Source organism: Phycicoccus jejuensis (assembly GCF_044797865.1).
Classification (GTDB): Bacteria; Actinomycetota; Actinomycetes; order Actinomycetales; family Dermatophilaceae; genus Phycicoccus; species Phycicoccus jejuensis.
Genome location: NZ_CP085209.1, coordinates 566,946 through 623,242 on the forward strand (window position 1 = coordinate 566,946; position 56,297 = coordinate 623,242).

49 protein-coding genes, 2 tRNA genes and 2 pseudogenes (2 of these 53 cut by a window edge) are annotated in these 56,297 nt (G+C 74.3%); 31 read left to right on the top strand and 22 right to left on the bottom strand.

The genetic code is table 11. The features are described 5' to 3' along the window. The 4 genes in view from LG324_RS02590 to LG324_RS02605 are tightly spaced (each overlapping or abutting the next) and all read left to right on the top strand, a layout consistent with a single transcriptional unit that may run on beyond the window. Nucleotides 1–226: the 3' end of a glycosyltransferase family 2 protein gene (locus LG324_RS02590; protein WP_030527058.1), read on the top strand. The gene continues 446 nt to the left of window position 1, outside the view; the window shows 226 of its 672 coding nt (coding positions 447–672); its start codon lies beyond the left edge, outside the window; it ends in the stop codon at nucleotides 224–226. Then, nucleotides 223–924, top strand: a complete 702-nt coding sequence (locus tag LG324_RS02595) for a DUF2064 domain-containing protein (protein WP_157577359.1) — start codon at nucleotides 223–225, stop codon at nucleotides 922–924. The genes LG324_RS02590 and LG324_RS02595 overlap by 4 nt, the downstream gene beginning before the upstream one ends. Beyond that, nucleotides 921–2,096, top strand: coding sequence for a molybdopterin-dependent oxidoreductase (locus LG324_RS02600; RefSeq protein ID WP_404351572.1), 1,176 nt, complete (start codon nucleotides 921–923; stop codon nucleotides 2,094–2,096). The genes LG324_RS02595 and LG324_RS02600 overlap by 4 nt, the downstream gene beginning before the upstream one ends. Next, nucleotides 2,093–2,518 (top strand): hypothetical protein, encoded by a 426-nt coding sequence (locus tag LG324_RS02605; RefSeq protein WP_404351573.1) that lies wholly within the window; start codon nucleotides 2,093–2,095, stop codon nucleotides 2,516–2,518. The genes LG324_RS02600 and LG324_RS02605 overlap by 4 nt, the downstream gene beginning before the upstream one ends. On the opposite strand, the gene LG324_RS02610 is transcribed toward LG324_RS02605, so the two are convergent. Continuing rightward, complete coding sequence (locus tag LG324_RS02610) at nucleotides 2,485–4,278, bottom strand: alpha/beta hydrolase (RefSeq protein ID WP_404351575.1); 1,794 nt, start codon at nucleotides 4,276–4,278, stop codon at nucleotides 2,485–2,487. The two genes, LG324_RS02605 and LG324_RS02610, sit on opposite strands and share 34 nt — an antisense overlap. A 157-nt stretch (nucleotides 4,279–4,435) precedes the next feature. Here LG324_RS02610 and pdhA point away from each other — a divergent pair, with 157 nt between their 5' ends. Genes pdhA through LG324_RS02630 form a run of 4 tightly spaced genes read left to right on the top strand, consistent with a single transcriptional unit; the run spans nucleotide 4,436 to nucleotide 9,555 of the window. Continuing rightward, nucleotides 4,436–5,635, top strand: a complete 1,200-nt coding sequence (gene pdhA / locus LG324_RS02615) for a pyruvate dehydrogenase (acetyl-transferring) E1 component subunit alpha (protein ID WP_404351577.1) — start codon at nucleotides 4,436–4,438, stop codon at nucleotides 5,633–5,635. Further along, entirely contained in the window at nucleotides 5,632–6,603 is a 972-nt protein-coding gene (locus LG324_RS02620) for an alpha-ketoacid dehydrogenase subunit beta (protein ID WP_030527052.1), read from the top strand. The genes pdhA and LG324_RS02620 overlap by 4 nt, the downstream gene beginning before the upstream one ends. A 15-nt stretch (nucleotides 6,604–6,618) precedes the next feature. Further along, a complete protein-coding gene (locus tag LG324_RS02625; protein ID WP_404351580.1) occupies nucleotides 6,619–8,103 on the top strand; it encodes a dihydrolipoamide acetyltransferase family protein in 1,485 nt (494 codons plus the stop codon). Nucleotides 8,104–8,106: 3 nt separating this feature from the next. Beyond that, a complete protein-coding gene (locus tag LG324_RS02630) occupies nucleotides 8,107–9,555 on the top strand; it encodes a hypothetical protein (RefSeq protein WP_404351582.1) in 1,449 nt (482 codons plus the stop codon). Nucleotides 9,556–9,678: 123 nt separating this feature from the next. Here the strand turns inward: LG324_RS02630 and LG324_RS02635 are convergent, their stop codons facing one another. The 5 genes and pseudogenes from LG324_RS02635 to LG324_RS02655 form a co-directional block, all read right to left on the bottom strand. Beyond that, a complete protein-coding gene (locus LG324_RS02635) occupies nucleotides 9,679–10,431 on the bottom strand; it encodes a DUF6596 domain-containing protein (RefSeq protein ID WP_404351584.1) in 753 nt (250 codons plus the stop codon). 12 nt (nucleotides 10,432–10,443) lie between these two features. Continuing rightward, a pseudogene (locus LG324_RS02640) lies at nucleotides 10,444–10,635 on the bottom strand (RNA polymerase subunit sigma-24); the annotation flags it as partial. Between the two features lie 118 nt (nucleotides 10,636–10,753). After that, a pseudogene (locus LG324_RS02645) lies at nucleotides 10,754–10,885 on the bottom strand (hypothetical protein); the annotation flags it as partial. Then, complete coding sequence (locus tag LG324_RS02650) at nucleotides 10,834–11,241, bottom strand: YciI family protein (protein WP_207024031.1); 408 nt, start codon at nucleotides 11,239–11,241, stop codon at nucleotides 10,834–10,836. The gene LG324_RS02650 and the pseudogene LG324_RS02645, both read right to left, overlap by 52 nt. Before the next feature lie 103 nt (nucleotides 11,242–11,344). After that, nucleotides 11,345–12,040 (bottom strand): sulfotransferase family protein, encoded by a 696-nt coding sequence (locus LG324_RS02655; protein ID WP_404351586.1) that lies wholly within the window; start codon nucleotides 12,038–12,040, stop codon nucleotides 11,345–11,347. A 58-nt stretch (nucleotides 12,041–12,098) separates the two neighbouring features. On the opposite strand from LG324_RS02655, the gene LG324_RS02660 reads away from it, so the two are divergent. Continuing rightward, a complete protein-coding gene (locus tag LG324_RS02660; protein ID WP_030527045.1) occupies nucleotides 12,099–13,301 on the top strand; it encodes an acyl-CoA dehydrogenase family protein in 1,203 nt (400 codons plus the stop codon). A 298-nt stretch (nucleotides 13,302–13,599) separates the two neighbouring features. Next, the gene (locus LG324_RS02665) at nucleotides 13,600–14,811 is read left to right on the top strand and encodes an MFS transporter (protein ID WP_404351588.1); all 1,212 of its coding nucleotides are present in this window, start codon (nucleotides 13,600–13,602) and stop codon (nucleotides 14,809–14,811) included. On the opposite strand, the gene LG324_RS02670 is transcribed toward LG324_RS02665, so the two are convergent. The 4 genes from LG324_RS02670 to LG324_RS02685 form a co-directional block, all read right to left on the bottom strand. Then, nucleotides 14,792–16,636: an MDR family MFS transporter gene (locus tag LG324_RS02670; protein ID WP_404351590.1), complete on the bottom strand. Its 1,845-nt coding sequence runs from the start codon at nucleotides 16,634–16,636 to the stop codon at nucleotides 14,792–14,794. The two genes, LG324_RS02665 and LG324_RS02670, sit on opposite strands and share 20 nt — an antisense overlap. Next, nucleotides 16,633–17,109: a MarR family winged helix-turn-helix transcriptional regulator gene (locus tag LG324_RS02675; protein WP_036829078.1), complete on the bottom strand. Its 477-nt coding sequence runs from the start codon at nucleotides 17,107–17,109 to the stop codon at nucleotides 16,633–16,635. Before LG324_RS02675 ends, LG324_RS02670 begins: the two co-directional genes overlap by 4 nt. Before the next feature lie 152 nt (nucleotides 17,110–17,261). After that, complete coding sequence (locus tag LG324_RS02680) at nucleotides 17,262–17,738, bottom strand: SRPBCC family protein (protein ID WP_404351592.1); 477 nt, start codon at nucleotides 17,736–17,738, stop codon at nucleotides 17,262–17,264. Next, nucleotides 17,738–18,586, bottom strand: a complete 849-nt coding sequence (locus LG324_RS02685) for a maleylpyruvate isomerase family mycothiol-dependent enzyme (RefSeq protein WP_030527040.1) — start codon at nucleotides 18,584–18,586, stop codon at nucleotides 17,738–17,740. Before LG324_RS02685 ends, LG324_RS02680 begins: the two co-directional genes overlap by 1 nt. A 28-nt stretch (nucleotides 18,587–18,614) precedes the next feature. Between LG324_RS02685 and LG324_RS02690 the strand changes: the two genes are divergently transcribed. Together LG324_RS02690 and LG324_RS02695 are read left to right on the top strand one after the other, a co-directional pair. Then, entirely contained in the window at nucleotides 18,615–20,639 is a 2,025-nt protein-coding gene (locus LG324_RS02690) for a cytochrome c oxidase assembly protein (protein ID WP_404351594.1), read from the top strand. Nucleotides 20,640–20,722: 83 nt separating this feature from the next. Continuing rightward, on the top strand, nucleotides 20,723–21,529 hold the full coding sequence (locus LG324_RS02695; protein ID WP_404351596.1) for a nitrilase-related carbon-nitrogen hydrolase: 807 nt from the start codon (nucleotides 20,723–20,725) through the stop codon (nucleotides 21,527–21,529). 184 nt (nucleotides 21,530–21,713) lie between these two features. Here the strand turns inward: LG324_RS02695 and LG324_RS02700 are convergent, their stop codons facing one another. Continuing rightward, nucleotides 21,714–22,634, bottom strand: coding sequence for a hypothetical protein (locus tag LG324_RS02700; protein ID WP_404351598.1), 921 nt, complete (start codon nucleotides 22,632–22,634; stop codon nucleotides 21,714–21,716). 230 nt (nucleotides 22,635–22,864) lie between these two features. Between LG324_RS02700 and LG324_RS02705 the strand changes: the two genes are divergently transcribed. The 3 genes from LG324_RS02705 (at nucleotide 22,865) to LG324_RS02715 (ending at nucleotide 24,871) form a co-directional block, all read left to right on the top strand. After that, nucleotides 22,865–24,244: an FAD-binding oxidoreductase gene (locus tag LG324_RS02705; RefSeq protein WP_030527036.1), complete on the top strand. Its 1,380-nt coding sequence runs from the start codon at nucleotides 22,865–22,867 to the stop codon at nucleotides 24,242–24,244. 87 nt (nucleotides 24,245–24,331) lie between these two features. After that, on the top strand, nucleotides 24,332–24,511 hold the full coding sequence (locus LG324_RS02710) for a hypothetical protein (RefSeq protein WP_030527035.1): 180 nt from the start codon (nucleotides 24,332–24,334) through the stop codon (nucleotides 24,509–24,511). A 105-nt stretch (nucleotides 24,512–24,616) separates the two neighbouring features. Further along, nucleotides 24,617–24,871, top strand: coding sequence for a DUF6458 family protein (locus LG324_RS02715; protein ID WP_404351600.1), 255 nt, complete (start codon nucleotides 24,617–24,619; stop codon nucleotides 24,869–24,871). Between the two features lie 156 nt (nucleotides 24,872–25,027). On the opposite strand, the gene LG324_RS02720 is transcribed toward LG324_RS02715, so the two are convergent. After that, nucleotides 25,028–26,899 (bottom strand): acyl-CoA dehydrogenase, encoded by a 1,872-nt coding sequence (locus LG324_RS02720; protein WP_404351602.1) that lies wholly within the window; start codon nucleotides 26,897–26,899, stop codon nucleotides 25,028–25,030. A gap of 178 nt (nucleotides 26,900–27,077) precedes the next feature. On the opposite strand from LG324_RS02720, the gene LG324_RS02725 reads away from it, so the two are divergent. The 4 genes from LG324_RS02725 (at nucleotide 27,078) to LG324_RS02740 (ending at nucleotide 32,633) form a co-directional block, all read left to right on the top strand. Continuing rightward, nucleotides 27,078–28,052: an ADP-ribosylglycohydrolase family protein gene (locus LG324_RS02725; RefSeq protein ID WP_404351603.1), complete on the top strand. Its 975-nt coding sequence runs from the start codon at nucleotides 27,078–27,080 to the stop codon at nucleotides 28,050–28,052. A 49-nt stretch (nucleotides 28,053–28,101) separates the two neighbouring features. Next, a complete protein-coding gene (locus LG324_RS02730) occupies nucleotides 28,102–28,644 on the top strand; it encodes a hypothetical protein (RefSeq protein WP_404351604.1) in 543 nt (180 codons plus the stop codon). Nucleotides 28,645–28,764: 120 nt separating this feature from the next. Next, nucleotides 28,765–30,696 (top strand): glycosyltransferase, encoded by a 1,932-nt coding sequence (locus tag LG324_RS02735; protein ID WP_404351606.1) that lies wholly within the window; start codon nucleotides 28,765–28,767, stop codon nucleotides 30,694–30,696. After that, on the top strand, nucleotides 30,693–32,633 hold the full coding sequence (locus tag LG324_RS02740) for a DUF6541 family protein (RefSeq protein ID WP_404351608.1): 1,941 nt from the start codon (nucleotides 30,693–30,695) through the stop codon (nucleotides 32,631–32,633). The genes LG324_RS02735 and LG324_RS02740 overlap by 4 nt, the downstream gene beginning before the upstream one ends. Nucleotides 32,634–32,678: 45 nt before the next feature. On the opposite strand, the gene dacB is transcribed toward LG324_RS02740, so the two are convergent. Both dacB and LG324_RS02750 read right to left on the bottom strand, forming a co-directional pair. Then, entirely contained in the window at nucleotides 32,679–33,986 is a 1,308-nt protein-coding gene (gene dacB, locus LG324_RS02745; protein ID WP_404351610.1) for a D-alanyl-D-alanine carboxypeptidase/D-alanyl-D-alanine-endopeptidase, read from the bottom strand. 334 nt (nucleotides 33,987–34,320) lie between these two features. Next, nucleotides 34,321–34,394 (bottom strand) — tRNA-Gly (locus tag LG324_RS02750). Nucleotides 34,395–34,490: 96 nt separating this feature from the next. Between LG324_RS02750 and dcd the strand changes: the two genes are divergently transcribed. Both dcd and LG324_RS02760 read left to right on the top strand, forming a co-directional pair. Continuing rightward, a complete protein-coding gene (gene dcd, locus LG324_RS02755; protein WP_030527024.1) occupies nucleotides 34,491–35,066 on the top strand; it encodes a dCTP deaminase in 576 nt (191 codons plus the stop codon). A gap of 177 nt (nucleotides 35,067–35,243) precedes the next feature. Continuing rightward, nucleotides 35,244–35,993: an alpha/beta hydrolase gene (locus tag LG324_RS02760; protein ID WP_404351612.1), complete on the top strand. Its 750-nt coding sequence runs from the start codon at nucleotides 35,244–35,246 to the stop codon at nucleotides 35,991–35,993. On the opposite strand, the gene LG324_RS02765 is transcribed toward LG324_RS02760, so the two are convergent. Continuing rightward, nucleotides 35,956–37,362 (bottom strand): MFS transporter, encoded by a 1,407-nt coding sequence (locus LG324_RS02765; protein ID WP_404351614.1) that lies wholly within the window; start codon nucleotides 37,360–37,362, stop codon nucleotides 35,956–35,958. The genes LG324_RS02760 and LG324_RS02765 overlap by 38 nt on opposite strands. Before the next feature lie 105 nt (nucleotides 37,363–37,467). On the opposite strand from LG324_RS02765, the gene LG324_RS02770 reads away from it, so the two are divergent. The 4 genes from LG324_RS02770 to LG324_RS02785 all read left to right on the top strand — a co-directional run bounded on the left by LG324_RS02770 (nucleotide 37,468) and on the right by LG324_RS02785 (nucleotide 41,078). Beyond that, nucleotides 37,468–38,610 carry an ABC transporter ATP-binding protein gene (locus LG324_RS02770; protein ID WP_404351616.1) on the top strand — a complete coding sequence of 381 codons (1,143 nt, stop codon included), beginning with the start codon at nucleotides 37,468–37,470 and terminating at the stop codon, nucleotides 38,608–38,610. Nucleotide 38,611: 1 nt separating this feature from the next. After that, the gene (locus tag LG324_RS02775) at nucleotides 38,612–39,259 is read left to right on the top strand and encodes an ABC transporter permease (protein ID WP_404351618.1); all 648 of its coding nucleotides are present in this window, start codon (nucleotides 38,612–38,614) and stop codon (nucleotides 39,257–39,259) included. Next, nucleotides 39,256–40,035, top strand: coding sequence for an ABC transporter permease (locus tag LG324_RS02780; protein WP_207024066.1), 780 nt, complete (start codon nucleotides 39,256–39,258; stop codon nucleotides 40,033–40,035). The genes LG324_RS02775 and LG324_RS02780 overlap by 4 nt, the downstream gene beginning before the upstream one ends. Nucleotides 40,036–40,154: 119 nt before the next feature. Then, nucleotides 40,155–41,078: an ABC transporter substrate-binding protein gene (locus LG324_RS02785; protein WP_404351621.1), complete on the top strand. Its 924-nt coding sequence runs from the start codon at nucleotides 40,155–40,157 to the stop codon at nucleotides 41,076–41,078. Nucleotides 41,079–41,686: 608 nt separating this feature from the next. Here the strand turns inward: LG324_RS02785 and LG324_RS02790 are convergent. Continuing rightward, on the bottom strand, nucleotides 41,687–45,574 hold the full coding sequence (locus LG324_RS02790) for a heterodisulfide reductase-related iron-sulfur binding cluster (RefSeq protein ID WP_404351623.1): 3,888 nt from the start codon (nucleotides 45,572–45,574) through the stop codon (nucleotides 41,687–41,689). A gap of 208 nt (nucleotides 45,575–45,782) precedes the next feature. Between LG324_RS02790 and cysK the strand changes: the two genes are divergently transcribed. Together cysK and cysE are read left to right on the top strand one after the other, a co-directional pair. After that, a complete protein-coding gene (gene cysK, locus LG324_RS02795; protein ID WP_404351625.1) occupies nucleotides 45,783–46,712 on the top strand; it encodes a cysteine synthase A in 930 nt (309 codons plus the stop codon). Nucleotide 46,713: 1 nt separating this feature from the next. Beyond that, the gene (cysE, locus tag LG324_RS02800; protein ID WP_404351627.1) at nucleotides 46,714–47,310 is read left to right on the top strand and encodes a serine O-acetyltransferase; all 597 of its coding nucleotides are present in this window, start codon (nucleotides 46,714–46,716) and stop codon (nucleotides 47,308–47,310) included. Between the two features lie 31 nt (nucleotides 47,311–47,341). On the opposite strand, the gene LG324_RS02805 is transcribed toward cysE, so the two are convergent. From LG324_RS02805 to LG324_RS02825, 5 genes are all read right to left on the bottom strand, one after another. Then, nucleotides 47,342–49,792, bottom strand: a complete 2,451-nt coding sequence (locus LG324_RS02805) for a CHAT domain-containing protein (protein WP_404351629.1) — start codon at nucleotides 49,790–49,792, stop codon at nucleotides 47,342–47,344. Between the two features lie 97 nt (nucleotides 49,793–49,889). Then, the gene (locus LG324_RS02810) at nucleotides 49,890–50,393 is read right to left on the bottom strand and encodes a hypothetical protein (protein WP_030527013.1); all 504 of its coding nucleotides are present in this window, start codon (nucleotides 50,391–50,393) and stop codon (nucleotides 49,890–49,892) included. Next, nucleotides 50,390–50,980, bottom strand: coding sequence for an RNA polymerase sigma factor (locus LG324_RS02815; protein WP_036829067.1), 591 nt, complete (start codon nucleotides 50,978–50,980; stop codon nucleotides 50,390–50,392). The genes LG324_RS02810 and LG324_RS02815 overlap by 4 nt, the downstream gene beginning before the upstream one ends. Beyond that, entirely contained in the window at nucleotides 50,980–52,563 is a 1,584-nt protein-coding gene (locus LG324_RS02820) for a S8 family peptidase (protein ID WP_404351632.1), read from the bottom strand. The genes LG324_RS02815 and LG324_RS02820 overlap by 1 nt, the downstream gene beginning before the upstream one ends. Before the next feature lie 503 nt (nucleotides 52,564–53,066). Further along, nucleotides 53,067–53,432 (bottom strand): protoporphyrinogen oxidase, encoded by a 366-nt coding sequence (locus LG324_RS02825; protein WP_404351634.1) that lies wholly within the window; start codon nucleotides 53,430–53,432, stop codon nucleotides 53,067–53,069. A 157-nt stretch (nucleotides 53,433–53,589) separates the two neighbouring features. Here LG324_RS02825 and LG324_RS02830 point away from each other — a divergent pair. The 4 genes from LG324_RS02830 (at nucleotide 53,590) to LG324_RS02845 (ending at nucleotide 56,041) form a co-directional block, all read left to right on the top strand. Then, nucleotides 53,590–53,676 (top strand) — tRNA-Ser (locus LG324_RS02830). Nucleotides 53,677–54,237: 561 nt separating this feature from the next. Continuing rightward, nucleotides 54,238–54,630: a cupin domain-containing protein gene (locus LG324_RS02835; protein WP_242525853.1), complete on the top strand. Its 393-nt coding sequence runs from the start codon at nucleotides 54,238–54,240 to the stop codon at nucleotides 54,628–54,630. Then, nucleotides 54,627–55,592, top strand: a complete 966-nt coding sequence (locus tag LG324_RS02840; protein WP_404351636.1) for a DUF1206 domain-containing protein — start codon at nucleotides 54,627–54,629, stop codon at nucleotides 55,590–55,592. The genes LG324_RS02835 and LG324_RS02840 overlap by 4 nt, the downstream gene beginning before the upstream one ends. Nucleotides 55,593–55,624: 32 nt before the next feature. Next, nucleotides 55,625–56,041: a GNAT family N-acetyltransferase gene (locus LG324_RS02845; protein ID WP_404351638.1), complete on the top strand. Its 417-nt coding sequence runs from the start codon at nucleotides 55,625–55,627 to the stop codon at nucleotides 56,039–56,041. A gap of 30 nt (nucleotides 56,042–56,071) precedes the next feature. Here LG324_RS02845 and LG324_RS02850 read toward each other — a convergent pair whose 3' ends face one another. After that, nucleotides 56,072–56,297: the 3' portion of a LacI family DNA-binding transcriptional regulator gene (locus LG324_RS02850; protein ID WP_030527006.1), read on the bottom strand. The gene runs 818 nt beyond the window's last position; 226 of the gene's 1,044 nt are visible here — the last part of the coding sequence; its start codon lies off the right edge, out of view — the gene reads right to left on this strand; the stop codon is at nucleotides 56,072–56,074.

Below are 56,297 nucleotides of genomic sequence, written 5' to 3' on the forward strand. Positions count from 1 at the left end.
CCGGCGCACCGACCTCCTCGACCTCGGGGTGCAGGACCGCCGCTTCGGCTATCCCGTCGAGCTGCTCGTCCGGGCGCAGCGGGCCGGCTGGACCATCACCGAGCACGACATCACCTACCTGCCCCGGGCGGCCGGCACCAGGTCGAAGGTGTCGGGCTCGGTCCGCGGCACGCTGCGGGCGGGCCGCGACTTCGCCCGCGTCCTCGCGACGGAGGCCGGCCGGTGAGGGGCAGCATCCTCGTCATGGCCAAGGCGCCCGTGCCCGGCCAGGCCAAGACCCGCCTCGCCGCCCGCGTCGGTGACGAGGCCGCGGCCGACCTCGCCGCCGCGGCCCTCCTCGACACGCTCGACGCCGCCGCACAGGTCTGGCCGCGCGGCCGCCGCGTCCTCGCGCTCGCCGGCGACCTCTCGCAGGCCCTGCGGGAGAAGTCGATCCGCCGGAGTGCCGCCGACTGGCACGTCGTACCCCAGGGTGGCGTCACCTTCGCCGAGCGCCTCGTCGACGGCCACCGCCAGGCCCACCGGCTCGCCGGCGGTCCGGTCGTCCAGGTGGGGATGGACACCCCGCAGGCCCATCCCGACCAGCTGCGCGCGGTCGCGGACGCCGCCCACGACCACGACCGCCCGGTGCTCGGGCCCGCGCTCGACGGCGGCTGGTGGGTGCTCGTGACGACCCACCCGCACCAGGCGCGCGTGCTCGCCGGGGTGCCGATGAGCCGCGACGACACCGGCCGCCTCACGGCCGCGGCGCTCACCGAGGCCGGTCACCCGCCGGTCGAGGGGCCGGCGCTGCGCGACGTCGACGAGGTCGAGGACGCGCAGGCCGTCGCGCTCGAGGCGCCGGGCACCCGGTTCGCCGAGCGGTGGCGCTCGCTCGTGCTCCTGCCCGAGGCCGACCGCGGCAGCACCGGCGCGAGCCGATGAGCGAGCGGGCGCTGCGCGGGCTCGCCGCGCGCCTCGACGCCCACATCCCCCGGCCGGAGGACTTCGACGACACCCTGCGCGGCCCGCGCACGGCGGCCCGCATCGGCGTCTGGCTCGGGCCGGCGTTCGTGCTCTGCTTCCTCACCGGCCTGTTCAGCCACGCCCTCCAGCACCCCGGCTCCTTCCCGCTGCCGACCTGGCCGACGCGTCTCTACCAGGTGACCCAGGGCCTGCACGTCGCCGCGGGGACGGCCGCGGTCCCGCTGCTGCTCGTCAAGCTGTGGTCGGTCTTCCCCCGCTTCTTCGAGCGGCCGCCGCTCGCGCCGCGGCGGCTCGTCCTGCACCTGCTCGAGCGCGTCTCGGTCTTCCTCCTCGTCGGGTCGGCGGTCTTCCAGCTCGCGACCGGGCTGGCCAACTCGGCGCAGTGGTACCCGTGGCGCTTCGACTTCATCCGCTCGCACTTCGCGATCGGATGGGTCGCCGTCGGGTCGGTGATCCTCCACGTCGCGGTCAAGCTGCCGCAGGTGCGCGCGGCCTTCGGTGCGCCGCCGGAGACCCGGTCGGCGCGGGCGGGAACGCCGTCGCGTCGCTCGCTGCTGCGGACGACGTGGCTGGCCTCCGCGGTGGCGGTCGTCGCGACCACGGCCGTCGAGCTGCCCGGGCTGCGCCGGGTCGCGCTGCTCGCGGTCCGCTCCGGCACCGGCCCGCAAGGGATCCCGGTCAACCGCAGCGCCGTCGGGGCGCTCGTCGCCGACCTCGCCGTCGACCCCGCGTGGCGGCTCAAGGTCACCGGGCCGTCGGGCACGGTCGAGCTGTCGCGGGACGACCTCCTCGCGATGCCCCAGCGGTCGGTCGTCCTCCCCATCGCGTGCGTCGAGGGCTGGAGCGCCAGCGGCACGTGGGGCGGCGTGGCGGTGCGCGACGTCGTCGCGCTCGTCGGCGGCACGACGTCCGACGACGTGACGGTCCGCTCGATGCAGCCCCGCGGCGCCTACCGCGAGTCGACGCTGCCGTCCGCCTGGGTGGCCCGCACCGACTCCCTGCTCGCGCTGTCGCTCGCCGGCAAGCCGCTCGACCCCGACCACGGGTACCCCTGCCGCCTCATCACCTCGGCGAGGCCCGGTGTGCTCCAGACCAAGTGGCTCGGCGAGGTCGAGGTGGTCCGGGCATGAGGGCCGCCCGGCTCGCGCTCGGTGCCCTCGGCCTGGCCGCGCTCGCGTGGGGGCTGCTCCTCGTCGCCGACCTCGGCCCGCAGTTCGTCGACGTGCTCGTGTGGGTCGTCGGCGGCGTCCTCGCCCACGACGCCGTCCTCGCGCCGGTCGTCGTCGGGCTCGGCGCGCTGCTCGCGCTCGTCGTTCCGCCGTGGCTGCGCCCACCGCTCGTCGGGCTGCTCGTCGTCCTCGGGCCTCTCACCCTCGTCGCCGTCCCGGTGCTCGGCCGCTTCGGCGCGCGCCCCGACAACCCGACCCTGCTCGACCGCCCGTACACCACCGGCTGGTTGGTCATCGCGGCGGTCGCGGTTCTGCTCACCGTGGTCGCGGCCCTGCGGGCCCGGCGCGCTCAGCTCGTCGAAGAGACCGAGCCGCGTCCGTAGGGGTGCGGGCGCTTCGCGACGACGTCCGAGAGCCGGGCGAGGCCCGCGGCGTCCCAGCCCTCCGGGCGCGTGATGGCCACCCAGGCGCGCAGGTTGGCCGGCGCCGAGTAGAGGTGCCCGTAGCCCATCGGGACGCTGCCGGCGCCGGGCAGGTCGAGCAGCACCTGCACCATCGTCACGAGCGGGAACCAGCCCATCCGTGGTGAGACGTCCGGACCCCGCTGGTCGGCCCGCAGCCACGCCGGCGGGGTGAACGCGAGGTCGGTGCTGAAGAACACGACCGGGTCGGACGCGTGCTGGAGGTAGACGACGCGGGTCGGCCCCCACTGCCCCGGTGTCCGGTCGACGTCCCGCGTCTCCGAGGCGAAGCGCACGGTCCGCCCGCCGCCGTACACGGGCAACGACGCGGGGCTGCCGGCATCCCGTTCGGCGACGAGCTGGGCGTGCACCGGTGAGACGAACGGCGGCCCGACGAGCAGCGCGCCGTCGATCGGCTCGTTGATGAGGTTGAAGGACCCGAGGATGCTCTCGACCCCGTACGCGCCGAGCGAGAGGCCGTAGAGGTAGAGGCGGGGTCGGCTCTCCTCGGGCAGCGTCGACCAGTAGCGGTGCACGGCCGAGAACACCGTCTGCGAGGTCTCGCGCGCCGAGTCCTGGTCGGCGAGCAGCGAGATCCAGCTCGGCAGGTACGAGTACTGCACCCCGGCGATGGCGGTGTCGCCGTTCCACAGGTACTCGAGCGGGTCGGTGCCGTTGCGGTCGAGGTACCCGGTGCCGGTCGTCGTCGCGAGGACGAGCACCTTGCGCCCGAAGGCGCCGGTCCGCTGGAGCTCGCGCAGGACGAGCTGCGCCCGCTCCTCGGCCGTCTCGGCGCTGCGCAGCCCGACGTAGACGCGCACCGGCAGGCGGGCGCCGCCGCCGGTCACCGCGTTGATGGCGTCCACGCTCGGCCCGCCGGACACGAAGCCGCGCCCCTCGGCGCCGAGGTCGGCGAAGTCGACGAGCGAGCCCGGGCCGCCGGAGCGCACCGGCGCCGTCGGGGCGCGCGAGCCGCTGGAGACGACCTGGTCCGACGGGGCGAAGAGGGCGTTGGCGCCGGCGAAGAAGGCGTTGACCAGCACCCCGGTGAAGGCGGCCCAGAGACCGACGACGACGAGCGTGCCGCCGAGCAGCGCCGAGACGCGGCGCGGCATCCGGCGGCTCAGCCGGCGGCGCAGCGCGAGGAAGGCCCAGGCCACGGTGCGCGTCACGAGCAGGAGCCCGACCGCCGCCAGGACCGTCACCGCCGCGACGAGCGGCCAGCCGTCGGGCCCGATCGGCGGCATCCCGTAGAGGACCCGGATGTCGTTCTGCCAGCCGACCTGCTTCCACGCCGCGAGCACGAGGGCGGCGACCGCGACCGCGGCGGCCGCCCCGACGACGGCCTCGTGCAGGCGGCCACGCAGCCGCGGGATGCCGAGGTAGGCACGCAGGGCCGAGAGGGCCGTCCCCGCCGCGTAGCCGAGGAAGAGGCTGACCCCCGAGATGGCGCCCTGGACCACCGAGGGCCGCGGCAGCAGCGAGGGGGCGAGGGAGGCCGCGGTGAAGACCGCCCCGAGGAGCAGCCCCGGCCCGGAGAAGCGGGCCTCGGTGATGCGCGACGGCGCGCCGAGGGGCGGCTCGAAGCGCTGGAGGCGCGCGCCGGTGGCCGCGAGGCGGGCCACGAGCGGGACGGCCCGGCCGCGCCGGTCACCCGGCCGTGCGCGCGTCTGCAGGGTCATCGTCCTCGTCCCGTGGGTCCCGTCGCGGCGTCGGACCGCCGCACCGGTCAGGGTACGGTGGCCCCGACACCGGCCGTGACCCCTGCCACACCCCGCAGCGACGTCGCGACGCCCCCGAGAACGGCCCCCCACACCGGGGCCCGAGAAGGAGTGCCCAGTGAGCGACAACGAGGTCGCCCCCCTCGAGACCGCCTTCGGCGTCGACCACCACGTGACCACCGCGGAGGCCCCCGAGCGCCCGGCGCACGAGGGGGGCCCCGAGATGGTCCAGCTGCTCAGCCCGGAGGGCGAGCGGGTCCCCAACGCCGAGCTCGACGCGCTCGTCGACGAGCTGTCCGACGAGGCCCTGCGCGGCCTCTACCGCGACCTCGTCCTCGTGCGCCGCTTCGACGCCGAGGCCACCGCGCTCCAGCGCCAGGGCGAGCTCGGCCTGTGGGCCAGCCTGCTCGGCCAGGAGGCGGCCCAGGTCGGCTCCGGCCGGGCGATGCGCCGTCAGGACTACGCCTTCCCGACCTACCGCGAGCACGGCGTCGCCTGGACCCGCGGCGTCGACCCGGTCAACCTCCTCGGGATGTTCCGCGGCGTCAACCACGGTGGCTGGGACCCCAACGAGAAGAACTTCCACCTCTACACGATCATCATCGGCGCCCAGACGCTCCACGCGACGGGCTACGCGATGGGCGTGCAGCGCGACGGCGACGTCGGCACCGGTGACGAGCGCCGCGACACCGCCGTCATCGCCTACTTCGGCGACGGCGCGACCTCGCAGGGCGACGTCTCGGAGGCGCTCGTCTTCGCCGGCGTCAACAACAGCCCGGTCGTCTTCTTCTGCCAGAACAACCAGTGGGCGATCTCCGAGCCGAACGAGAAGCAGACCCGTGCGCCCCTGTGGCACCGGGCCCGGGGCTTCGGCTTCCCCGGCATCCGCGTCGACGGCAACGACGTCCTCGCGGTCTGGGCGGTCACCAAGCAGGCGCTCGACGCCGCCCGCTCCGGCCAGGGCCCGACCTTCGTCGAGGCCTTCACCTACCGGATGGGCGCGCACACGACCTCCGACGACCCGACGAAGTACCGCGTCTCGGCCGAGGTCGAGGTGTGGAAGCACCGCGACCCCATCGAGCGCTACAAGCGCTGGCTGACGACCACCGAGAAGGCCGACGCCGACTTCTTCGACGCCGTCGACGCCGAGGCCGACGAGCTCGGCACCTCGGTCCGTGAGCGCTGCCTCGCGATGCCCGACCCGCAGCCCTCCGAGATGTTCGACCACGTCTACGCGACCGAGCACCCGGTCACCGCGCGCGAGAAGGAGTGGTTCGCCGGCTACCACGCGTCCTTCGAGGAGGAGGGGGCCCGATGAGCACCACGACGATCGCCAAGGGCATCACCTCGGGCCTGCGGGCCGCCATGGAGAAGGACCCCAAGGTCGTCCTCATGGGCGAGGACATCGGCAAGCTCGGCGGCGTCTTCCGCGTCACCGAGGGCCTCCAGAAGGACTTCGGCGAGGACCGCGTCATCGACACGCCGCTCGCCGAGGCCGGCATCATGGGCACCGCGATCGGGATGGCCCTGCGCGGGTACCGCCCGGTCGTCGAGATCCAGTTCGACGGCTTCGTCTACCCGGCCTTCGACCACATCGTCAGCCAGGTCGCCAAGCTGCACGCCCGCTCGCTCGGCTACGTGAAGATGCCGCTCGTCATCCGCATCCCGTTCGGCGGTGGCATCGGCGCGGTCGAGCACCACAGCGAGTCGAACGAGACCTACTTCGCGCACACGGCCGGCCTGCGGGTCGTCGCGTGCAGCAACCCGCACGACGCGCACTGGATGATCCAGCAGGCGATCGAGTCCGACGACCCCGTCGTGTTCTACGAGCCCAAGCGTCGCTACTGGGACAAGGGTGAGGTCGGCGACGGCCCGGACGGCGCGCTCGGCTCGGCCCGCGTCCTGCGCGAGGGCACCGACCTCACGCTGCTGGCCTACGGCCCGATGGTCAAGACCTGCCTCCAGGCCGCGCAGGCGGCGCAGGAGGAGGGTCGCTCGCTCGAGGTCGTGGACCTGCGCTCGCTCTCGCCGCTCGACGAGGGGGCCATCCTCGCGTCGGCGCGCAAGACCGGCCGGGTCGTCGTCGTCCACGAGGCCTCGACCTTCCTCGGCATCGGCGCGGAGATCTCGGCGATGGTCACCGAGCGCGCGTTCTACGAGCTCGAGGCGCCCGTGCTGCGCGTCGGCGGCTACAACGTCCCCTACCCGCCGAGCCGTCTGGAGGAGGAGTTCCTCCCCGACCTCGACCGGGTCCTCGACGCCGTCGACCGTTCGCTCGCGTACTGAAAGGCGCTGCCGCAGATGGCTCTTCGTGAGTTCAAGCTCCCCGACCCGGGCGAGGGTCTGACCGAGGCCGACATCGTCACCTGGCACGTCGCCGTCGGCGACACCGTCAAGGTCAACGACGTCGTCGTGGAGGTCGAGACGGCCAAGTCGCTCGTCGAGCTGCCCGTGCCGTTCGCCGGCACCGTGTCGGCGCTGCACGTCGCCGAGGGCGACACCGTCGAGGTCGGCACGCCCATCATCACCGTCGACGACGGCGTGGGCGGCGAGTCCGCTCCTGCCGCTCCGGCGCCCGCCGCGGCGCAGGAGCCGGCGGCTCCGGCAGCTCCTGCCTCGGACGGCGAGGAGATCGGCGAGGGGCTCATCGGGGGCACGACCTCGACCGGCCGCACGGCCGTCCTCGTGGGCTACGGCGTCAAGCAGACCGAGGCCGTCCGCCGTCCCCGCAAGGGTGCCGCGACGCCGGCCCCGGACACGTCGCCGTCCCCCGCGCCCGTGCAGCAATCGACGAATGTGTCGACTTCTGTACGGTCGGCCGCATCGCCGGCCCCCGCGCCCGTGCAGGAATCGACGAATGTGTCGACTTCTGTACGGTCGCAGGCGGCGACGGGCGCCCGCGCGCTGGCCAAGCCGCCGGTGCGCAAGCTGGCCAAGGACCTCTGCGTCGACCTCGGCTCCGTGACGCCCACCGGTGACGGCGGCGTCGTCACCCGCGCCGACGTCGAGGCCGCGGCCTCCGGTGCCTCGCAGCCCCCTGCGGCGACCCCCGACCGCGGGGCAGAGACGGGCACCCGCGAGACCCGTGTCCCGGTCAAGGGCGTCCGCAAGATGACGGCGCAGGCGATGGTGGGCTCCGCGTTCACGGCCCCCCACGTCACCGAGTGGGTCACCGTCGACGTCACCGCGACGATGGAGCTCGTCGAGAACCTCAAGCGCGACAGGGAGTTCCGTGACGTCAAGGTCACGCCGCTCCTCGTGCTCGCCAAGGCGATGTGCGTGGCGGTGCGTCGCAACCCCGAGATCAACGCGAGCTGGGACGAGGCCGCCCAGGAGATCGTCCTCAAGCACTACGTCAACCTCGGCATCGCGGCCGCGACGCCGCGCGGCCTCGTCGTCCCCAACATCAAGGACGCCGACCGGATGACGATGCGCGAGCTCGCCGACGCGATCGCCGGCCTGACCGCGACCGCCCGCGAGGGGCGCACCCAGCCGGCCGACATGTCCGGCGGGACGCTGACGATCACCAACGTCGGGGTGTTCGGCGTCGACGCGGGCACGCCGATCCTCAACCCCGGCGAGTCGGCCATCCTCGCGTTCGGCTCGGTCACCCGCCGGCCGTGGCTCGTCGGCACCGGGGCCGACGAGCGCATCGAGCCGCGGTGGGTCACGACCCTGGCGCTCTCGTTCGACCACCGCCTCGTCGACGGCGAGCTCGGTTCGCGCTTCCTCGCCGACGTCGCGGCCCTCCTCGCCGACCCCGCCCGCGGGCTGGTCTGGGGCTGACCCGTGGCGACGGGGGAGCACGGGGTCGTCTTCCCGACGGCCGGTGACCGACGCTCGACGTCGGCCACCGGCCGCGGGGTCGTCGCGGACGCCCTGCGCCCGGTCGACCCCGTCGGCGCCGGCGCTGCCGAGCGCGAGACCAACTGGCGCAGTGGCTATCTCACCCACTTCCGCCGCCTCGTCGAGGCGGGGCTCCCCAGCTACTCGGACGCCCGCTCGGTCGCGGAGGCCGGGCTAGCGTCGGTCCACCAGCGGATGCGCTGGAGCCCCGACGGCGCCGAGGAGCAGCCGCTGTCGGCGGCCGTGGCCGGTGGCACCGCGCCCGGCGTCGAGACGCTGGCCGGCGGCGGCCGCGCCGACACCGCGCTCACCATCCCCTACCGCGGGCGCCGGCTCGCCGGGGACGACCTGCGCCGCCAGCTCGACGCGTGGGTGGACGCCGACGTCGTCGAGCCGAGCCTGCGCGACGCCGTCACGGCCGTCCTCGAGAACCCCGAGTGGCTGCGGCTCGACGGGCGCACGGTCGTCGTCCTCGGGGCCGCGGCCGAGATGGGTCCGCTGCGCTCGCTCCTGCGCTGGGGTGCCACCGTCGCCGCGCTCGACCTGCCGCGCCCCGAGCTGTGGACCCGCCTGCTCGACGACACCCGCGGCCTGGCCGGCACCCTCGTCGTGCCGGCGCGCACGGGTGACGGCGACCTCGCCCACCGCGCCGGCGTCGACCTGCTGCACGACCTGCCGGGCGCGACCGCGTGGGTCGGCGGCCTCGAGGGCCGGCTCGTCCTCGGCAACTACGTCTACGCCGACGGCGCGACCAACGTCCGGGTCAGCACCGCCGTCGACGCGCTGACGCAGGCCGTGCTGGCCCATCGCTCCGACACCGCGCTGTCGTTCCTCGCGACGCCGACCGACGTCTTCGCGGTGCCCGGCGAGGCGGTCGACGCGTCCGTCGAGGCGTACGCGACCCGGCGCACCTCGAAGGTCCTGCGGGTGCCGCTGCGCACGCTGTCGGGCGGGCGCCTGCTGCGGCGCAGCTACGTCCCGGGCACGGAGCCCGGCATCAACGACTCCGTGGTGCTCCAGCAGGGGCCGAACTACCTGCTGGCCAAGCGGATCCAGCGCTGGCGCGCGACCGCGGCCCGCGCCGCCGGCACGACGGTGTCGTTCAAGGTCGCGCCGCCGACCCGCACGCGCTCGGTCGTCAAGAACCGGGCGCTGGCGGCGGCGTACTCGGGGGCACACCGGTTCGGGGTCGAGGTCTTCGAGCCCGGCACCGCGAACACCCTGATGGCGGCGTTGCTCGTCCACGACCTCGTCCAGGGCTCGCCGGCGCACGACCACCCGTGGCAGGACGAGGCGTACGCCGCGGCCCACGGCGGCCTGTGGCGGACGGCCTACGACCCGCGCAGCGCGCTCGGGCTCGCGGCCCTGCTCGGCGCAGCCTCCGCCCGCTGACCCACCCGTCCGCCCCTCCTTCTCCCCGAACGTGTGTGAAATCGCCGGTGGACCCCGGCGATTTCACACACGTTCGCGATGAGGGAGGCGCTGGGAGGGAAGCCGGGAGCCCGGGAGCCGCGGTCAGGGGTCGCGGCGGTGGGGCGCGAGGCGGGCGGCCTGCCGGGTCAGGTGGTCGCGCTCGTCGGTGCGCGTCGCGGCGGCCGCGGCCTCCGCGTAGAGGCGCGCCGCGTCCGCGAGGTCGCCGGCCCGCTCGTGCAGGTGGGCGGCGACGGCGGCGTACCGCGGCAGCGAGGGGTCGAGCTCGCGCAGGGCCCGGAGGCCGGCGGCCCCGCCGTCCGCCTCACCGACCGCGACCGCCCGGTTGAGCCGGTGGACGGGGCTGCCGGTCAGCGCGACGAGCTCGTCGTACCACTCGACGACCTGCACCCAGTCGGTCTCCTCGGCCCGCAGCGCGTCGGCGTGCAGCGCCGCGACCGCCGCCTGCGCCTGGTACTCGCCGAGCCGGTCCCGCGCCAGCGCGTCCTGGAGCAGGTCGATGCCCTCCGCCGCCAGCCGCCGGTCCCAGCGCGAGCGGTCCTGCTCGGGCAGCGGCACGAGCCGGCCCTCGGCATCCCGTCGCGCCGCCCGCCGGGAGTGGTGGAGCAGGAAGAGCGCGAGCAGGCCGCGCACCTCGGGCTCGTCCGTCAGCGCCGCGAGCCGCCGCGCCAGCCGGATGGCCTCCGCGGCGAGGTCGACCTCGCCGGCGTAGCCCTCGCTGAAGACGAGGTAGAGCACCCGGAGCACGGTCGCGAGGTCGCCGGGGACCCCCAGCGGCACGTCGGCCACGGTGCGCTTGGCCCGGCTGATGCGCTGCGCCATCGTCGCCTCGGGCACGAGGTGGGCCTCGGCGATCTGCCGGGTCGTCAGCCCGCCGAGCGCCCGCAGCGTCAGGGCCGTCGCGGCAGACGGTGACAGCGACGGGTGGGCGCAGAGGAAGTACAGCCACAGGGTGTCGTCGGACGCCGCGGCACGGCCGGGCGGGGGCTCGTGGTGGAGCCGCTCCTCCCGGGCCCGGCGCGCGGCGTCCGAGCGGACCAGGTCGACGTGCCGCCGCCACGCGACCGTGACGAGCCAGGCCCGGGGGTCGCGCGGCGGGTTGCTCGCCCCACTGCTCGTGCGCGGCGAGCAACGCCTCCTGCACGGCGTCCTCGGCCGACGCGAAGTCCGCGCCGCGCCGGAGGAGGACGCCGATGACCTGCGGCGCCAGCTCGCGCACGAGCGTGGGGTCGAGCGCGCTCACTCGACGGCGTTGGGCCGGTCGTCGAGGAACGGCCGCAGCTCGAGCCACTCGCCGATCGGGACGCCGCCCGCGCCCGGCGCCGACGACAGGACGGACGCGACCTCGAGGGCGCGCTCCTCGGACTCGACGTCGATGACCATCCATCCGGCGATGAGGTCCTTGGTCTCGGCGAACGGCCCGTCGACGACCGGTGGCCGGCCCTCGCCGTCGAACCGGACCCACGTGCCGCCCGGCGAGAGCGCCTGCGCGTCGACGAACTCGCCGCTCTCGCGCAGGTCGTCGGCGAGGTCGTCCATGAACCGCACGTGCGCGTCGACCTCCTCGGGCGTCCACCGGTCCATCGGCACGTCGTGCACCGCGGTCTTCGGGCCGCGGTAGTGCTTGAGCATCAGGTACTTCGCCATCGGTCTCTCCTCGGTGTGGTGCGGCCCATTCTGGCCGCGCTCACCCCTGGGTCGGAGCCGCCGACGGGTTCTCGACATCCCCGGCCGGACCGGTGGTGCGGGCTCAGGCGTCCGGCGGGGTCGGGGGAGCGCTGCGGGCGAGGAACTCCTCGCGGGTGTTGACCTTGGGGAAGGGGACGTCGGGCGCGCCGACCCCGAGGGCGTCGGCCAGGGGCTGCCAGCCGTCGCCGGGCTGCCACTCGACGAGGCGGTCGGCCGGGACCTCCTCGCGCACCTGGCGACCCCAGTCCTCGTAGAAGCGCATGGCCGTGGCCGCGTCGTCGAGCGCCTCGGGGCTGCCGAGCATCCGCTGTCCGAGGACGGCCATGACCTCGGTCATGTCGCGCCGCTCGTCGGCCGGGACCTCGGCGAGCCACGGCGGCAGGGCGTCGTCGGGCAGGTCGCCGGCCGACCCCAGGTCCCGCCACCGCCGGATGTTCGGCAGCACCGTCGCATCCATCGACGCCCACCAGGTCTCGGGGTCCGTCCGCCGGGTGAGGAGCACCGGGGCGTCGGGGAAGGCCTCGGCGGCCTCGCGCCAGGCCAGGCAGAACGGGGTGTCCACACCGGCCCCGTACCCGGCGAGGAAGGCCGGCCAGTCCACGTCCTCCCCCCGGAAGGCCGCGGCCCAGGTGCGGGAGTCCCGGGGCCGGTGGAACCACTCGGTCATGTGGTAGCACGGTGCACCGGTCAGCTCGCGCAGCGCGTGGCTGAGCGACATCGTCCCGGTGCGGGGCAGGGCGGCGCCGACGATGCGCACGGGCGACCTCCGAGGATCGGTCATGGGATCCCCGAACGCTAGCCTGCATGATGGGCCCATGAGCTCGTCGACGATGCCGAAGCGCCCCTCCGACCCCCTCGACGTCATCGACGTCGACTCGATGCTCACCGACGAGGAGAAGGCGATCCGGGCCACGGTCCGGCAGGTCTGCGACGACCTCGTCGACCCGCACGTCATGGGCTGGTACGAGGCCGGCGACCTCCCCGTCGCGCGCGAGCTGGCCCGCGAGTTCGGCAAGGTCGGCCTCCTCGGGATGCACCTCGAGGGCTACGGCTGTGCCGGGATGTCCTCGGTCGACTACGGTCTGGCCTGCCTCGAGCTCGAGGCGAGCGACTCCGGCATCCGCTCGCTCGTCTCGGTGCAGGGCAGCCTCGCGATGTACGCCATCCACGCGTTCGGCTCCGAGGAGCACAAGCAGGAGTGGCTGCCGCGGATGGCCGCCGGCGAGGCGATCGGCTGCTTCGGCCTCACCGAGCCCGACCACGGCTCGGACCCCGCCTCGATGCGCACGCGCGCCCGCCGTGACGGCGACGACTGGGTGCTCGACGGCTCGAAGATGTGGATCACCAACGGCACGCTCGCCGACGTCGCCGTCGTCTGGGCCAACGCCGGCGAGGAGCACGGCGGCATCCGGGGCTTCGTCGTCCCGACGGACACGCCGGGGTTCGAGGCGCACGTCATCAAGAACAAGATGTCGCTGCGGGCGTCCGTGACCGCCGAGCTGACCTTCAGCGGGCTGCGCCTGCCGGCCGATGCCGTCCTGCCCGAGGTACGCGGCCTCAAGGGGCCGCTGTCGTGCCTGTCCGAGGCGCGCTACGGCATCGTCTGGGGGTGCCTCGGCGCCGCGCGCTCGGCCCTGGACTCCGCCCGCCGCTACTCGATGGAGCGCACGCAGTTCGACCGGCCGATCGCCGGCTTCCAGCTGACCCAGGCCAAGCTCGCGCACATGTCCACCGAGCTCCAGCTCGGCCGGCTGCTCGCCCTCCACCTCGGCCGGCGCAAGGACGCGGTCGGGCTGCGGCCGGAGCAGGTCTCGGTCGGCAAGTACAACAACGTGACCAAGGCGATCGAGATCTGCCGCACCGCGCGGACCATCCTCGGCGGCAACGGCATCAGCGGCGAGTACCCGGTGATGCGCCACGCCAACAACCTCGAGTCGGTGCTGACCTACGAGGGCACCGTCGAGATGCACACGCTCGTCATCGGTCAGGCGCTGACCGGCGAGGCCGCCTTCCGCTGACCCTCACCGCTGCGCGCTACACCGCAGTACGTGCTGCTGTGGCGACAGGTACTGCGGTGTAGCCGGGACCCGGGACGGGGCGCGGTGAGGCGCGGCGGCGTCGGGACGAGGTGGTGGCGGCCGTCGTGGCGTCGGGCGTGGGGTGATCACCCCCGTTCCCGCGCCGTCGAGGGCGCCACGACGCACGCCGGAACCGGTTTGTCGCCTCTCGCCTCCCGGGAGCACACTGGAGGCGACCTGTTCCAGAACGCTCGACCCGGCCGGGTGCCCCGGCGGTCGCCCGACCGACGAGGCCCCTGTGCTCGCCCCCTACCGCCCCCTGTTCGCCGTCCCCGGTGCCCTGCCCTTCATCGCCGGGACCGCCCTCTCCCGCACCGGCGGCGCGATGTTCGGCGTCGCCGTCATCGTCATGGTCAGCGAGCGGCAGGGCTCCTACGGCCTCGCCGGGGCGGTCAGCGCCGTCGGGCTCGCGGTGCTCGCGGTCGCCGGCCCGGTGCTCGGGCGGCTCATCGACCAGTACGGCCAGCCCCGGGTTGCCCGGCCCTTCATGGTGCTCTCGGCGGTCGCCGGCCTGGGCACCGCGCTCGCGTCCGGGTTCGGTGCGCCGGTCTGGACCCTCTTCGTCCTCTACGGCGTCAGCGCGTTCCTGCCCGAGCCCGGCCCGATGTCGCGCGCCCGGTGGGCGCACATCTTCCGCGACGACCCGGACCGCCTCCACACCGCGATGTCCTTCGAGCAGGTCGCCGACGAGGCGTCGTTCGTCATCGGTCCGGTCATCGCGGTGCTGGTCTCGACGCTGTGGCTCCCCGAGGCCGGGCTCGTCCTCGCCGAGGTCCTCTTCACCGTCGGCGTCCTCACCTTCCTCGCCGCCCGGGCGACCGAGCCGCCGGTCGTGGCCCGCGCCGACCGGCCGAGCGGGCTCGCGATCCGCCGGCCCGGCCTGCTCGTCGTCGCGACCGCGCTCGTCATGACCGGCGTGATCTTCGGCGCCAACGAGGTCGTCGCGGTCGCCTTCGCCGAGGCCGACGGCAACGCCAGCCTCTCGAGCCTCGTGCTCGGCGGCTTCGCGGTCGGCTCGACGCTCTCGGGGCTGTGGTTCGGCGCCCGGACCTTCCGCTCGACGCTGACGAAGCGCCTGCTCGTCGCCGCCGCGGCGATGCTCGTCCTCGAGGTCCCGGCGCTCCTCGTGGCGAACACGTGGCAGCTGACCGCCGTCATGGTCGTCGCGGGCTCGGCGACCGCGCCGATGCTCATCACGAGCCTGTCGCTGGCGCAGCGTCTCGTCCCGGCAGCCCTCGTCACCGAGGGGATGGCCGTCGCGGTCACCGGCATCCTCATCGGCATCTCGGCGGGGTCGGCGGTCGGCGGCTGGGCCGTCGAGGCCCTCGGGCCGCAGCGCGCCTACGCCGTCCCCGTGCTCGCCGGGGCGCTGGCCCTGACGATCGTCGCGGTCCGCCGTCGGCACCTCGAGGGTGCCGAGGCGGCCCGCGTCAGCTCGCCGGTGCCGTGACCGCCGCGTCGTCGGAGCGTGCCGCTCCGGGGCGCTGTCCCTCCCCGGTCGACCCGCCCCCGGCGTTCGCGCGCTCGGTGTAGGCGGAGCCCTTGCGCAGCTCGACCTGCGGGAGGAACGCCAGCACGACGACGGCGAGAACCATGACGATCGAGCCGACGAGGAACACCACGTCCATCGCCTCCGAGAAGCCCATGAGGAACGGCTTGGCCAGCGCGGGGTCGAGCCCGTTGAGGAACGAGCTGTCCTGGAGGACACCGCTGGAGGCAGCGGCGGACCCGCCGGCCTGGCTCTGCTGGAGCTGCTGCGCGAAGGCCGCGTTGGCCGGGTCGCGCAGGGCGCTCTGGAACTCGGCGGTGGGGGCCACGGTGCGGAACGCGGACGAGATCCGGTCCGGCACGAGCGAGAACAGCACCGTGAGGAAGACCGCGGTCCCGATGGTGCCGCCGATCTGCCGGGTGAAGGTGGCGGTCGAGGTCGCGACGCCGATCTGCTGCGGCGGGACGGCGTTCTGCACGGCGAGTGTCAGCGGCTGGAAGTTGAAGCCCAGGCCCAGGCCGAAGAAGACCATGATGACCATCGTCTGCCACAGCGGGGTGTCGAACGCGGTGTAGTGCAGCGCGAACAGCGAGCCGGTCAGCAGCACGGCGCCGGTGACGGGGAAGAGCCGGTACTGCCCCGTGCGGCTGATGATCTGGCCCGACGAGATCGACCCGGACATGATGCCGAGGGTCAACGGCAGGAGCAGCAGGCCGGCCTCGGTGGGCGAGGCGCCCTTGACGATCTGCAGGTAGAGGGGCAGGGCGGCCAGCCCGCCGAACATCCCCATGCCGATGATGATCGAGGCGGCCGAGGACACCCCGACGGTGCGGTTGCGGAAGATCTTCAGCGGCAGGATCGCCTCGTCGCCCATCCGGCTCTCCTGGAGGAGGAACAGCACGGCCGCGACACCACCGACGACGTAGGCGGCGATCGAGCGACCCGAGCCCCAGCCCCACTCGCGGCCCTGCTCGGCGACGAGCAGCAGCGGCACGAGCGAGACGGACAGGAGCGCGGCGCCGAGCCAGTCGATGCGGTGGTCGAGGCGCTGGTGGCGCAGGTGCAGCGTCTTGGTGACGAGCGCGAGGGCGACGATGCCGATCGGCACGTTGACGAGGAAGACCCAGCGCCACCCGGTGACACCGAAGATGGCGTCGGTACCGGCGAAGAAGCCACCGATGACCGGGCCCAGCACCGAGGAGGTGCCGAAGACCGCGAGGAAGTAGCCCTGGTACTTGGCGCGCTCGCGGGCCGGGACGATGTCGCCGACGATCGCCAGGGCGAGCGAGAACAGGCCGCCGGCGCCGAGGCCCTGGACGGCGCGGAAGAACGCCAGGCCGGTCATCGAGGTCGACAGGGTGCACAGGACCGAGCCCACGACGAAGATCGAGATGGCCGTGACGAACAGCTTCTTGCGGCCGTAGATGTCACCGAGCTTGCCGTACAGCGGCGTGACGATCGTCGACGTGATGAGGTACGCCGTCGTCGCCCACGCCTGGTGGTCCAGCCCCTTGAGGTCGTCGGCGATCGTGCGGATGGCGGTGGCGACGATGGTCTGGTCGAGGGCGGCCAGGAACATCCCGGCCATGAGGGCGATGAGGATGGTGACGATCTGGCGGTGCGAGAGGGCGCCGTCGCCGGTGGGGGCGGCGGGGCCGCCGGCGGTCGCGGTGCGGGTGGCTCCGGCGGCGTGGGCGCCGCCGCTGCCGGCGACGTGGCGGCCGGGACCGCCGGCGCTCGAGTGGCTCGTCGGCTGGTCGGGGTCCGCGTGGCGGGGTGAGCTCATCGGGTGCTCCTGGCGGTCGGGTCGGTGAAGGAGGCCTCGAGGTCCGCGGCGAGGCGGGCCAGGTGGCGGGTGAGGGTGCGGACGTCGTCCTCGCTCCAGTCGGCGAGCAGTCCCTGGAGCCAGCGGTCGCGGCCCTCGCGGATGGCGACGAGGAGCGCGGTGCCCTCGTCGGTCACGGCGAGGACGTGGGCGCGCCCGTCGTCGGGGTCGGGCTCGCGGACGACGAGGCCGTGCTCGACGAGGGTGCTCACCTGGCGGCTGACCGTCGAGACGTCGGAGTGGACGGCCTCGGCGAGCTCGGAGACGCGCAGGGGGGTGCGGACGAGGTTGAACAGCAGCGGGTAGGCCATCGGGTCGACCTGCTCGTGCATCCGCGGGGCGCGGGCCCGCGCGACGTGCATGAGCTTGAGCACGCGGACGAGCTCGTCGCCGAGGACGGCCGTCGGCGTCGACGAGGCGGCGCTGAAGGACATCGGACCTCCTCGGGGGTGGGGGCGGACGCGGACGTCCGGGTGGGCAGTTGTTTGCAGCATACAACTAGATCCCCGGACGCCGGGACGCGTCGGAGCCGACCTTCGACAGGGTGCGCCGATGAGGCCCGGGGCCGACCACCGGCCGGCGTGCCTCAGAGCGAGCGGGCGCCGAGGTGGTTCAGCAGGTTCTGCGAGAACCGCTGGCCCATGAGCGTCACGACGCCCTTCATCGCGGTGTTGACCGCCGGCCTGGTGAGGGCGGGGAACGGCAGGTCCACCGAGATCGTCATCGACGTCTCGAGATGCGTTCCGCCGGAATGCGGTTGCAGCGCGTACCAGCCCTCGACCCCGGCCGACTCCTCGGCGAGCGCGGCGTCCGGGTCGTGCGCGAACTCGATGCGGTGGGGCTCGTCGAACGTCATCCGCTCGGTGAACGAGAACGAGAAGCTCTTCCCGAGCACCGGCACGCGGGTCATCTCCCACACCCAGTGCTCGCCGTGCTCGGTGACGCGCTGGAGGAACGGGGTGAGCCGGGCGATCTCGTCGGGGTCGGTCAGCGTCGCCCAGACGGCGTCGGGCTCGGCACTGACCGTCGCCGCGGACCGGGTCGACGTCGAGAAGCGCGCCATCAGGGAGTGATGGCCAGGGCCGCGAGGACGGACCGGGCGACGGCCTCGTCGCCGTGCACGGTGACCGGCAGCTCGTCGGGGGAGCGCCGGCCGCCGGCCAGCCGCATCGCCACCCGCGTCGACATCGACAGCGAGGTGGTCACGACGTCGGGGTGGTCGGCGTCCTCGCCGGTGAAGAGGGGGATGCCGACGGCGCGGTCGCCGTCCTGCTCGACCCGGACACCGGCCCGGCCGACCGTGGGGCCGGTGAGGTCGAGGACGACCGCCTGGCCGGCGCCGACCCGCGCGTCGCGCGCGACGACCCGGGGCAGGACGGCGAAGAGGCGGCTGACGCTCAGCGCGGCCGCGGGGGTGTCGAGGCCGCCGGGACGGTCGAGGGCCTCGCGCAGGTCCTGCTCGTGCATCCAGACGTCGAAGGTGCGGATGCCGACGAGGTCGGCGAGCGTCGTGCGGCCGAACGGCCCGCGGACCTCCTCCTCGCCGGTGACGCCCTCGGACCGGTAGACCGCGAGGCGTTCCTCGAGCCGCCAGTCGAGCTCGTCGACGAGGTCCTCCGGCGAGCGGCCGCGGCGGGCCTCGACGAACTTCTCGTGCCGCGTGCCGAAGTCGTGACGCAGGTAGTCGTAGCCGCTGACGTCGACGTCCGGGTCGGGGTCGCCGGCCACCATCGACTCGCCGCCGAGGACGTGGGCCAGCTGGTCGGCCACCGTCCAGCCGGGGCAGTCGGTGGGGCGCTCGGCGTCGCCGGGGCGCAGCGCGCGGCCGAGGTCGGTCACGCAGCGGACGGTGTGCGCCCACGCGTCGACGACCTCGGCGAAGCCGGTCGGGGCAGGTGGGTGCAGGGACATGTCGACCACAGTACCTACGCTGGGGGGTGTGACCTCCCTGCCGAGCAGCCGCCCCGCGGCCCGTGACGCGACGGGCGACGGCACCGACACCGCCCGCTGGCTGCGGCCGCTGCTGCTGACGCTCGCGGCCGGCCTCGTGGCCCTCGTGCCCGCCGCGCTGCTGACCGGCGCCGCCGACCCGCTCGCGCTCGCCGACCCCGGTCCGGCCGTCCGCTGGGGCGTCCCGGTCGTCGCGACCGTCGGCAACATCGCCTCGTCCACGACCCTCGGCCTGCTGCTGCTCGCCGTCTTCCTCGCGCCCGAGCGCGCTCGCACCGACCGCCGCGGCACGGCCCGGCGGCTGGCCGGCGCCACCGGTGTCCTGTGGGCCGTCGCCGCGCTGCTCGAGGTCGTCCTCACCTTCGCGGACCTGTCCGGGACGCCGCTCACCTCGCCGGACCTCCTGCCGCAGCTGCTGTCGTTCGCCTGGGCGCTCGAGACCACCCGCGTCCTCGTCATCGCGGCCGGGGTGGCGGTCGTCGTCGCCGCCACGGTCGGCCTGGCCCGCAGCCGCGCCGCGACGGCGTGGCTCGCCGCGCTGACGCTCGTCGCGATCGTCGTCCACGCCCTCAACGGCCACTCGGCCGGCTCGGCGAGCCACGAGGACGCCGTCAACGGCCTCGCCGTGCACCTGCTCGGGGTGAGCGTCTGGGTCGGGGGGCTCCTCGCGCTGGTCATGATGCGGCGCGCCCTGGGCCGCGACCTCGGGGCCACGGTCGGGCGCTTCTCGGTGCTCGCGACGTGGGCCATCGTCGCCGTCGGTCTATCGGGCCTCGTCCAGGCGTGGATCCGCATCGGCTCGCTCGACGGCCTGACCACGACGTACGGCATCGTCCTGCTCGGCAAGGTCGTCGCCATCGCGGTGCTCGCCGTGCTCGGGGCGCAGCAGCGCCGCACCCTCGCGGCCCGCCTGAGCGCGGACCCGTCCGACGGCCGGGCCTTCGCGCGCCTCGCCGTCACCGAGCTCGCGGTGATGGGCGTCGCCGTCGGGCTCGCCTCCGTGCTCGCGCGCAGCATCCCGCCGGTCCCGGACGCCCTGCCCGACCCCGGCATCGTCCTCGAGCTGACCGGCTACCCCGACCCCGGGCCGTTCGGGGGCGCCGACTGGCTCCTCGCGTGGCGGATGGACTGGCTCTTCGTCGCCGTCGCGGTGCTCGCGGTCGGCCTCTACGTCGCGGGCTTCGTCCGGCTGCGGCGGCGCGGCGACGCGTGGCCGGTGCTGCGGGTCGTCACGTGGACCCTCGGCTGGGCGCTCTTCGTGTGGGCGACGTGCGGGGCGCCGGGCATCTGGGGCAGGGTGCTGTTCAGCGCCCACATGGTGATGCACATGGTCGTCGCGATGATCGTGCCGCTGCTCCTCGTGCCGGCGGCCCCGGTGACCCTGGCCCTGCGGACGCTGGCCGCCCGGCGCGACAAGACGTGGGGACCGCGCGAGCTGCTGCTCCAGGTCGTGCACTCCCGGGCGATGCGGGTGCTGGCCAACCCGGTCGTCGCCGCGGCCGTGTTCTTCTTCAGCCTCGCGGCCTTCTACTACACGGGCTTGTTCGAGCTGGCGCTGACGACCCACACGGGCCACCTGCTGATGATGGCCCACTTCCTCCTGACCGGGTACCTGTTCGTCTGGGTGATGATCGGCATCGACCCCGGGGTGCCGCGCTGGTCGCCGCTCATGCTGCTCGTCATCCTCTTCGCGACCGTGTCCTTCCACGCGTTCTTCGGGGTCGCGCTGACCGGCAGCTCGACGCTGCTCGCGCCGGACTTCTTCACGGCCATCAACCTGCCGTGGGGCCCCGACCCGCTCGCCGACCAGCACACCGCCGGCGAGATCGCGTGGGGCATCGGCGAGGCGCCGACGCTGACGCTGGCCGTCATCGTCGCCGTCCAGTGGTTCCGCAGCGAGATGCGCGAGACCGCCCGCCTGGACCGCAAGGCCGACCGCGACGGCGACGCCGACCTCACCGCCTACAACGCGCGCCTCGCCCGGCTGCGCGAGGAGGCCGACCAGCTCGACTGACCTCCGGCGTCGAGCAGGTGGGCGTGCAGCAACCGACGAAGGTGTCGGTTCCTGCACACCGGCGGGTGCGCGAGGATGGGGCGATGCGCATCGCCCTCCTCCAGCTGGCCTACGGCGACGACGAGCCCGCGGGCGCCCGCATCGACCGGGCGGCGGAGCTGGTCGCGCAGCAGCGCGGCCACGACCTCGTGGTGCTGCCCGAGCTGTGGGCGCCGACCGGCTTCGACTACACCCGCTGGGACGACGAGGCCGAGCCGCTGGACGGCCGGTTCGCCGCGGCGATGGCGGACGCCGCCCGCGCGGTCGGCACCACGCTGCACGCCGGCTCCTTCGTCGAGCGGCTGCCCGAGCCGGGGCCCGACGGCAACACACTGTCCAACACCTCGCTCCTCTTCTCGGGGGACGGCGAGCGCCTCGCCGTCTACCGCAAGATCCATCGCTTCGGGTTCGGCGCCGGCGAGCCGAAGCTCATGGAGGCGGGGGAGGACGTCGTCGTCCTCGACCTGCCGGACGGCGCCGGCGGCACGGTGCGCACCGGCCTGACCACCTGCTACGACCTGCGCTTCCCCGAGCTCTACCGCCGCCAGCAGGAGGCGGGGGCATCCCTCCTGCTCGTCCCGGCCGCGTGGCCGCTGGCCCGCGTCGCGCACTGGACGCTGCTCGGGCGTGCGCGGGCGGTCGAGAACCAGTGCGTCCTCGCGCAGGTCAACACCGGTGGCACGCACGCCCGGACGCCGATGGGCGGCCACAGCCAGGTCGTCGCCGCGAACGGCGAGGTCCTCGGCGAGCTCGCGCACACCGACGAGGCCGTGCTCTCGGTCGACGTCGACCTCGCCGCGACGACGGCCTACCGCGAGGCGTTCCCCGTCCTCGCCGACCGCCGCCTCTGATCCGCCCCCCTCCCCTCCCCTCCCCTCCCCTCCCTTCCCGGAGTCGAGTGCGGAAGTGGTTGCCGGGGCTGCCACTTCCGCACTCGACCCCAGGCGGGCGGGCGACCCCGTGGAGTCGAGGGCGCTCGCGGTCGCTGGAGCGACCACTTCCGCACTCGACTCCGGACGGTGGGGCGGCGCAGGGTCAGCCGGCCGCAGCGTCGGGGGCGCGCGGCACCCCGAGAGCGACCAGGTCGCCGGCGACGACCCACGGCTCCCGGCGCAGCTCGTCGGTCGTGGCGCGGACCACGATGCGGTCCGGCCGCGTGAGTCCCCGCTGGCGCCGGACGTCCTCGGTGTACTGGCCCACCTCGAGATGGAAGGCCCCGTCGACCTCGAGGACGAGCGTGCGGCCGTCGGGCAGGTCCCACTCGCAGTCGGTGTACCGGCGTCGCCCCGACCGGTCGGTGCGCGCGCGCTGGCGGGCCGGCAGGGCGAGGCCGTAGGCCCGGCACATCCGGACGACGTCGACCTCCCCGAGCGACTCGGACCCGCCCTCGATGTCGCGCAGCAGGGCACGGAAGTCGGCCGCCCGGCGCAGCGGGCGCAACGCATCGACCCACGTGAGCAAGGAGGTCGCGTTCGTCAGGCGCTGCTGCACGACGGCGGCCAGCAACCCGGCCGCCGAACGAGGGTTGCGCTCGTGGGCCGCCCAGAGGAGGGCCGCCGGCTCGACGCGGCAGCACGGCAGGGCGCCGGGGCCCCGCAGCCGCTCGAGGGGCCGTCGCGTACGGAACGGCCGGATGCCGTCGACGTGCTGGAACGAGTCCGGGTTGGCGACGATGACGGTGACCTCGTCCCGCGTCCAGCCCGTGAGGCCGTGGACCGCCAGCGCGGTGAGGCCGCCCAGCATCGCGTCCGGTCCGCAGTGCAGGACGGCGACCCAGCGCTCCTGCTCGGGTGACAGCGGTCCGGTCGTCGTCGTGAGCACGGACTCGGTCCGACGTCGCCAGCGCTCGGACGCCAGCTTGTGCCGGATGACCCCGCGGCTGACGCCGAGCTCCGCGAGCTGGCGCCAGGAGAGCACGCCGGCCTGCTGGTCGGCGAGCGCGCGCCACGAGTCCATCCGCCGACTCTGCCGCGATCTGCCGGGAGGGCCGTGAGGTTCTCCACAGCCCCGGGGTCGAGTGCGGAAGTGGTCGCTAGGACAGCCACGTGCGCCCTCGAGGCCGGGGAAGGCGGCGGCCCGGCGCAGTCGAGGGCGCCGGCGGTCGCCGGGGCAGCCACTTGCGCACTCGACTTTGGGGAGGAGGTGCGGGGGCGCGGGGTGGGCGACGCCGTGCGAAGGTAAGGGGCATGGACGCCGCCGTCACCGCAGCCGCCGTCGCCGAGCTCGCGCAGGCCCTCCCGCCGGGGGTCGTCACCACCGACCCCGCCGCGCTCGAGAAGTACCGCCACGACTGGACGCACGACGCCAGCGCCGGCACGCCGCTGGCCGCCGTCCGTGTCGAGGACGCCGCGCAGGTGCAGCAGACCCTGCGCTGGGCGACCGAGCACCGCATCGGCGTCGTCCCCCGCGGCGCCGGCACGAGCCTGTCCGGCGGCTCGATGGGCGTCGACGGCACCATCGTCCTCAGCCTCGAGCGGATGCGCGCCGTCGAGATCGACACCGCCGCGCGCGTCGCGGTGGTCGAGCCCGGTGCGCTCAACGTCGAGGTCAAGAACGCGGCTGTCGCAGAAGGCCTCTGGTACCCGCCGGACCCCAGCTCGTTCGAGATCTGCTCGATCGGCGGCAACATCGCGACCAACGCGGGCGGTCTGTGCTGCGTCAAGTACGGCGTGACGACCGACTACGTCCTCGGTCTCGACGTCGTCCTCGCCGACGGCACCCTTGTGACGCTCGGCGGCAAGCGGGTCAAGGACGTCGCCGGCCTCTCGTTGCTCAAGCTCTTCGTCGGCTCCGAGGGCACGCTCGGCATCGTCACCCGGGCGATCCTTCGGCTCGTGCCCGCGCAGGCGCCGCGCTCCACCGTCGTCGCGCTCTTCCCGACCGTCGCCGACGCCGCCGCGGCCGTCATCGAGCTCGGCCGCACCGTCCGCGCCTCGATGGTCGAGCTGATGGACCGCGCCTCGATCAACGCCGTCGAGGACTACCAGCCGATGGGGCTCGACCGCGACGCCGGCGCCCTGTTGCTCATCCAGTCGGATGCCCCGGGTGCCTCGCGCGCCGAGGAGGTCGCGGCCATCGTCGCGGCCTGCGAGGTCACCGGCGCCAAGGAGGTCGTCGCCACCGACGACCCCGACGAGGCCGAGATGTTCGTCCAGGCCCGGCGCGTGCACTTCACCGCGCTCGAGCCGCGCGGCGCCGTCCTGCCCGAGGACGTCGGCGTGCCGGTGCCGCAGCTGCCGGCGCTGCTCGCCGAGATCGAGGCCATCGGCCAGCGCCACGGGGTCGAGATCCCGGTCGTCGCGCACGCCGGCGACGGCAACACGCACCCGGCGATCGTCTACGACGCGACGGACGCCGACTCCGAGCGGCGGGCCCGCCTCGCCTTCGGCGACATCATGGACGCCGCCATCGGCCTCGGCGGCACGATCACCGGCGAGCACGGCGTCGGCCGGCTCAAGAAGGGCTCGCTCGAGGCGCAGCTCGGTCCCGAGGTCATGGACCTCAACCGCCGCGTCAAGGCCGCGCTCGACCCGCAGGGCATCCTCAACCCCGGTTCCTTCGTCTGACCGGATGCCTCGACAGCCGCGCCACGCCGTGCGACCCTGACGGCACGGCAGCCCGGAGGCACCGGACGCCGGAAGGGGAGTGGCGCCATGTGGTGGATCATCGGACTCCTGGCCCTGGTCGTCGTGCTCGGGGTGGTCCTCGAGCGCCGGCGCCGCGGCACGGGCACCCGTTCGGAGTTCACCGGCGACGCGCCCTACGGCGCCGAGGCGGCAGCCTCCCGGATGACCCACAACGGCCCGGGCCTGGGGGGTGGCGGCGGCCAGTAGGCCGCTGCCCGGCATCGACGAAGTCTGCACAAACCTTCGACGGCGCAGGTCGGAACAGGTACGGTCGGGATGACCGCCCGCCGACCCCCTGACCCAGGAGACCCCATGTACATCGGACTCGGCATCTTCCTCCTCGTCCTCGGCGCCATCCTCACGTTCGCCGTCGGCGACCAGAGCGTGGCCGGCCTGGACCTCGAGATGATCGGCTACATCCTCATGGCGGGCGGCGTCCTCGCCATCCTCCTGTCCTTCGTCATGCAGGCCGGCAGCCGCCGCGGCCGCGTGACGACGACCCGCGAGAGCCACGTCAACCCCAACACCGGCACGCGCGTCGACCGCACGGAGATCGACCCGCGCTGACGCCGGCGCGGCCCGGCCACGCCGGCACCCAGTACGCCCGACGGGCCCGCCCCTCCTGGAGGAGGGACGGGCCCGTCGTCACGTGGGTCCGGGCGCGGCGCGTGCTCCGGGCAGGCGCGCCGGGCCCGGGGTCGGGGGACCGCCGGGTGGGGCGGGTCAGAAGGCGGACTCGGGCACGTCCATGAGGTCGTTGTCGCTGGCCTCGGCCATGGCCCGCTCGGCGGAGAGGCGGGGCAGGACCTGGCGGGCGTAGAACCTCGCCGCGGCGACCTTGCCCTCGTAGAAGTCCTTCTCCCGGCCCTCGGCGCCGGCCTCGAGCGCGTCGAGCGCGACGGCGGCCTGGCGCAGCAGCAGCCACCCGACGACGAGGTCGCCGGCGCCGAGCAGGAGGCGGGTGGTGTTCTGCCCGACCTTGTAGAGGTTCGGCAGCTCGCCGCCCTGGCGCGGGTCGGACTTCATGAGCTCGCCGACCATGTAGCCGAGGATGCCCTGGACGTCCTCGACGCCCTGGCCGAGCAGCTCGCGCTCGCGGTCGAGGCGCCCGCCGTTGAGGCCGAGGTCCTTGGCGAACTCCTGCATCTGCGTCGCGAGGTGGGTCAGCGCCTGGCCCTTGTCACGGACGATCTTGCGGAAGAAGAAGTCCATGCCCTGGATGGCCGTCGTGCCCTCGTAGAGCGTGTCGATCTTCGCGTCGCGGACGTACTGCTCGACGGGGTAGTCCTGGAGGAAGCCGGAGCCGCCGAAGGTCTGCAGCGACTCGGTGCCGAGCAGCACCCAGGCCCGCTCCGAGCCCAGGCCCTTGACGATCGGCAGCAGCAGGTCGTTGACGCGGTTGGCGACGTCGGCGGCCGAGCCCTTCTCGAAGGTCTGCTCGCCGGTGGTCAGCACGTGCTGGTCGACGACGTCCTGCTGGCTCGCGGTGAAGAGCACGAGCGCGCGCAGGCCCTCCGAGTACGCCTTCTGCAGCATGAGCGAGCGGCGCACGTCCGGGTGGTGCGTGATGGTGACGCGCGGCGCCGACTTGTCGGTCATCTGCGTGAGGTCGGCGCCCTGGACGCGCTGCTTGGCGTACTCGAGCGCGTTGAGGTAGCCGGTCGAGAGCGTGGCGATCGCCTTGGTGCCGACCATCATCCGCGCGTTCTCGATGACGTGGAACATCTGCGCGATGCCGTCGTGCGCATCGCCGAAGAGGGTGCCGACGGCCGGCTTCTCGCCGCCGAAGGTCAGTTCGCAGGTCGTCGAGACCTTCAGGCCCATCTTCTTCTCGACGTTGGTGACGTAGACGCCGTTGCGCTCGCCGAGCTCACCGGTCTCGAGGTCGACGGCGTACTTCGTGAGGATGAACAGGCTGAGGCCCTTGGTGCCGACGCCGGCGCCCTCGGGGCGGGCGAGGACGAAGTGGACGACGTTGTCGACCATGTCGGACTCGGCGCTCGTGATGAAGCGCTTGACCCCGCTGATGGTCCAGGTGCCGTCCTCGTTCTGGGTGGCCTTGGTGCGGCCGGCGCCGACGTCCGAGCCGGCGTCGGGCTCGGTGAGCACCATCGTGCAGTGCCAGCCCTTCTCGACGATCCAGCGGGCGAGCTTCTTCTGGTCGTCGTTGCCGATGAGGTACAGCAGCTTGGCGAAGGAGTAGGACGCGGCGTACATCGCGAGCGCGGGGTTGGAGCCCAGCAGCATCTCGTTGGCCGCCCAGCGCAGGCTCGGCGGGGCGACGGTGCCGTCGAGCTCGGCCGGCAGGTCGATGGCCCAGAAGCCGCTCTCGCGGTAGGCCTCGACGGACTTCTTGAACGACTCCGGCATCGTGACGGCCTGCGTCTGCGGGTCGTAGACCGGCGGGTTGCGGTCGGCGTCGGCGAAGGACTCGGCGAGCTCGTGCTCCGAGAGGCGCGCGATCTCCTTGAGCATCTCGCGGGCGGTGTCGGCGTCGAGGTCGGCGTAGGGGCCGCTGCCCAGGACCTCGCCGCGGCCGAGCACCTCGAAGAGGGTGAACTCGATGTCGCGGAGGTTGCTCTTGTAGTGACCCATCGTGGTCCTCCCGGGGACGTCGCAAAGTGAGCGCTTGCTCACCAGTGTGCTACCAGCGGGTAACCGACGCAACCACCGGGGGGTGAGGGCCGTCTCGCCCGTCCGGCGGACCCCGTCGGCCTAGGGTGACGAGACGTCGCGGCCGCCCGGGGGTCGCCCGGCACCGGAGGGAGCGCGGATGGTCACGGCCGAGCAGGACGCAGACGGGGTCGAGCGCGCCGTGGGGGCCCTGCTCGGGGTGCACGCCGGCGACTCCCTCGGCGCGGCCGTCGAGTTCTCCTCGCGCGAGGAGATCCGCGCCCGGTACCCCGACGGGCTGTGGGACGTCGTCGGCGGCGGGCCGTTCGCGTGGCCGGCCGGCCACGCGACGGACGACACCGACCTGACCCGGGCGGTGCTGCTGGCCCACCGCGAGGGACCGGACGACGTCGTGCGCGCCGCGGCCGACCACATGCTCGACTGGTTCGAGGGGCGCTGGCCCGGCCGCACCCCCGGCATCCCGCCCCGCGACGTCGGCGGCGCCACCCGGACCGGCCTGACGCGCTACCGCGCCTCGGGTGACCCCCGCCGTGCCGGCTCGGGCCCCGGGCAGGCGGGCAACGGCTCGCTGATGCGCTGCCTGCCGACGGCCCTCGCCGAGCGGGACGCCGCACACCGCGTCCGCCTGGCCGTGGAGATCTCGGCGGTCACCCACGACGACCCCCGGTGCACGGCGGCCTGCGCCGCGTACGTCGAGGTGGCGGCCGCGCTCGTCGACGGCACCGGGGCCGCCGACGCGGTGGCCGCAGGTCTCGCCACTGCGCAGCGGCTCGGCGTCGACGGGGTCGTCGAGGCGTTCGCGGACGACGGGCGGCCGTCGGTGGCCGACCTCGCCGAGGGGCGCGCGCGGCTGGCCGGCGACGGCGGCGGGTACGTCCTCGACTCGCTGCGCATCGCCCTCGCCGCCGTCCTCGATCCCCGTCCGCTCGAGCCCGTGCTCGTCGACGTCGTGCGCATCGGCCGCGACACCGACAGCAACGCCGCCATCGCCGGCGGCCTGCTCGGGGCGCGCGACGGCGCCACGGCCGTGCCGGAGCGCTGGGTCAGGCTGCTGCAGTTCGCCGACGAGTTCGCCGACGGCGCACGGGAACTCTGGGTCGGTCGGCGCGGCTGACGCTGCGCGCCAGCCGCGACAGCGCGGCGCTGCGGGGCATACTCGGGGCGTGAGCACCGCGGACGTCCTCGCCGAGGCGCGCCGGCTCGTCGACGACGGCCGTGCGTGGAAGGCCCGTGACCTCCTGCTCGAGCACGCCGAGACGGACGCCGACCCCGAGCTCCTGCGCGTCCTCGGTCACGTCCTCCACGGGATGGGCGACCTGCCGCGGGCCGGGGCCATCTGGTTCGCCGCCGGCGTCAAGGGCCCCGAGGCCGACGACGCCGTCGCCGCGTGGCGCGAGCAGTCCGGCGACGACTTCGTCGCGATGTGGCGCGCCCTGCCGGAGCCGGTGCGCGAGGAGCCGCGCGCGCCCCGCATCGAGGCGCTGCGCACCAAGGCCCTCGTCGCCGACCCGAAGCTCGACGCGCCGCCGGAGCCGCTCGTGCGACCGGGTGAACTGACGGGGCCGGACGCCGAGAAGACCTCGGACGCCGACGAGGCGGGCGGCGTGGACGGCGCCCAGGTCATCGGCTGGATCCTCGCGGCGCTCTTCGTCGTGTGCGCCGTCATCGGCATCGTCACCGTCCTCGGCTGGGTCGTCCCCAGCTGACCTCCGCGCGGCGGCGTGGAGGTCCTCGGCCGGGGCGCACGGGCTGTTAGCGTGTCCGGCGTCCGCGGGCGCGGACGGCACCTCGCGCCCCCCTCGGCGCGAGGTCGGGACGGAGGACGAGTGCAGCCCCAGGTCAGCGTGGTCGTCGCGGTGTACAACCCCGGCGAGAACATCGACGGGCTCGTCGACAGCCTGCTGACGCAGACCCTCCCCGCCGACGCCCTCGAGGTCCTCTTCGTCGACGACGGCTCGACCGACGGCACCGCCGAGCGGCTGCAGGAGGTCGTCGCGACCCGCCCGGGATGGTCGGTGACGACGATCCCGAACTCGGGATGGCCCGGGCGCCCCCGCAACGTCGGCCTCGACCGCGCCACGGGGGAGTACGTCTTCTTCGCCGACCACGACGACGAGCTCCTGCCCGAGGCGCTGGAGCGGATGCACGCCCTCGGTCGGGCCAACGGGTCGGACGTCGTCTACCCCAAGCTCGTCCGGCCCGGGCGCCCCACCCCGTACTGGTCGCTGGCCCGCGAGACCCTCCCGGTCGCGGACCCGCTGGGCGATGTCCTCACGTCCCGGACGGTGCACAAGCTCTACCGGCGTCAGTTCCTCCTCGACTGCGGGGCCCGCTTCCCCGAGGGGCGCGTCCGGCTCGAGGACCACCACTTCAGCTCGCAGGTCCTGCCGCGCGCCCGGGTCGTGTCGGTCGTGGCGGACTACCCCTGCTACCGGTGGATCCACCGCGGCGACGGCTCGAACAACTCCACCGCGGCCGTGTCCGCCGAGTCCTACTGGGGCCACTACACCGAGGTCCTCCGCGTCGCCGAGCGGGTGGCCGGCCCGGGCCCCCTCCTCGATCGCCTGCGACTCGTCGCGATGGCGCAGGCCTTCTCGCGGTTGGCCCCGGCGGAGTACCTCGAACGCCCGGAGGAGAAGCGCCGCGCGCAGTTCCGGGCGGTGGGAGACCTGGTGCGCGAGCAGTTCCCCGCGGACCTCGACGACCGGCTGCCCGTCCTCAAGCGGATGCGCGTGCGTGCCCTCCGGGCCGGGGACGAGGCGGGGTTCGAGGCCGTCCAGCGGCTGCGCGCCCGGATCACCTTCGGCGTCGGGCTCGCCGAGGTGCGGTGGGACGGCGAGCGGCTGCACCTCGTGCTCGGGGTCGCGCTCGACGACGTGGACGGCGCCCCCTTCCTCCTCGCGCGGCACGACGGCGACCTCGTCGTGCCGGACGTGCCCGGGGCCGGCGTCACCTTCCCGGTCGACGAGCGACGCCTGCTGCCCGACGACCTCGGCACGGCCGAGGTGACGGTGCGGCACCGGGCCGCCGCGACCGAGTGGCCGGTGCCCACGACGGTCCGGCTCGAGCAGCACGACGTGGGGGAGGGGGTCACCCTCCGGATGCACGTCGAGGCCGAGCTCGACCCGGCCACCGGGGCGTTCGGCGCCCCGCTCGAGGACGGGACCTGGTCGGTGCTCGTGCGCGTCCAGCTCCTCGGCGAGTCCCTCGCCGTCCCGCTGCCGACGGACGGGGCGTCCGCGCTGCCGGGCACGGGGCGTGACGCCTCCGGGCGGACCGCGGCCGTGGCCCGCCTCGGGAGCGGCGCCCTGGCGCTGCGGCTGCCCGCCCCGGCGGCCCCGCCCGAGGTCCGCCGCGCCACCTGGGACGGTGACCGGCTGTCCCTCGACCTGCGCGTGGCCGACGGGGTCGACGCCCGTTCCCTGACCGTCGGTGACCGCGACGGCGCCGACCACGGCGTCGTCGAGGTGGTCGAGGGTCGCGCCCTGGTCCCGGTCGGTGACACGTCCGTCGGCGACATCCTCGACCTCCACCTCCACGAGGGGCCGCCGGCGGACCCCGGGCCGGGCCGCCGCCTGCGTTTCGGCGACGCGGTCGTCGAGGACCGGCCGCCCTACCGGCTCTACCGCACCGAGTCCGGCTTCTTCTCCGTCAAGCACGTGGCGTCCCCACCGGCCCCGCGCTCGCGCCTGCGCCGCGCGCTGTCCGCCGTCACGCGGAACGACCGACGCGACCGGCAGGAGCGGACGGGCGGATGACGGCGTGGTTCGGCGCCCTGCCGGTCCTGGTCGTCGCGGGGCTGGTCTGCGGCCTCCCGGGGTGGGTCGCGGGTCGGCTGCTCGGCCTGCGCGGGCTGCCCCTGCTCGGCCTCGCCGGTCCCCTCGGCGTGGCCGTCGCGGGCGTCGGCGCGGTCGTGACCGAGCTGGTGGGGCTGTCGTGGACCCTGCCCGTCGTCGCGCTGACGGTCGGGGTGGGCTGGGTGCTCGCCGCCCTCGTCGGGCTCCTGCTGCGCCGCGCACCTGCGGTCTCCGGTGGCGGCGCCGACGGCCGGCACCTCACGGTCTGGGCGTGGGTCGCGTCCGGCCTCGGGCTCGTCGCGGTCTCGGTGCCCGCGATGTGGGGGATGGGGCGCCCGGACGGGTTGCCGAACCAGCCCGACACGCTGTTCCACCTCAACACGATCCGTCGGGTCCTCGAGACCGGTGACGGCTCGAGCCTGCACGCCGGGGCGCTCCACTCGCCGGCGGGGACGGGCTTCTACCCCGCGGCCTTCCACGACCTCGTGACGGTGGTCGTGCGCCTCACCGGGACGGACGTCCTCACGGCGGCCAACGCCGTGGCCCTCGTGGCCGCCGCCGCCGTCTGGCCGACCGGATGCGTCCTCCTGGCGCGCCAGGTGCACGGCGCCGCGCGGCTGCCCCTCGTCGTCTCCGCCCTCGTCGCGGCCTCCTTCAGCAGCTTCCCGTTCTGGATGATGGGCTACGGCGTCCTGTGGCCCAACCTCCTCGGGTACGCGATGGTGCCCGCCGCCCTCGCCTGCGCCCTGGCCGTCCTCGGGCTGGGCGACGCGATGGGTCGCGTCCGCGGGCTCGTCGCCGGGCTGGCGGTGCTGGCCGGGACGGCGTTCGCCCATCCGAACGCGCTCGTCGCGGCCCTGCTGCTCGCCTTCGTGGTCCTCGCGTGGCCGCTCACGGCGTGGGTGCGGCGCTCGGGGCGCGCGCATCCGGTGCTCGCCTCGCTCGCGGTGCTCGGGTACGCCGCGGTCCCGGCGTTCTGGGCGGTCGGGCCGTACCTCACCCCGGTGCTCGCGAGCGTCGCCGCCCCCAACGTCTACCGGGAGATGACGCCGGCCCGCGCCGTGGGGGAGGCGCTGCTCGCCTCGCCCCGCTCGTGGCCGGCGCAGTGGACGGTCTCCGTCCTCGTCGTGGCCGGGCTCGTCGTGCTCCTGCGCCAGGGCCGTGCCCGGTGGACGGCGCCGGTGCTCGGCGTGCTCGTCGGCCTCTACGTCGTGTCGGTGTCCTACCCCGGCAGGCTCGGCGGGGCCATCACGGGGTACTGGTACAACAACCCGCCGCGCCTGGCCGCGCTGCTGCCGATCATCGGCGTCGTGCTCGCGACCGCGGCGCTCGTGGCCGCCACACGGCGGGTGCAACGCACGCGCCTCGGCCGGCGGGGGTGGCCGGCGGCGCTGGCGGTGGGCCTGGTCTTCGCGGTGCTCACCTCAGGGAACTACCTGGAGGACAACGTGCAGCGGGTGCGTGACTACTACCAGCCGACGAAGCGCACGGACAGCCTGCTCACCGCGCGCGAGGCGAGGAGCCTCGAGGAGCTGGCCCGGTCCATCCCGCGGGACGGCGTCGTGGCCGCCGACCCGTGGAACGGCACCTCGCTCCTGTACGCGCTGACCGGCCGGGAGGTGCTCTTCGCCTCCGAGAAGACGCGCATCACCCCCGACCGCATCCTGCTCGCGGACCGCCTCGACGAGGCCGCCACCGACCCCGCGGTGTGCGCGGCGGCCGAACGGGCCGACGTCCGCTACGTCGTCACCGGCGGGTCCCCCTTCCACGAGGACCGGCACGGGAGCCGGACCTTCGACGGGGTCGACGGCGTCCCGGACGCGACCGGGTTCGAGCGCGTGACGACCGTCGGGCCGTTCACGCTCTACCGGCTCCTCCCGTGCCGCACGAGCGGGTGAGCGGGGCGGTGCTCGACGGCCGGGCCTGCCGTCGTCGGGGCGGCGTCAGGAGCAGCCGTTGACGGTGGCGGCGAGCAGGTCGAGGCTCTGCTTGAGCGCGGTGCTCGAGGTCCGCCCGTTGACGATGAACGCGAAGACCTTGATGCGACCGTCGGGGTCGCGGGTGTAGCCGGTGAGCGAGGCGACGTCGCTCAGCGTGCCGGTCTTGGCCCAGACCTTGCCGGCGGCGCAGCGGGAGGCGCTGCTCGTGAACCGGTCGTACTTCGCGGCCAGGGTGCCCGTGCGCCCGGCGATCGGCAGGCTGCGCGAGCTGCGCATCGGGGCGAGCTCGGCGCGGCTCGAGTCGACGGCGCGGTCCATGACCGTCGCCAGCTGCTGCGAGCTGATGCGGTCCGAGCGCGAGAGCCCCGAGCCGTCGTACATCGCGCCGACGGACAGGCCGGCCTGCTGGAGCACGCGCGTCTGCGCGGCGCGGGCGCCGGTCCACGTGGCGTCCCCGCCGGCGGCGCGGCCGACGAGCTTGTGCAGCGCCTCGGCGATCTCGTTGTCGCTGACCAGGAGCATCCGGCCCACGATGTCGGTCATCGTCGCGCCGTCGGACGAGGCGAGGGTCTCGGCGCCGGAGCGGACGTTCTCGCGGCCGGCGTACGTGGCGGTGACGCCGCGGGCCTTGAGGCGGGAGGCGACGTAGGAGCCGACGTCGGCGCTCGTGTCGGCCACGTCGCGCTGGTCGCGCACGAGACCGCGGACCGGTGTGATCGAGTCGGGGACGTAGCTGGTCTTCCAGCCGGGAGCGAGCGTCGGGCTCGGGAAGACGTCGTCGTCGACGTAGACGCGGACGCTCGTGCGCCCCCGGGCCTTGAGCGTGGTCGCCGTGGTCGCCGCCATCGCGTCCAGCGCGGCGCTGCTGAGCAGCGGGTCCCCGCCGCCCTCGACGACGACGCGGTCGACGGCGGAGCCCTGCCGGACGCTCGTCCGGAACCGCTTGTCCGGGCCGAAGACGGTCAGGGCGTTGTGCGCGGTCACGAGCTTGGCGGTCGAGGCGGGCAGCTCGGTGGTGGTGCCCCTCAGCGACCAGATGCGCGTGTTCGAGGCCGCGTCGATCACGGTGCCCGAGAAGGCCGTCCCGAAGGCGGTCGTCGACACGCGCTGCGTCAGCTGCGTGCGCATCCGCTGGTCCGCGGCCGAGAACGTGTAGCCGCTCGCCGCGACCGGCACCGGGCGCGGCGTCGTGGACACCGGCGTGTACGGCCGTGGTGTCGTCGCACCGGACGCGGTGGCCGGCGCGGCGACGAGGGCCGCACCCATCACGACGGCGGTCAGCAGGCGGGTGGGGCGGAGGGCTGGGCGCATCGCGCTCTCCATCGTGACGTGCGGTCAGGAGCGGCCGTCAGCCCCTGCCGCCGCGGTCGGCAGGAGGCTAACCCGCTGCCTCCCGCCCTGTCCTGCGAAACGCACCCGCCCACGCCGAAGGGCCGATCGCTGCCCCCGGCGCACGCCCGTCCCGAAGAGCCGGCACGTGCGGGGTTGTCGCTGTCCGACCACCGGGCCGAGCGCGACAAGCCCGCACGTGCGGGGTTGTCGCTGTCTGATTGCGCGGCCGAGCACGAAAAGCCCGCACCTGCGGGGTTGTCACGGCCCGGGGGACGCCGGAGGCCCGGGCGCTGTCGCGTCCGGGCCTTCGTGATGGAGCCGATGACGGGAATCGAACCCGCGTGTCCAGCTTGGGAAGCTGGCGCTCTACCATTGAGCTACATCGGCGTGCCGGGTCGAGTGACCTCCCCGGCGCCCGGGAAGTCTAGCCCACCACCTCGGCCGCCTCGCACCGGGTCCGCCCCGTCCCGGTAGCCTGACGCCGTGCTCCTCTCCGACCGTGACATCCGCGCCGAGGTCGACGCCGGTCGGGTGGCCCTCGACCCGTGGGACCCGGCGATGATCCAGCCGAGCAGCGTCGACGTCCGCCTCGACAAGTTCTTCCGGCTGTTCGACAACCACAAGTACCAGGTGATCGACCCCGCGCAGGACCAGGCGGACCTCACCCGCCTCGTCGAGGTCGACGCCGAGGAGGGCTTCGTCCTCCACCCCGGCGAGTTCGTCCTCGGCTCGACCCTCGAGACCGTGAGCCTGCCCGACGACCTCGCGGCCCGCGTCGAGGGCAAGTCGAGCCTCGGCCGACTCGGCCTGCTGACCCACGCGACGGCCGGCTTCGTCGACCCCGGCTTCACCGGGCACGTCACGCTCGAGCTGAGCAACGTCGCGACGCTGCCGATCATGCTGTGGCCCGGGATGAAGATCGGGCAGCTGGCGTTCTTCCGGCTGACGAGCCCCTCCGAGAACCCCTACGGCTCCGAGGCCTACGGATCCCACTACCAGGGCCAGCGGGGCCCGACGGCCAGCCGCAGCTTCCAGAACTTCCACCGCGCCGACGTCTGAGCCGTTCCTAGGAGGCCACCCGGTGAGACGGAGGGTGCCGAACACCCCACGACACGCCGATCCTCGCCCGTCCTGCGTGCGGAATCGGTCGTCACGGGGTACGCATCGTGGGTGCGGCTCTCCGCCCGTCCCTGTCCCACGGCTGGACCCGCCCGACCCGCAAGGGGGGAACGAATGATGGACGAGCGCGCCGCCCACGGTCGGTCCCGCACCGCCGCCCGCACCTCCCGCACGCCCCGCACCCCGGTGCGCCGTCCCCGCCGACGTACCCTCGAGTCCCTCCTGCTCGCCCCCGACGGGGGTGGTGGTGCGCGCCTGCGCGGCCACGTCCCCGACCGGCCGAAGGCCCTCGTGCTCGTCCTCCACGGAGGGCGCGAGAGGAGCCGCGCCAAGGTGACGCGCTGGCAGCTCGCCGTCCTGCGGATGCTGCCCTTCGCCGGCTCGCTGCGCCGGGGCCTCGGCGACCAGGTCGCCGTCGTCCGCCTCACCTACCGGGTGCGCGGCTGGAACGGCCACGCGGCCGACCCCGTCGTCGACACCCGCTGGGCGCTCGAGCGCATCCGTCGCGTCCTGCCGGGCGTCCCGGTGGCCGTCGTCGGGCACTCGATGGGTGGCCGCGTCGCGCTGACCGTCGCCGCGGACGCCGGCATCGCGGCCGTGGCGGCCCTCGCCCCGTGGGTCGAGGGCGACCTGCGCGCCCCGCGGGACGGCCGACCCGTCCTCCTCATGCACGGCTCGGCCGACCGCACGACCGACCCGCGGCGGACGGCCCTCGTCGCGGAGCGCTGGCAGGAGTTCGGCGTCCCCGTCACGTGGGTCCGGGTGCCGGGCGAGCGCCACGCGATGCTGCGCCGCGCGCGCCGCTGGCACGACACCGTAACGGAGTTCGTCAGCGGCGCGCTGCCGGTCGCAGACCGAGCCAGCTGACCGCCGCGCCGGCCACGAGCAGGCCGGCGCACCAGAGCATCGCCCCGCGGTAGCCCGCGGTCATGGCGACGGGGTCGAGGTAGTCCTCGCCGGCGAGCCCGACGACGCCGGGCAGCGCCGCGACCGCGAGCAGGGACCCGGCCCGGGCCACGGCGTTGTTGACGCCGCTGGCCACCCCGGCGTGCCGGTCCGGCGCGGCACCCAGCACCGCGGCCGTCAGCGGCGACACCAGCCCCACGAGCCCGAGCGCGAAGACGACCATCCCCGGCAGCACGTCGAGCCACCCGGCGGAGGCGTCGACGCGCAGCAGCAGGAGGCTGCCCGCCGCGCACAGCAGCGGGCCCACGGTCATCGGCAGGCGCGGCCCGATGCGCTCCGCGAGCGCCGCCGAGCGCGACGACAGCAGCATCATCACCACGGTCAGGGGGAGGGCCGACATGCCGGCGGTCAGCGCGCTCCATCCGGCCACCTGCAGCTCGAGCACCACGAAGAGCGTCACCGCGCCCAGCGCCCCGTACACGAGGAGCGTCATCGCGTTGGCCGCCGAGAAGACGCGAGAACCGAACAGCGACAACGGGACCAGCGGATGGGCCGAGCGCCGCTCGACGGCGACGAAGCCGACGGCCGCGGCCGCCGCCACCACCCAGCACCCGACGAGCGCCACGGGCGCCAGCGTGCCGGCGGCGGTCAGCGCGTACGTCGTCGCCCCGAGCGCGAGCACCGTGAGCACCGCGCCGGCGACGTCGAAGCGCCGGCGCGCGGCGCCGGGGTCGCGGCTCTCGGGGACGCGTCGACCCGTCAGGAGGACGACGGCCGCGCACAGCGGCACGTTGATCGCGAAGACCCAGCGCCACGACGCGTGGTCGACGAGCCAGCCGCCGACGAAGGGCCCGAGCGCCGCGGCGACGCCCGAGAAGCCGGCCCACGTGCCGATGGCCGCCGCGCGGTCCGCCGGGCGGAAGGTCGTCTGGATGATGGCGAGCGCCCCCGGCGTCAGGAGGGCCGCCCCGACCCCCTGGAGCACCCGCAGCCCGACGAGCTGGGCCGGGGTCTGCGCCACGGCGCACGCCACGGAGGCCAGCGCGAACCACACGACCCCGACCTCGTAGACCCGCCGCCGGCCCCAGCGGTCGCCGAGCCCGCCGCCGACGAGGACGAGGGAGGCGAGGGCCAGCAGGTAGCCGTTGACGACCCACTGCAGCTGCGCGAGCGAGGCCCCGAGGTCGGCGCCGATCGTCCGCAGCGCGACGTTGACGACGCTGCCGTCGAGGATGGCGACCCCGGTGCCGAGCACCAGCCCGGCCAGCACCAGTCGTCCCTGCGCCGAGCGGCGGTCGAGGTGCTCGTCGGCGGGGACGGTGTCGGTCACGCCCCTCACGCTAGGTGGCGCCGCGGGTCTCGATCCGGTCTCGGTCCGTCGAACGTGCGTCATCAGGGGCGGTCCACCTGCGGTTGCGCGCACTAGGGTCGACGGATGATCCGCTTCGACGGCGTGACCAAGCAGTTCCCGGACGGCACGGTCGCCGTCGACGACCTGAGCCTCACGGCCCCGACGGGCAAGATCACCGTGCTCGTCGGGCCCTCGGGGTGCGGCAAGACGACGAGCCTGCGGATGGTCAACCGGATGATCGAGCCGACGAAGGGGTCCATCTCCCTCGACGGCCAGGACACCGGTCGGATGAAGCAGTCCGAGCTGCGGCGCGGCATCGGCTACGTCATCCAGCACGCGGGGCTCTTCCCGCACCGGACCGTGCTCGACAACATCGGCACCGTGCCCCGGCTCCTCGGCTGGGACCGCAAGCGCACGCAGGAGCGCAGCCACGAGCTGCTCGAGCGCGTCGGGCTCGACCCCGTGCTCGGCGACCGCTACCCGGCGCAGCTCTCCGGCGGCCAGCAGCAGCGCGTCGGGGTCGCCCGAGCGCTCGCGGCCGACCCGCCCGTCATGCTCATGGACGAGCCGTTCTCGGCCGTCGACCCCATCGTCCGCGACCAGCTGCAGGACGAGTTCCTGCGCCTGCAGGACGAGCTCGGCAAGACGATCATCTTCGTCACGCACGACATCGACGAGGCCATCAAGCTCGGCGACCAGGTCGCGGTCCTCCGGGTCGGTGGCCGGCTGGCGCAGGTCGCCGAGCCCTCGTACCTCCTCGCCCACCCGGCGGACGACTTCGTCGCGGACTTCGTCGGCCGCGACCGCGGCTACCGCGCCCTGCAGTTCCAGCGGACCCCGCACCTGCCGCTGCGCTCCGAGCGGACCATCGTCCTCGGCGAGCAGCCCGCGGCGGGCAGCGCGGCCTGGCTGCTCGTCGTCGACGAGCAGCGCAAGCCGCTCGGATGGGTCGAGCCGGCGCGCATCGGCACGCGGGGGGTCGAGGACGCCGACCTGCACCGCGGTGGCACGGTCGCCCGCGCCGCCGGGACCCTGCGCGGTGCCCTCGACGCGTCGCTGTCGTCCCCGGCGCGACGCGGCGTGGTCGTCGACGACAGCGGCGTGCTCGTCGGCACGGTGCTCGCCCACGAGGTGCTCAGCGCCATCGAGGACACCGACCGGCCCGAGCGCGACGAGGAGGACCCCGTGCACGGCGGGGCCGTCTCGCTCGCGGAGGACGGGGCCTGAGGTGGACTGGCTCGCCGCGAACTGGCGCACCGTCATCGACCTCGCGGGGCAGCACCTCTACCTCGCGGGGGTCCCGCTCGTGCTCGGGCTGGTGCTCTCGCTGCCGCTCGGCTGGGCGGCGAAGCGCTGGCGCGGGGCGTACCCGGCGGTCGTCACGACGAGCGGCCTGCTCTACACGATCCCCTCGCTGGCGCTCTTCATCATCATGCCGATCGTCCTCGGGACGAAGATCCTCGACCCGGTCAACGTCGTCGTCGCGATGACGATCTACACCGTCGCGCTCCTGGCCCGCACGGTCGCCGACGGCCTGATGTCCGTGCCCGACCACGTCGAGCAGGCCGCGACCGCGATGGGCTACCGGGGGCTGCGCCGGCTGGTCGGGGTCGAGCTGCCGCTGGCCGTCCCGGTCATCGCCGCCGGCCTGCGGGTCGCGGCCGTGAGCAACGTGAGCATCGTCAGCGTGGCCTCGCTCGTCGGCGTCTCGCAGCTCGGCACGCTGCTCGTCGACGGGTGGCGCCGCATCATCTGGGGCGAGCTCGTCACCGGCATCGTCGCGTGCCTCGTGCTCGCGCTCCTGCTCGACGGCCTCATCCTGCTCCTTGCCAAGGCGTTGACGCCCTGGCGCCGCGTGGCCGGAGGTACCCCATGATCGGCTCGCTGCTCTCGTGGCTCACCGACCCCGCCAACTGGTCCGGGTCCGACGGCATCCCCACCCGGCTGCTCGAGCACCTGATGTACGCGGTGCTGACGATGGTCATCGCGGCGGTCGTCGCGCTGCCGCTCGGCCTGTGGATCGGGCACAGCGGCCGGATGCGCTGGCTCGTCACCGCGACGAACGCGGCCCGCGCCATCCCCACGCTCGGGCTGCTCTTCGCGGCGTCGCTGCTCGTCGGCCCGGTGCTCAAGGGGGACGCCGCCTACCTCGCGCCGAGCATCGCCGTCCTCGTCCTGCTGGCCGTCCCGCCGCTGCTCGCCGGCACCTACGCCGGGGTCGAGGCCGTCGACCCGGCCGCGCGCGACGCCGCCCGCGGGGTCGGGATGACCGGCTGGCAGGTGCTGCGCCAGGTCGAGCTGCCGTGCGCGCTGCCGCTCGTCATGTCGGGTCTGCGCACCGCGGTGCTCCAGGTCGTCGCCACCGCGACGATCGCGGCGTACATCGGCCTCGGCGGGCTCGGGCGCTACCTCGTCGACGGCATCGCCCTCGGGGACTACCCGCGGGCCGCCGGCGGCGCCCTGCTCGTGGCGCTGCTCGCCATCGCCCTCGAGGGCCTGCTCGCGCTGCTCCAGCGGCGCCTCGTGTCGCCGGGTCTCACCGGTCGGGGGCGTCGTGTCGGTGGGTCACGAAACGATGACGAATCCGTCTCCGCGGAAGCAAACGCCCGGACGGCTGTTGCTCCGGGTGGGAGGTCGGGTACGAGCTCTTGACGCGACCTGCCCCGCGAGCCCATCCGGACGCCACGAGCCGGCGTCCCCCATCCGTGCACCACCGACCACACACCGGCCCCGGCCACCGAGCCCGGCCACCACGAAAGGGACCGACCCCGATGAAGCGCAGAACCGTCCTCACCTCCGTCGCCGTCGCCGCCGCCCTCGGGCTGTCGGCCTGCGGTGGTGGCAGCGACCCGCTCGCCAGCGAGAGCCCGGCCGCCGGATCCTCCTCCGGCGGTGCCTCGTCCGGCTCGATCGTCGTCGGCGGCGCCGACTTCTCCGAGTCCACCGTCCTCGCCGAGGTCTACGCCGGCGCATTGCGCGCCAAGGGCATCGACGCGTCGACCAAGACCAACATCGGGGCGCGCGAGATCTACCTGCGCGCGCTCGAGGACAACTCGGTCCAGGTCTTCCCCGAGTACACCGGCGCGCTCGCCGTGTACTACGACAAGGAGTACGCCGGCACCGACGCCGACGAGGTCTACGCCAAGGCCAAGGAGGTCGTCCCCGACACCCTGACGGTGCTCGACAAGTCCGCCGCCGAGGACGTCGACTCGCTCGCCGTCACGAAGGAGACGGCCGACTCGAAGAACCTCAAGACCATCGAGGACCTCAAGGCCGTCGCGGGCGACATGACGCTCGCCGCGCAGCCGGAGTTCAAGGAGCGCCCGCAGGGTGTCGTCGGCCTCGAGAAGGTCTACGGCGTGACGTTCGGCTCCTTCCGCCCGCTGACCGGTCAGGCCGTCCTCCAGGCGCTCGTCAACGGCCAGGCCGACGTCGCCAACATCTTCTCGACCGACCCCGGCATCGCGGCGAACAACCTCGTCGTGCTCGAGGACACCAAGCGCGTCTTCGGGTCGCAGAACATCGTGCCGCTCGTGCGCGCCGACAAGGCCGACCAGGTCAAGGACGCGCTCAACGCCGTCTCGGCCAAGCTGACGACCGACGCGGTGACGCAGATGCTCAAGCAGACCGACATCGACAAGAAGGACCCCAAGACCGTCGCCGCCGAGTTCCTCAAGAGCAACGGGCTGGGCTGAGCGACCGTCCGCGGGGCGCGACCCCGCGGGTGAGCGACCGGGCCCCCGGTGACCGACCAGGTCACCGGGGGCCCGCTCGTCGTCCTGGGCCGGTGTGGCGACCCGTCTTGTCCTGCCCCGTCGCCCCGTCGCCCCGTCGCCCCGTCCGCCGCCCGCTCCTTTCCTGACTTCTTGCGAGTTGAGCCGCTCTACACGCCGCTGGACGGCGTGTCGAGCGGCGGAACTCGCAATCAGTGGGGTGGTGAGGGCGACTTCTTGCGCATCCGCCACCCCGGAGGGGCCTCTGGGGCGCTTCTGAGGTGGCGGATGGGCAATCAGTCGGGATGGGTCGAGCCGGCGGTCAGTCCAGGGGTCGGGCGGAGCAGGCGGCGCGGACGGCTCGCGCGGTCGGTCCCGCCGGTGACGTGGCCCCACTGCGACGTCGGCCTCATGCGACTTCTTGCGAGTTGAGCCGCTCGACATGCCGCGGGTGGGCGTGTCGAGCGGCGGAACTCGCAATCAGTGGGGTGGTGAGGGCGACTTCTTGCGCATCCGCCACCTCGGAGGGGCCTCTGGGGCGCTTCTGAGGTGGCGGATGCGCAATCAGTCGGGATGCGTCGAGCCGGCGGTCAGTCCCAGGGGTCGGGCTCGTCGAGCAGCGCTGCGTCGCCGCCGAACGACCCTGGGGCTGCGCCGGGCTTGCTCGCCGGCTTCTGCTCCTCGGTGGTCGGCGCCTCGGTCGTCGGCTGCTCGTCGGCCGGCTCTTCGACGGGCTCCGGCTCGTCGGCAGGCTCCGGTGTGGCGGACTGCTCGGTGTGCTCGGTCGGGTGCGGCTCCGCGACGGGTGCCGGGGTGTCGGTCGTCTCGTCGGTGGCCGCCGCATCCTCGGTGGGCTTCACGCCGTCCGTCGACGGGGAGCTGTCGGGTGCGGCATCGTCGACCGCGGTCGCCGGCGTCGCCTGCGCGACCGGGGCGTCGACCGGCTCGTCCCACGGGTCGGGCTCGTCGAGCAGTGATGCGTCGCCACCGAACGAGCCGCTCGCCGGCACGGTCGCCACTGGGGCCTCGTCCGCGACGGGCTCCGCCTCGGGGGCCGGCTCCTCGTCCGCCTGCTGCACGGCGTCCGGCTCGGGGGCTGTGTCCGGCTCCGGCGCCGGAGCGTTGGTGGCAGGCGCCACCGAGTCGGCGGGCTCGTCCCAGGGGTCGACGTCGTCCGCGTCCGTGGCCGCAGCCTCGGACTGGTCGGAAGTCGACACATTCGTCGATTCCTGCACGTCGACGGCGGGCTCGTCCCAGGGGTCGACGTCGTCGTCCGTGGTCGTCGCGGTGGCCTGGTCGGAAGTCGACACATTCGTCGATTCCTGCACGTCGGCGGCGGGCTCGTCCCAGGGGTCGACGTCGTCCGCGTCCGTGGCCGCAGCCTCGGACTGGTCGGAAGTCGACACATTCGTCGGTTCTTGCACGGGCTGCGTGGCGGGCGCGTCGGCGGGCTCGTCCCAGGGGTCGACGTCGTCAGCGTCCGTGGCCGCAGCCTCGGACTGGTCGGAAGTCGACACATTCGTCGATTCCTGGACGGGCTGCGTGGCGGGCGCGTCGGCGGGCTCGTCCCACGGGTCGACCTCGTCGGTCGAGGCCGCGGCATCGGCCTTGGCCTTCTCCTCGGACGGCTCGCCCTGCGAGCGGCCGGGTGCCGGGTCCGCGACGGCAGCGGGCTCGTCCCACGGGTCGGGCTCGGAGCCGTCGACGACGGCCTCCGCCGTCTCGGTGTCCACCGCGACCTCGGGCTCCGCGGCACGCTCGGACGTGGCCGGCGCGGCGGGCTGGTCGTCCCAGGGGTCAGCCTCGTCCTGTTCGGGCGTGGACACATCCGTCGATTCCTGCACGGGCTGCGCAGCGTCGGTGCTGGGTGCAGGCGTGGGCTGGTCGTCCCAGGGGTCAGACTCGTCCTGTCCGGGAGTCGACACGTTCGTCGGTTCCTGGACGGGCGCGGCGTTCGCAGCCGGGGCGGGGGCGGTCTCGGGCTCGGTGACGGTGGCCGCAGCAGCAGCGGTCGCCGCAGCGGCAGGCGCCGTGACCTCCGGCGCGGCCGACGTGGCCTCCGCCTCGACCGCGGTCTCGGGCGCCTCCTGGCCCCGGCGGACGGCCGCGAGCAGCATCTGCGCGACGTCGACGACCTCGACCTCCTCGCCGACGCCCTGCGCCTGCTTGGCGGTCAGCCCGTCCGAGATCATCACGCGGCAGAACGGGCAGCCGATGGCGATGCGCTCCGCGCCGGTGGCCAGGGCCTCGTCGGTGCGGTTGGTGTTGATGCGGGTGCCGAGCTTCTCCTCCATCCACATGCGCGCGCCGCCGGCGCCGCAGCAGAACGACTTCTCGCCGTGCCGCGGCATCTCGCGCAGCTCGACCCCGGGGAGGGCGCCGATGAGCTCGCGCGGCGGGGCGTAGACGTCGTTGTGCCGGCCGAGGTAGCAGGGGTCGTGGTAGGTGACGGACGGTGCGGTCGAGGCGGCGTTCTTCGCCGACGACATGCCGGGCGCCTCGTCGGGACGGCCCACCGGGACGAGCTTCTTCTCGCGCACCAGGCGGTTGAGCAGCTGCGTGTGGTGGACGACCTCGTAGCTCCCGCCGAGCTGCGGGTACTCGTTCTTGATCGTGTTGAAGCAGTGGGCGCAGGTGACGACGACCTTGGTGACGCCGAACTCGCCGAAGGTCTCGACGTTCTGCCCGGCGAGGGTCTGGAACAGCAGCTCGTTGCCGGCGCGGCGGGCGGAGTCGCCGGTGCACGTCTCGCCGTCACCGAGGACGGCGAACGAGACGCCGGCGGTGTCGAGGAGCTCGGCGACGGCGCGCGTGGTCTTCTTCGCGCGGTCCTCGTAGGCGCCGGCGCAGCCGACCCAGAAGAGCCACTCGACGTCCGAGGCCTTCTCGACGTCCTGGCCGAGGATCTTGACGTCGAACGGCAGGTCCTTGGCCCAGTCCAGGCGCGCCCGGGCGCCCATGCCCCACGGGTTGCCCTTGCCCTCGAGATTCTTGAACAGGCCCCCGAGCTCCTGCGGGAACGCCGACTCGATGAGCGTGGCGTACCGGCGCATGTCGATGATGTGGTCGACGTGCTCGATGTCGACCGGGCACTGCTCGACGCAGGCGCCGCACGTCGTGCACGACCAGAGCACGTCCTGGTCGATGACGGCGTCGGGGCCGTGCGGGTTGTACGCACTCAGCGGGGCCGCCGGGTCGTAGCCGGTGTCGCCGACGAGGGCCATCGAGGTCCAGTCGACGACGTCGACCGAGCCGGCGGGCTCGATGCCGTCGGTCGGGACGGTCGCGGCCGCGCTCGCGACGGAGGCCATCGCCTTCTCCTGGTCACCGTTCGCGGCCGAGAGCGCGCGCAGGTACGGGGCCTTGGCGTCCGCGTGGTCACGCAGCGTCATCATGAGCAGCTTGGGGGAGAGGGGCTTCTCGGTGTTCCACGCGGGGCACTGCGACTGGCAGCGGCCGCACTCGGTGCAGGTCGAGAAGTCGAGCAGCCCCTTCCACGTGAAGTCCTCGACCTGGCCGACGCCGAGGACGTCGCCCTCCTCCATCTCCTCCATCGCCTCGATGTCGAACGGCTTGCCGCCGACCGTCATCGGCTTGGCCGGGCCGAGCGCGGTGCGGCCGGACGACTCGCGCTTGAACCAGATGTTCGGGAAGGCCAGGAAGCGGTGCCAGGCGACGCCCATCGTCGGCTGGAGCGCGATGGTGATCATCCACGCGAACGAGATGAGGATCTTGACGGTCGCGACGACCTGCACCCAGGCGGCGAGCCCCGCCGGTGTGGTGCCCGACCACCAGCCGGCCATCCAGCCGGTCAGCGGGAAGTGGGCGACGAGCGAGGTGTCGGGCTCGAAGCGCTGCACCATCGCCGCCTCGAGCCCGCGCAGCAGGAGGATGCAGAACGTGACGAGGAGGATGGTCAGCTCGACGTAGTAGGCCTGCCAGAAGGTCGAGCCGTAGAACCGCGAGAACCGCCCGCCCTCACCGCGCGCCCGCCGCGGGTGGTTCTTCTGGCGGATGGCCATGAGCACGACGATGCCGACGAGCCCGCCCCACGCGAAGACCTCGACGACCCACTCGAACGGGGCGAAGTGGCCGAGGACCGGCAGCCGGTAGTCGGGCTGGACGAGCTGGAAGAACGCGTTGACGAGCGTCGTGAAGAGGATGATGAACGCCAGCGCGGTGAACCAGTGCGCCGCCGCGACGACCTTGAGCCGCGACATCCGGGTGTGCCCGAGGAACTCCTTGGCCAGCGTCCAGGTGCGGGCCGCCGGCGCGTTGGTGCGCGAGCCGTCGGGCTGCCCGAGGCGGTAGAGCGTGACGAACCGCCCCACCTGCCGGAAGAGCAGCGCCCACCCGATCGTCGGGACGACGAGGCAGAGGACGATGGCGACGACCTGCAGGGCGGTGACCCCGCCGAACCGGTCGTCGAACGACGGGATGACGTCGCTGGCCAGGGCGGGCGCGAGGGCAGCAGGCATGCGGGTCAGCGTACCCGTGGGTAAGCAAGCGCTCACCGGTCTGTGACGACCGTCAACAGGGCCCGGACAGCCCCGAGAGCTCGTTGTCCGACCGGATAACGGCGTGTTGGAATACGCATAACGACTCCGGGGTTGGCCCGGAGAGCAGGCTCGACGCGCCGCATCCCCGGATCCCGGGGTCGGCGCCCACCGACAGAGAGGCGACCCGATGCCCATCCTCGACGACGTGACCCAGGCCGTCGGCAACACCCCGCTCGTCCGGCTCAACCGGATCATCGACGGGGACGCCACGGTCGCGGCGAAGCTGGAGTTCTACAACCCGGCGAGCTCGGTCAAGGACCGCATCGGGGTGGCCATCATCGACGCCGCCGAGGCCTCGGGCCAGCTCGAGCCCGGTGGCACGATCGTCGAGGCCACCTCCGGCAACACCGGCATCGCGCTCGCGATGGTCGGTGCCGCGCGCGGCTACAAGGTCGTCCTCGCGATGCCCGAGTCGATGAGCAAGGAGCGCCGCGCCCTCCTGCGCGCCTACGGCGCCGAGCTCGTCCTCACCGACCCCTCGACCGGGATGAAGGGCGCGGTCGCCAAGGCCGACGAGATCGTCGCCGAGCGCGAGGGGGCCGTCCTCGCCCGGCAGTTCGCCAACGCCGCGAACCCCGAGGTGCACCGTCGCACGACCGCCGAGGAGATCTGGAAGGACACCGACGGCGCCGTCGACATCGTCGTGGCCGGCATCGGCACCGGTGGCACGATCACCGGCGTCGGAGAGGTCCTCAAGTCCCGCAAGCCGGACGTCCAGATCATCGCGGTGGAGCCGGAGGAGTCCCCGATCCTCAACGGGGGCCAGCCCGGCCCGCACAAGATCCAGGGCATCGGCGCGAACTTCGTCCCCGAGATCCTCAACACCGAGGTCTACGACGAGGTCATCGACGTCAACGCCTCGACCTCCGTCGAGTGGGCCCGCCGGGCCGCGACAGAGGAGGGCCTGCTCGTCGGGCTGTCGTCCGGCGCCGCCCTCGCCGCCGCCAACCAGGTCGCGAGCCGCCCCGAGAACGCCGGCAAGACGATCGTCGTCATCATCCCGAGCTTCGGCGAGCGCTACCTCTCGACGATCCTGTTCGAGGGTCTCGTCGACTGACATGTCCCTCCTCCAGCAGGCGCGCGCCGCGGTCCGGGAGGACCTCGATGCGGCGATGCGGCGCGACCCCGCCGCAGAGACGCGGACCGACGTGGCCCTGAACTCCCCCGGGCTGCACGCGATCTGGTCCTACCGGCTCGCGCGCCGCTTGTGGCAGAAGGGTCCCCAGTGGCGCCCGGCCGCACGCCTGCTGTCGACGGCCACCCGCGCGGTGACCGGCGTCGAGATCCACCCCGGAGCCCGCATCGGCCGGCGTTTCTTCATCGACCACGGGATGGGCGTCGTCATCGGTGCCACCGCCGTCGTCGGGGACGACGTGATGCTCTACCACGGGGTCACCCTGGGCGGTCGGTCGCTGGCGCGCGGCACGAAGCGGCACCCGACCCTGGGCGACCGGGTCGTCGTCGGCGCCGGTGCCCGCATCCTCGGCGACATCGGGATCGGCGACGACGCGCAGGTCGGTGCCAACTCGGTCGTCGTCAAGGACGTCCCCGCGGGTGCCGTCGCCACCGGTGTCCCGGCCCGTGTGCGCGTGCCCCAGCTGCCCGGCGAGGACCCCTACGACGCGCTGTTCGCCGAGCCGGCCATCTTCATCTGACCTGCGCGAGGACCTTCCTGGTCACGCGAGATCATGGCGTAGCCCGCCACTCCGATCCGTAGAGACAGAACACCCCGGCTCCGGGGTGGTCGACCACGACCTCGGCCCACGCCAGCCCGGCGTCGACCCCCGCCGCGATGCGCCGGTGGTGCGCGACCATCGCGTCGTGGGCCACGTCGTCCGCGACCGGGGCGACGGCGGCGAGCACGCTCGTCGCGCCGAGCGAGAGCAGGGCGATGGCCAGCCCGAGCGGCTCGTCGCCCGGACGGGTCGAGAACTGCCCGACGTCGCAGGCCGACAGCGCGACGTGCTCGGCGGCGACGGGCCGCGGGAACTCGTGGGCGAAGACGGGGCCGTCGGCCATCCGCACCGACGAGAAGAGCGGGCTCTGGCCCTGGTGCAGGCCGTGGGCCGCGAGGTGCACGACCCGCGCCGCTCCCAGGGCGTCGAGCACGTCCGCACTGGAGGCCGGCCGTTCGTCGACCTCCCCGGCGACGCCCCAGGCCGCGGCGACGGCCCGGATCTCCGGGAGGGTGCGCGCCAGCCCCGGCCCGTAGAGGGCGGCGACGGGGGTCGTCGGCCGTGCCGAGGCCGCGTGGGCGGGACCCCGCACCCAGCGGGTCAGGCTCGGCGCCACCGTGACCGGTCGACCGCGCAGGCTGGGCATGAGGCTCCACGGCATCCCGGCGAGGGTGCGCGACGGCACGACGACGACCCGGTGCTCGTCGGCGCCACCGGGGTTGAGGAGCGTGTCGGCCGCCGCGAGCGACGAGACCGTCGCGCGCTCGAGGACGGCGGCCATGGGCGACCCGGAGGCGATCGTCGCCCGGGCGCGCAGGTCGCGCCGCAGCCGCGTGACCGCCTCGACGACCGCGGCCACCGGCCCGACGTGCACGACCTCGGCCCCGGATGCGCGGAGCACCACCTGGTGCAGCTCGCCGGCGGACTCGAAGAACTCGACGACCGTCGTGCCGTCGTCGAGGGCTGCGCGGGCCTCGTCGGCATCCACGGGATGGACCGCACCGCTCGCCGTCCCGTCGAGCGCGAGGCTCCACTCCCGCTGTGCGACAAGGGTCTCGAGCTCGTCGACCCGGGGGGTCAGCGTCGCTGCCTGGTCGCCGTCACTGTCGGCGAGCAGCTGCCGCAGGCGGCGCAGCTCGCGCGTGGCCTCGGCGAGGTCGGGGTCGTCCGGGTCGGTGACGGGGTTGATGCGGTGCGAGATCGCCCGCCAGCGCTCGACCGTCGCGAGCACCTCGTCGGCGGGGTCCTCGGCGAGGGCGCGCTCGGTGTCGAGGGCCGCGAGCCGCCGGCCGTGGAGGGCCAGGGCGGCGCGCACGTCGAGGCTGGCCGACTGGACCTGGTGCGCCGCGAGGACGCGGTTGCCGTCCTCGAGCCGTGCCCGGGCCTGCGGGCCCCGGCCGCGGGCGAGGTCGAGGCGCGCTCGGACGAGCACCTCGTGGAGGGTCGCGGCCAGAGACGGCTCGCCGCCGTCCCCGAGCGCCTCGAGCCGCTGCTCGGCCCCGTCGGCGTCGCCGAGCAGCAGGCGGGCCTCGGCCTCCAGCCGGACGGCCTCGCGGCCCGAGGTGCCGAGCGTCGGGGCGCCGGGCTCGCCGGCCCCGTGCTCGGTGTGCCGGACGAGCCGCTCGACGACGGCCGGCAGGTCACGCCCCTCGGCGACGTCGACGCCCGCCCGCAGCAGCTCGGCCTCGCGCACGAGGTCGTCGGCCTGCCGGGCCCGGTAGGCCGCGGTGGCGTCGCGGATCCGGTCGCGTGCCCGTTCGAGGTCGCCGACGAGCAGGTCGCAGCGTGCGAGGCGCAGGCTGATCTCCCCCTCCTCGAGGCGGTGGGCGGAGGAGTGGGCCGTCGAGAGCGCGGCCTCGAGCTCGGACCGTGCCCCGTCGACGAGCCCCGCGGCGAGGAGCACCTCGGCGTGGTCGAGGCGGGCCCGGTCGCGCGCGACCGCGACGTCCATCGCGTCGGCCTCGCGCATGAGGGTGAGGGCGCGGGGCAGGTCGCCGTCGACGAACGCGACGACCGCCCGGTTGTGCCGGGCCTTGAACTCGAGCTCCGGGTAGCCGTTGGCGACCGCGATGTCGCGGGCGAGGTCGAAGTTCTCGGCGGCGTCCTCCGAGCGGCCGACGCCGAGCCAGGCCTGCCCGAGGTTGAGGTGGTAGGCCCACCGCTGGGCGGGCTCGAGCCCGGAGCCCTCGACGTCGACCGCCAGCAGCGCCTCGACGCACGGCGGCCACGCGCCGACGCGTCCGTGGAGCGTGCCCTCCTGGATGTGGGTGAGCGCGACGAGCAACGGGTCGTCGAGCTCGAGCGCCTCGGCCCGCGCGGCGTGCAGCGTCCGCAGCGCCGGCTGGATGCCGTCCGCCTCGAGCTCCGACCACGCCCGCGTGATGCGGATGCGGACCCGCAGCCAGCGGGCCCCGTGGTCGGAGCGACCCTCCAGCAGGCCGAGGGCCTGGTCGAGCCGCACGGCGGCAGAGGCGAACTCACCGATCTCGTTGTCCGCGCGCGCAGCATCGAGCAGCCCCCCCGCAGACTGCAGCGGGTCGCGCTCGATGGCTCCTCCTCTAGAGGTCGATGGCCGGTGTGATGACCGGCGGCGCGTCCGGTCGCCCGCGTCGCCGCAGGACGAAGTTCACCAGACCGCGCTCGACCCCCGCAAAGGTGAACCGCCCGTCGGGATCGGTGGCCGCGGTGCGGGTCCGGCTGCGCTCGCGCAGCTCGACGTCGACCTCGCCCTCGCTGGCCCAGCCGACGACGTCGACCCGCCCGGGGCCGGCCGGCTCGAGGCTGACCATGACGCTCAGGCCGTCGCTGGCGAAGGTCACGGTGTCAGCACGGTCGTAGTCGGCGCCGCGCACGCTCGTCAGGGCCTCGGCGTCGGAGACGATGCGGGCCACCTCGGCCTCGAGCGAGGCGACGGTCATCGCGAAGGTGATGCGCTCGACGAGGCCGGACGGCACGGGGTCGAGCGCGTCGTGGGCGGCGCGAACGGCGGCGAGGACGCGCACGTCCGTGGCGTCGACCGGCTCGCCGGCCAGGCGCTCCTCGTGGTCGGGTGCAGGGTTCATGAGGTCATCTCCCAACGGGGATCGGAGGTCAGGGCGGCGCGCAGCTTCGCGAGACACCGGCCCCGGGTCGGGCCGATCGACCCGACCGGCATCCCGAGGGCGTCGGCCACCCCCGCGTAGTCGGGTCGGTCGGCGTACGCGATGGCGCGCAAGAGGGTCTGGCAGCGGTCGGACAGCAGGTGGAAGTGCTCCCAGACGACGCGCTGCTCGTCGTGGGCGAGGACGGCGTCCTCGGGGGAGGGGGCGGTGTGGTCGGGCTCGGCCTCGCGCACGTCGTCGTGGGCGTCGGGTTCCTCGCGGTGCCCGCGCGAGCGCAGCCGCCACGAGTCACGGCGCGTCGTCGTGAGCAGCCACTTGAGGACCGAGCGGGGGTCGTCGACCGACCCCGCGTGCTGGACGAGCTTGAGCCAGGTGTTCTGGACGACGTCCTCGGCGGCCTGGTGGTCGAGCCCCGACTGGCGCGCGACGGCCCACAGGAGGGGCGTGACCTCCCCGACGAGCAGGGTCATCCCCGAGCCGTCGCCGTCGCGGAACGTCTCGAACGCGGCGGCCGCCCGGACGGCGAGGCCGTCGGCGTCGGTGTGCATCACGGTGCTCCTCCCAGGGCCTTGGCGACCGCCTCCGCCACCGACCCGCAGGTCTTCGTGGCGAGCAGCTGCGAGATGCCGCCGGCGCAGCACGGGGCGGCGAACGAGGTGCCGCTCCAGACACCGAAGCCGGTGGCGTAGCAGTCGGGGTCGGGGGTCTCGCGGGCCGGCGACCCGTGCCCCGCGGGCACCGCGAGATCACCGCGCAGCGACCCCTCGAGCGTCGTCGGCATCGTGCTGACGACGGCCACGCCGGGGTGCCAGTGGGTGACCCACTCGCCGGTGTTCGAGAACGTCGCCGCGGCCTTGCCCGTCGGGTTGAGGGCACCGACCGCGGCCACCGGGATGGCGCGGTTCGGGTTCTGCGAGAGGGCGGCCGGCCAGAAGTGCTCCGTGGTGGAGCCGTTGCCGGCGGCGGCGACGACCGCCACGCCGTCCTCCGCGAGCGTCGCGATGACGCGGAAGAGGGCGTCCTCGTCCGAGACCGTGTCCGGGCGCTCGTGGTAGTAGCCCATCGAGAGGTTGACGACGCTGAGCGGCTCGTGGTCGACCCGGCCCTCCTGGGCGGCCCAGTGGTAGAGCGCCAGCAGGCCGAGCGCCTCGACGACGTCCTGCTCGTCGGCCGCGCCGTCGCCGTACATGACGGGGACGACGACGAGGCGCGCGTCGGGGCACTGCTGCCGGATGACGCCCGCGACGAAGGTGCCGTGGCCCGCGAGGGCATCGAGGGTGCCGTTGACGGTGTCGACGGTGACACCGCGGCCCTCGGGGTCCCGGTCGGGCGCGAAGCGCAGGCCGATGGTCTGCCCGGCGACGGTCGGGTCCCGGTCGACGAGCGGAGAGCCGTCGAACCACGGGTGGGAGCCGAGGCCGGTGTCGAGGACGGCGACGACGGGGGACGGGCCGCCGGTGGGCTGCGGTGCGTCGACGTGGAGCTGGACGGGCCCGCGCCCGGCGGCGACGCCCGGCGCCCCCACGCCGCCCATGTAACCGACCCCGCCCATGTACCCGACACCACCCATGTAGCCCACGCCGCCCATGTAGCCCACGCCGCCCATGTACCCGACGCCACCCATGTAGCCGACGCCCTCGAGGCCGCTCGACATCATCACGTGGTTGAGGCTGAAGCCGGCGGCGGCCTTGCGGTCGACGCCGCGGGCGCGCTGGACGACGTCCCAAGCGGTCAGCGGCGCGCCGACGCGGCCGGGGTTGGGGCGCAGCTCGACGAGGCGGTGGGTCAAGCGGCCGAGGCGCTCGGCGTAGCCCAGCTCCTGCGCGGCGGCGGCGACGCGGCTCGGGAGCACGTCGACCTGGAAGTCCATCTCCTCGCCGATCCGGCGCAGCAGCTGCAGCGGCCCCTCGTCGAGCTGCTCGTCGGTGAGCCCCGGGACGAACAGACGGTGCGGGACGTACGCGACCGCGCGCGGTGCCGGCTCGTCCCCGACGCGCGTGGCGGTGCGGGGGTCGAGGACCGTCGCACCGAAGCGGCGCAGGGCCGTCTCGGGCACCGCGAAGACCGGCGGGACGGGTGGCCGGGGTCGGCGGCCGTCGTCGGTCGGGCGGTCGGGGTCCTTGCCGTCCATGGCTGCTCCTGGGGGAACCGGGCCGGATGGGGTGTCCGCGCCGGTCCAGCGTAGTGAGGATCGTCAACGCTGAGAAGGAGCCGGCGAGGGCCGGGGTGATACCTCCGACCGTGTGACGTGGATCTCGTCGTCGAGGACGTATCAGGAGGGCCGGCCGGTGCTCCTGACGCACGTGAGCCCCCTCGGGCCACGACGATCGGGTCCCGCTGGGGAGCTGCCCCGGTCGCCGTGACCCGGGGCCGGTCCGCCGCCCGAGGTGGTGGACCGGCGGTCCCCGGGGCTGACCGGGCGGACGGTCCACGTGGCCGGCCGACCGAGCGGGGCCGACGGCCCCGGTGCCTCACCGCCCGGACCTGCGGTGTCGCACCGGTCGGAGGAACCGCGCACCCGGGGGACCGGTCACGCCGAACGGCGCCCGCAGGGGGGCGCCACCGGGTGCTTCCAGAGGGCGCCCGGACGGTGTGGCCGGTCTCCCACCGACGGTCCGGGCCGCGGAGGGGCGGTCAGTCGGGGGTGCCGGGGGCCCGGGTCGCGGCCGCCCAGGCGTCCGCGTGCTCGGCCTGCTCGGAGCGCAGGGGCGCCCCGTCGCTGGTCGGGTGACCGTTGGGGGCGATGGCCTCCGAGGCGACCGTGCGACCCTGCCGCAGCCGCTCGCCCGTGGCGCGCGCGGCGTCGGCGACGAGGTCGGCGACCACCGGCGCCGCCTTGGTGCGCGCGGCCTCCTTGGCCTGCGCGACCTGCTTCTGCACCGGCCCGGAGTTCCACACCTTGCTCGAGGTGCGACGGATCTGCTCGTAGCGCTGCGTCCCCGCCTTGGCCCCGAGGACGTAGCCCGCGGCCAGCCCGGCCATGAAGGTCAGCTTGCCCATGAAGGCTCCTCTCGTCGGCCTCCGACCTTACCCATGGCCCGGTGGCGCCACGCAGCCGCGCACCCGGCGGATGCCGAGCGCCCGCGCCCCGCGCGAGCCGCGGCCCGGGCGAGCCCTACGCTGGGCGGGCGGTCCGGGCGTGATGCCCCGGGCCGTTGGAGGGCTCGCATAGTGGCCTAGTGCGGCGGTCTTGAAAACCGCTATGGCGGCAACGTCATCGTGGGTTCGAATCCCACGCCCTCCGCGCGGCTCCCCCCGCGAGCCCGCGAGCGGCGGAGGCCGCGGAGGACCGGGGATGACGGGGAGGCCCGCGCCGAGGAACGAGGCGCGAGCCGGAGTCCCACGCCCGTGCCCTCCCGACATATTGCGAGTTGAGCCGCTCGACACGCCGCTGGAGGGCGTGTCGGGCGGCGGAACTCGCAAGAAGTGGGGGATCGGGCGCGACTGATTGCCCATCTGCCACCTCTCGAGGGCCTCTGGGGGCGCCAGGAGGTGGCGGATGCGCAAGAAGTCGGCCTGGGTGTCATTCGACTGATTGCGAGTTGAGCCGCTCGACACGCCGCTGGAGGGCGTGTCGAGCGGCGGAACTCGCAAGAAGTCGGGGATCGGGCGCGACTGATTGCTCATCTGCCACGTCCCGAGGGCGTCCGGGGGCGCGAGGAGGTGGCGGATGCGCAAGAAGTCGGCTGGGTGTCATCCGACTGATTGCGAGTTGAGCCGGTCGACACGCTGCTGGAGGGCGTGTCGAGCGGCGGAACTCGCAAGAAGTCGGGGACGGGGGGAGTGGGGTGGCTACCGTGGGCGGGTGGACCACCAGCCGGTGCGCGTCGTGACCGACGCCGAGCTCGTCGACGCCGACCCGACCTCGGGGATGCTGCGCCGGCGGGCCTTCGAGGTGCCGGGGCTGTGGGCCGGCCAGGTCGTCACCGAGCCGGGCGCGGTCTCGGGGTGGCACCACCACGACAGCAACAGCAGCGTCCTCTACGTCGTCCGCGGCGTGCTGCGCCTGGAGTGCGAAGGCGTCGAGGGATGGGTCGACGCCGTGCCGGGCAGCTACGTGCAGGTGCCGGCGTTCACCGTCCACCGCGAGTCCAACCCCGGGCGCGAGCCGTCGCTCGCGGTCATCGCCCGCGCCGGGACGGGCATCCCCACGGTCAACGTCGACGAGGCGCCGCCGCCCCACCGGGGACGCGGGTGAGCGCGACGCCGACCCCGCCGGGCGGCACGGCGGCGCCCGACGACACAGGCCCGCTCGAGCACGTGCGGGAGGCCGCCGCCGACCTGGCCGCGCCGGTCGTCGACGCGGCCCACGACGCGCTCGACGCCGCCCACGACGCCGTCGAGGTGGTCGCGGAGACCGCGCACCAGGTGGCCGAGGTGACCGCGCAAGCCGCGGAGGTCGCCGAGACCCACGCCGCGGTGAGCACCGGTGCGCGCCTGGGGTTCTTCCTCGACGGCCTGCTCCACGCCGCGATGGGGTGGGCCGGCCTGCAGATCGTCTGGCTCGGGCACAGCCGCAGCACCGCCGACGAGTCGGGCGCGCTCACCTCGATCGCGACGTCGCTCGGCGGGCGGGCCGTCCTCTGGGTCGGGGTCGTCGGCTTCGCGGTCGTCACCGTCTGGAACCTCGCCCGCGCCCTGACCGGCCGCCACTGCCATACGCGGCTCAAGCGGCTCGAGCACGCCGCCGACGGCATCGCGTACGCGACAGTGGCCTGGGCGGCCGCCGCCTTCGCCATCGGTGCGGGGCAGACGAGCCGGGACTCGACGGTCGGCATCACGCGCACCCTCCTCGCGCTGCCCGGCGGCGTGCTCCTCGTCGTCGGCACCGGCATCGCGGTCGCCGGGGTCGGCGCCTTCAGCATCTGGTCGGGCCTCTCGCGCGACTTCCTCGTCGACCTCGCGCGCCGGCCGGGCCGGGCGCTCGTGCTCGTCGGCATCGTCGGGTTCGTCGCCCGCGGCGTCGCGTTCGGCATCGTCGGGCTGCTCTTCGTCATCGCCGCGTGGACGCACGACGTCAGTGCCTCCACCGGCATCGACGGCGCGCTGCGCTTCCTCCAGGACGCCCCGGCCGGCCGCTACGCGCTCGCGGTCGTCTCGCTCGGGCTCGTCGCCTTCGGCGTCTACCTGATGACGCGCGCCCGCCACCTCCGGCGCTGACGCGCGCCGCGTCCATCGACGAGGATGGTCGGATGCGCCTGACGACCGGGACCGCCGACGCCGCCCTCGACCAGCGGCTCTCCGACGAGCTGGACCGCGTGAACGCCGCCGCGACACCGGGACTCGCCCCGGCGGAGGAGCTGACCGTCCGCGTCACCGACGACGACGGCGAGCTCGTGGCCGGCGTCTCCGGCTGGACCTGGGGCGTCGCCGCAGGCATCGGGATGACCTGGGTGCGCGAGGACGAGCGGGGCACCGGCGTGGGCCGCAGGCTGCTCGACGCGTTCGAGGACGAGGCGCGCCGGCGCGGCTGCGCGCACGTCTACGTCACGTCGTTCACGTTCCAGGCGCCGGCGTTCTACGAGCGGGCCGGCTACCGCGAGCTCTTCCGCTGGGACGACGTGCCGGCCCGGGGCATCGCGGACGTCCACCTGCGCAAGGACCTCTGACGAGCCGAACAGCCTGTGTCGCAACCGCCCTCAGGCGCGCGGCGGGATCTCCCCGGAGCCGCGGCTGACGAGCGTCGGGTCGACGACGAGGTGCTGCGGCGGCGAGGTGTCGCCACCGATGCGCGCGAAGAGCCGCTCCGCGACGAGCCGGCCGATCTTCGTCACGTCCTGGCGGACGACGGTGAGCGGCGGGTCGAGGAGGTCGGCCAGCGGGAAGTCGTCGAAGCCGACGAGCGCGACCTCGTGGTGCACGCCG

Coding starts and splice junctions, on each gene's coding strand:
- LG324_RS02675 (WP_036829078.1), bottom strand. CDS start 17,109: ATGTCCTTCAGCGCCGCCTCGTCGACGCCGACGGCCGTCCTCGGCGAC.
- LG324_RS02710 (WP_030527035.1), top strand. CDS start 24,332: ATGTGGTGGATCATCGGACTCCTGGCCCTGGTCGTCGTGCTCGGGGTG.
- LG324_RS02660 (WP_030527045.1), top strand. CDS start 12,099: ATGAGCTCGTCGACGATGCCGAAGCGCCCCTCCGACCCCCTCGACGTC.
- LG324_RS02780 (WP_207024066.1), top strand. CDS start 39,256: ATGATCGGCTCGCTGCTCTCGTGGCTCACCGACCCCGCCAACTGGTCC.
- LG324_RS02610 (WP_404351575.1), bottom strand. CDS start 4,278: ATGACCCTGCAGACGCGCGCACGGCCGGGTGACCGGCGCGGCCGGGCC.
- LG324_RS02695 (WP_404351596.1), top strand. CDS start 20,723: ATGCGCATCGCCCTCCTCCAGCTGGCCTACGGCGACGACGAGCCCGCG.
- LG324_RS02770 (WP_404351616.1), top strand. CDS start 37,468: ATGATCCGCTTCGACGGCGTGACCAAGCAGTTCCCGGACGGCACGGTC.
- LG324_RS02625 (WP_404351580.1), top strand. CDS start 6,619: ATGGCTCTTCGTGAGTTCAAGCTCCCCGACCCGGGCGAGGGTCTGACC.
- dacB (WP_404351610.1), bottom strand. CDS start 33,986: ATGCGCCCAGCCCTCCGCCCCACCCGCCTGCTGACCGCCGTCGTGATG.
- LG324_RS02600 (WP_404351572.1), top strand. CDS start 921: ATGAGCGAGCGGGCGCTGCGCGGGCTCGCCGCGCGCCTCGACGCCCAC.
- LG324_RS02715 (WP_404351600.1), top strand. CDS start 24,617: ATGTACATCGGACTCGGCATCTTCCTCCTCGTCCTCGGCGCCATCCTC.
- LG324_RS02680 (WP_404351592.1), bottom strand. CDS start 17,738: ATGGCGCGCTTCTCGACGTCGACCCGGTCCGCGGCGACGGTCAGTGCC.
- LG324_RS02620 (WP_030527052.1), top strand. CDS start 5,632: ATGAGCACCACGACGATCGCCAAGGGCATCACCTCGGGCCTGCGGGCC.
- cysK (WP_404351625.1), top strand. CDS start 45,783: ATGCCCATCCTCGACGACGTGACCCAGGCCGTCGGCAACACCCCGCTC.
- LG324_RS02725 (WP_404351603.1), top strand. CDS start 27,078: ATGGTCACGGCCGAGCAGGACGCAGACGGGGTCGAGCGCGCCGTGGGG.
- LG324_RS02700 (WP_404351598.1), bottom strand. CDS start 22,634: ATGGACTCGTGGCGCGCGCTCGCCGACCAGCAGGCCGGCGTGCTCTCC.
- LG324_RS02790 (WP_404351623.1), bottom strand. CDS start 45,574: ATGCCTGCTGCCCTCGCGCCCGCCCTGGCCAGCGACGTCATCCCGTCG.
- LG324_RS02605 (WP_404351573.1), top strand. CDS start 2,093: ATGAGGGCCGCCCGGCTCGCGCTCGGTGCCCTCGGCCTGGCCGCGCTC.
- LG324_RS02670 (WP_404351590.1), bottom strand. CDS start 16,636: ATGAGCTCACCCCGCCACGCGGACCCCGACCAGCCGACGAGCCACTCG.
- LG324_RS02650 (WP_207024031.1), bottom strand. CDS start 11,241: ATGGCGAAGTACCTGATGCTCAAGCACTACCGCGGCCCGAAGACCGCG.
- LG324_RS02720 (WP_404351602.1), bottom strand. CDS start 26,899: ATGGGTCACTACAAGAGCAACCTCCGCGACATCGAGTTCACCCTCTTC.
- LG324_RS02845 (WP_404351638.1), top strand. CDS start 55,625: ATGCGCCTGACGACCGGGACCGCCGACGCCGCCCTCGACCAGCGGCTC.
- LG324_RS02760 (WP_404351612.1), top strand. CDS start 35,244: ATGGACGAGCGCGCCGCCCACGGTCGGTCCCGCACCGCCGCCCGCACC.
- LG324_RS02815 (WP_036829067.1), bottom strand. CDS start 50,980: ATGCACACCGACGCCGACGGCCTCGCCGTCCGGGCGGCCGCCGCGTTC.
- cysE (WP_404351627.1), top strand. CDS start 46,714: ATGTCCCTCCTCCAGCAGGCGCGCGCCGCGGTCCGGGAGGACCTCGAT.
- LG324_RS02685 (WP_030527040.1), bottom strand. CDS start 18,586: ATGTCCCTGCACCCACCTGCCCCGACCGGCTTCGCCGAGGTCGTCGAC.
- LG324_RS02740 (WP_404351608.1), top strand. CDS start 30,693: ATGACGGCGTGGTTCGGCGCCCTGCCGGTCCTGGTCGTCGCGGGGCTG.
- LG324_RS02810 (WP_030527013.1), bottom strand. CDS start 50,393: ATGAACCCTGCACCCGACCACGAGGAGCGCCTGGCCGGCGAGCCGGTC.
- LG324_RS02785 (WP_404351621.1), top strand. CDS start 40,155: ATGAAGCGCAGAACCGTCCTCACCTCCGTCGCCGTCGCCGCCGCCCTC.
- LG324_RS02820 (WP_404351632.1), bottom strand. CDS start 52,563: ATGGACGGCAAGGACCCCGACCGCCCGACCGACGACGGCCGCCGACCC.
- LG324_RS02825 (WP_404351634.1), bottom strand. CDS start 53,432: ATGGGCAAGCTGACCTTCATGGCCGGGCTGGCCGCGGGCTACGTCCTC.
- LG324_RS02705 (WP_030527036.1), top strand. CDS start 22,865: ATGGACGCCGCCGTCACCGCAGCCGCCGTCGCCGAGCTCGCGCAGGCC.